Annotated in this window: 46 protein-coding genes, 1 tRNA gene and 2 pseudogenes (1 of these 49 running past the window's edge); 35 read left to right on the top strand and 14 right to left on the bottom strand. The window is 39.6% G+C overall.

Features of this window, described 5'->3' with window-relative positions:
* A protein-coding gene (pcaD, locus tag IAE20_RS15085; RefSeq protein ID WP_200461713.1) for a 3-oxoadipate enol-lactonase crosses the window boundary here: on the top strand, positions 1–286 show its final stretch. Its footprint begins 512 nt before the window's first position; the window shows 286 of its 798 coding nt (coding positions 513–798); its start codon lies off the left edge, out of view; its stop codon occupies positions 284–286.
* 165 nt (positions 287–451) lie between these two features.
* Here pcaD and IAE20_RS15080 read toward each other — a convergent pair whose 3' ends face one another.
* The 5 genes and pseudogenes from IAE20_RS15080 to IAE20_RS15060 all read right to left on the bottom strand — a co-directional run bounded on the left by IAE20_RS15080 (position 452) and on the right by IAE20_RS15060 (position 6,954).
* Positions 452–1,342, bottom strand: a complete 891-nt coding sequence (locus IAE20_RS15080) for a hydroxymethylglutaryl-CoA lyase (RefSeq protein WP_200482816.1) — start codon at positions 1,340–1,342, stop codon at positions 452–454.
* The gene (locus IAE20_RS15075) at positions 1,339–3,330 is read right to left on the bottom strand and encodes an acetyl/propionyl/methylcrotonyl-CoA carboxylase subunit alpha (RefSeq protein WP_200482817.1); all 1,992 of its coding nucleotides are present in this window, start codon (positions 3,328–3,330) and stop codon (positions 1,339–1,341) included. Before IAE20_RS15075 ends, IAE20_RS15080 begins: the two co-directional genes overlap by 4 nt.
* A pseudogene (locus IAE20_RS15070) lies at positions 3,312–4,146 on the bottom strand (enoyl-CoA hydratase/isomerase family protein). The gene IAE20_RS15075 and the pseudogene IAE20_RS15070 overlap by 19 nt, the downstream one beginning before the upstream one ends.
* A 9-nt stretch (positions 4,147–4,155) precedes the next feature.
* The gene (locus IAE20_RS15065; RefSeq protein WP_200482819.1) at positions 4,156–5,757 is read right to left on the bottom strand and encodes a carboxyl transferase domain-containing protein; all 1,602 of its coding nucleotides are present in this window, start codon (positions 5,755–5,757) and stop codon (positions 4,156–4,158) included.
* A gap of 24 nt (positions 5,758–5,781) precedes the next feature.
* A complete protein-coding gene (locus IAE20_RS15060; RefSeq protein ID WP_200482820.1) occupies positions 5,782–6,954 on the bottom strand; it encodes an isovaleryl-CoA dehydrogenase in 1,173 nt (390 codons plus the stop codon).
* A gap of 147 nt (positions 6,955–7,101) precedes the next feature.
* Here IAE20_RS15060 and IAE20_RS15055 point away from each other — a divergent pair, with 147 nt between their 5' ends.
* Together IAE20_RS15055 and IAE20_RS15050 are read left to right on the top strand one after the other, a co-directional pair.
* Entirely contained in the window at positions 7,102–7,719 is a 618-nt protein-coding gene (locus tag IAE20_RS15055) for a TetR/AcrR family transcriptional regulator (protein WP_200461719.1), read from the top strand.
* 111 nt (positions 7,720–7,830) lie between these two features.
* Complete coding sequence (locus IAE20_RS15050; RefSeq protein ID WP_200461720.1) at positions 7,831–9,525, top strand: AMP-binding protein; 1,695 nt, start codon at positions 7,831–7,833, stop codon at positions 9,523–9,525.
* 224 nt (positions 9,526–9,749) lie between these two features.
* Here IAE20_RS15050 and IAE20_RS15045 read toward each other — a convergent pair whose 3' ends face one another.
* Together IAE20_RS15045 and IAE20_RS15040 are read right to left on the bottom strand one after the other, a co-directional pair.
* Complete coding sequence (locus tag IAE20_RS15045; protein WP_200482833.1) at positions 9,750–10,646, bottom strand: DMT family transporter; 897 nt, start codon at positions 10,644–10,646, stop codon at positions 9,750–9,752.
* Between the two features lie 1,258 nt (positions 10,647–11,904).
* Entirely contained in the window at positions 11,905–12,831 is a 927-nt protein-coding gene (locus IAE20_RS15040) for a helix-turn-helix domain-containing protein (protein WP_200482821.1), read from the bottom strand.
* A gap of 383 nt (positions 12,832–13,214) precedes the next feature.
* On the opposite strand from IAE20_RS15040, the gene IAE20_RS15035 reads away from it, so the two are divergent.
* The 10 genes from IAE20_RS15035 (at position 13,215) to IAE20_RS14990 (ending at position 29,811) form a co-directional block, all read left to right on the top strand.
* Positions 13,215–14,387, top strand: a complete 1,173-nt coding sequence (locus tag IAE20_RS15035; RefSeq protein WP_200461722.1) for an isochorismate synthase MenF — start codon at positions 13,215–13,217, stop codon at positions 14,385–14,387.
* A gap of 88 nt (positions 14,388–14,475) precedes the next feature.
* Positions 14,476–15,105 carry an isochorismatase family protein gene (locus IAE20_RS15030; protein ID WP_200482822.1) on the top strand — a complete coding sequence of 210 codons (630 nt, stop codon included), beginning with the start codon at positions 14,476–14,478 and terminating at the stop codon, positions 15,103–15,105.
* Positions 15,106–15,142: 37 nt separating this feature from the next.
* Positions 15,143–15,922 (top strand): 2,3-dihydro-2,3-dihydroxybenzoate dehydrogenase, encoded by a 780-nt coding sequence (dhbA, locus tag IAE20_RS15025; RefSeq protein ID WP_200482823.1) that lies wholly within the window; start codon positions 15,143–15,145, stop codon positions 15,920–15,922.
* A 13-nt stretch (positions 15,923–15,935) separates the two neighbouring features.
* Positions 15,936–18,452: a condensation domain-containing protein gene (locus IAE20_RS15020; protein ID WP_200482824.1), complete on the top strand. Its 2,517-nt coding sequence runs from the start codon at positions 15,936–15,938 to the stop codon at positions 18,450–18,452.
* A gap of 3 nt (positions 18,453–18,455) precedes the next feature.
* Positions 18,456–21,716: a non-ribosomal peptide synthetase gene (locus tag IAE20_RS16900; RefSeq protein WP_200482825.1), complete on the top strand. Its 3,261-nt coding sequence runs from the start codon at positions 18,456–18,458 to the stop codon at positions 21,714–21,716.
* Positions 21,717–21,731: 15 nt separating this feature from the next.
* Positions 21,732–24,968, top strand: coding sequence for a condensation domain-containing protein (locus IAE20_RS15010; protein WP_200482826.1), 3,237 nt, complete (start codon positions 21,732–21,734; stop codon positions 24,966–24,968).
* Positions 24,969–24,979: 11 nt separating this feature from the next.
* On the top strand, positions 24,980–26,599 hold the full coding sequence (locus tag IAE20_RS15005) for a (2,3-dihydroxybenzoyl)adenylate synthase (protein WP_200482827.1): 1,620 nt from the start codon (positions 24,980–24,982) through the stop codon (positions 26,597–26,599).
* 13 nt (positions 26,600–26,612) lie between these two features.
* On the top strand, positions 26,613–27,953 hold the full coding sequence (locus IAE20_RS15000; RefSeq protein WP_200482828.1) for a lysine N(6)-hydroxylase/L-ornithine N(5)-oxygenase family protein: 1,341 nt from the start codon (positions 26,613–26,615) through the stop codon (positions 27,951–27,953).
* A gap of 9 nt (positions 27,954–27,962) precedes the next feature.
* On the top strand, positions 27,963–29,123 hold the full coding sequence (locus tag IAE20_RS14995; RefSeq protein WP_200461730.1) for a type III PLP-dependent enzyme: 1,161 nt from the start codon (positions 27,963–27,965) through the stop codon (positions 29,121–29,123).
* 79 nt (positions 29,124–29,202) lie between these two features.
* Positions 29,203–29,811 (top strand): GNAT family N-acetyltransferase, encoded by a 609-nt coding sequence (locus IAE20_RS14990; RefSeq protein WP_200461731.1) that lies wholly within the window; start codon positions 29,203–29,205, stop codon positions 29,809–29,811.
* 226 nt (positions 29,812–30,037) lie between these two features.
* Here IAE20_RS14990 and IAE20_RS14985 read toward each other — a convergent pair whose 3' ends face one another.
* Both IAE20_RS14985 and IAE20_RS14980 read right to left on the bottom strand, forming a co-directional pair.
* Positions 30,038–30,745 carry a 4'-phosphopantetheinyl transferase family protein gene (locus IAE20_RS14985; protein ID WP_227611149.1) on the bottom strand — a complete coding sequence of 236 codons (708 nt, stop codon included), beginning with the start codon at positions 30,743–30,745 and terminating at the stop codon, positions 30,038–30,040.
* Between the two features lie 156 nt (positions 30,746–30,901).
* Positions 30,902–31,642 carry a thioesterase II family protein gene (locus IAE20_RS14980; protein ID WP_200482830.1) on the bottom strand — a complete coding sequence of 247 codons (741 nt, stop codon included), beginning with the start codon at positions 31,640–31,642 and terminating at the stop codon, positions 30,902–30,904.
* A gap of 249 nt (positions 31,643–31,891) precedes the next feature.
* On the opposite strand from IAE20_RS14980, the gene IAE20_RS14975 reads away from it, so the two are divergent.
* The 5 genes and pseudogenes from IAE20_RS14975 to IAE20_RS14955 form a co-directional block, all read left to right on the top strand.
* A complete protein-coding gene (locus IAE20_RS14975) occupies positions 31,892–34,039 on the top strand; it encodes a TonB-dependent receptor (RefSeq protein WP_200482831.1) in 2,148 nt (715 codons plus the stop codon).
* 35 nt (positions 34,040–34,074) lie between these two features.
* Positions 34,075–35,298, top strand: coding sequence for an MFS transporter (locus tag IAE20_RS14970; protein WP_200482834.1), 1,224 nt, complete (start codon positions 34,075–34,077; stop codon positions 35,296–35,298).
* A gap of 51 nt (positions 35,299–35,349) precedes the next feature.
* Positions 35,350–36,474 (top strand): siderophore-interacting protein, encoded by a 1,125-nt coding sequence (locus IAE20_RS14965; RefSeq protein ID WP_200461735.1) that lies wholly within the window; start codon positions 35,350–35,352, stop codon positions 36,472–36,474.
* Between the two features lie 50 nt (positions 36,475–36,524).
* Positions 36,525–37,880 carry an MATE family efflux transporter gene (locus tag IAE20_RS14960; protein WP_200482832.1) on the top strand — a complete coding sequence of 452 codons (1,356 nt, stop codon included), beginning with the start codon at positions 36,525–36,527 and terminating at the stop codon, positions 37,878–37,880.
* A gap of 78 nt (positions 37,881–37,958) precedes the next feature.
* Positions 37,959–38,060: pseudogene (locus tag IAE20_RS14955) on the top strand (helix-turn-helix domain-containing protein); the annotation flags it as partial.
* A gap of 315 nt (positions 38,061–38,375) precedes the next feature.
* Here IAE20_RS14955 and IAE20_RS14950 read toward each other — a convergent pair.
* Positions 38,376–38,451, bottom strand: a tRNA-Gly gene (locus IAE20_RS14950).
* Between the two features lie 201 nt (positions 38,452–38,652).
* Here IAE20_RS14950 and IAE20_RS14945 point away from each other — a divergent pair.
* The 5 genes from IAE20_RS14945 to IAE20_RS14925 all read left to right on the top strand — a co-directional run bounded on the left by IAE20_RS14945 (position 38,653) and on the right by IAE20_RS14925 (position 41,501).
* Positions 38,653–38,961: a BolA family protein gene (locus tag IAE20_RS14945; RefSeq protein WP_200482915.1), complete on the top strand. Its 309-nt coding sequence runs from the start codon at positions 38,653–38,655 to the stop codon at positions 38,959–38,961.
* Positions 38,962–38,985: 24 nt separating this feature from the next.
* On the top strand, positions 38,986–39,378 hold the full coding sequence (locus IAE20_RS14940; RefSeq protein ID WP_200461938.1) for a SirB2 family protein: 393 nt from the start codon (positions 38,986–38,988) through the stop codon (positions 39,376–39,378).
* A gap of 81 nt (positions 39,379–39,459) precedes the next feature.
* Complete coding sequence (locus tag IAE20_RS14935) at positions 39,460–40,296, top strand: ParA family protein (protein WP_200482916.1); 837 nt, start codon at positions 39,460–39,462, stop codon at positions 40,294–40,296.
* 13 nt (positions 40,297–40,309) lie between these two features.
* A complete protein-coding gene (locus IAE20_RS14930) occupies positions 40,310–40,696 on the top strand; it encodes a hypothetical protein (RefSeq protein ID WP_200482917.1) in 387 nt (128 codons plus the stop codon).
* A gap of 214 nt (positions 40,697–40,910) precedes the next feature.
* The gene (locus IAE20_RS14925; protein ID WP_200461935.1) at positions 40,911–41,501 is read left to right on the top strand and encodes a LysE family translocator; all 591 of its coding nucleotides are present in this window, start codon (positions 40,911–40,913) and stop codon (positions 41,499–41,501) included.
* Positions 41,502–41,503: 2 nt separating this feature from the next.
* On the opposite strand, the gene IAE20_RS14920 is transcribed toward IAE20_RS14925, so the two are convergent.
* On the bottom strand, positions 41,504–42,157 hold the full coding sequence (locus IAE20_RS14920; protein ID WP_200461934.1) for a DedA family protein: 654 nt from the start codon (positions 42,155–42,157) through the stop codon (positions 41,504–41,506).
* Positions 42,158–42,361: 204 nt separating this feature from the next.
* Here IAE20_RS14920 and IAE20_RS14915 point away from each other — a divergent pair, with 204 nt between their 5' ends.
* The 9 genes from IAE20_RS14915 (at position 42,362) to IAE20_RS14875 (ending at position 49,066) form a co-directional block, all read left to right on the top strand.
* A complete protein-coding gene (locus IAE20_RS14915) occupies positions 42,362–42,784 on the top strand; it encodes a DoxX family protein (RefSeq protein WP_200482918.1) in 423 nt (140 codons plus the stop codon).
* A 115-nt stretch (positions 42,785–42,899) separates the two neighbouring features.
* On the top strand, positions 42,900–43,268 hold the full coding sequence (locus IAE20_RS14910) for a NirD/YgiW/YdeI family stress tolerance protein (protein ID WP_200482919.1): 369 nt from the start codon (positions 42,900–42,902) through the stop codon (positions 43,266–43,268).
* Positions 43,269–43,402: 134 nt separating this feature from the next.
* On the top strand, positions 43,403–44,971 hold the full coding sequence (gene guaA / locus IAE20_RS14905; protein WP_200461931.1) for a glutamine-hydrolyzing GMP synthase: 1,569 nt from the start codon (positions 43,403–43,405) through the stop codon (positions 44,969–44,971).
* A gap of 567 nt (positions 44,972–45,538) precedes the next feature.
* Entirely contained in the window at positions 45,539–46,063 is a 525-nt protein-coding gene (locus IAE20_RS14900; RefSeq protein ID WP_200482920.1) for a PadR family transcriptional regulator, read from the top strand.
* 35 nt (positions 46,064–46,098) lie between these two features.
* Entirely contained in the window at positions 46,099–46,401 is a 303-nt protein-coding gene (locus tag IAE20_RS14895; protein ID WP_200461929.1) for a DUF3861 domain-containing protein, read from the top strand.
* A gap of 35 nt (positions 46,402–46,436) precedes the next feature.
* Positions 46,437–46,721, top strand: a complete 285-nt coding sequence (locus IAE20_RS14890; protein WP_200482921.1) for a DUF2798 domain-containing protein — start codon at positions 46,437–46,439, stop codon at positions 46,719–46,721.
* A gap of 258 nt (positions 46,722–46,979) precedes the next feature.
* Complete coding sequence (locus IAE20_RS14885) at positions 46,980–47,927, top strand: pirin family protein (RefSeq protein WP_200482922.1); 948 nt, start codon at positions 46,980–46,982, stop codon at positions 47,925–47,927.
* Positions 47,924–48,322 carry an OsmC family protein gene (locus IAE20_RS14880; protein ID WP_200461926.1) on the top strand — a complete coding sequence of 133 codons (399 nt, stop codon included), beginning with the start codon at positions 47,924–47,926 and terminating at the stop codon, positions 48,320–48,322. Before IAE20_RS14885 ends, IAE20_RS14880 begins: the two co-directional genes overlap by 4 nt.
* Positions 48,323–48,424: 102 nt before the next feature.
* Positions 48,425–49,066 carry a glutathione S-transferase gene (locus tag IAE20_RS14875; RefSeq protein WP_200461925.1) on the top strand — a complete coding sequence of 214 codons (642 nt, stop codon included), beginning with the start codon at positions 48,425–48,427 and terminating at the stop codon, positions 49,064–49,066.
* 11 nt (positions 49,067–49,077) lie between these two features.
* Here the strand turns inward: IAE20_RS14875 and IAE20_RS14870 are convergent, their stop codons facing one another.
* A complete protein-coding gene (locus IAE20_RS14870) occupies positions 49,078–49,944 on the bottom strand; it encodes a helix-turn-helix domain-containing protein (protein ID WP_200482923.1) in 867 nt (288 codons plus the stop codon).
* A gap of 174 nt (positions 49,945–50,118) precedes the next feature.
* Here IAE20_RS14870 and IAE20_RS14865 point away from each other — a divergent pair, with 174 nt between their 5' ends.
* Complete coding sequence (locus IAE20_RS14865; protein WP_200482924.1) at positions 50,119–51,033, top strand: DMT family transporter; 915 nt, start codon at positions 50,119–50,121, stop codon at positions 51,031–51,033.
* Between the two features lie 81 nt (positions 51,034–51,114).
* The gene (locus IAE20_RS14860; protein ID WP_200482925.1) at positions 51,115–52,374 is read left to right on the top strand and encodes a ParB/Srx family N-terminal domain-containing protein; all 1,260 of its coding nucleotides are present in this window, start codon (positions 51,115–51,117) and stop codon (positions 52,372–52,374) included.
* 53 nt (positions 52,375–52,427) lie between these two features.
* Here IAE20_RS14860 and IAE20_RS14855 read toward each other — a convergent pair whose 3' ends face one another.
* Positions 52,428–53,045: an SPOR domain-containing protein gene (locus tag IAE20_RS14855; protein ID WP_200482926.1), complete on the bottom strand. Its 618-nt coding sequence runs from the start codon at positions 53,043–53,045 to the stop codon at positions 52,428–52,430.
* 75 nt (positions 53,046–53,120) lie between these two features.
* Entirely contained in the window at positions 53,121–54,911 is a 1,791-nt protein-coding gene (gene argS, locus IAE20_RS14850) for an arginine--tRNA ligase (protein ID WP_200482927.1), read from the bottom strand.
* Between the two features lie 817 nt (positions 54,912–55,728).
* On the opposite strand from argS, the gene IAE20_RS14845 reads away from it, so the two are divergent.
* Positions 55,729–57,429 (top strand): NAD-dependent malic enzyme, encoded by a 1,701-nt coding sequence (locus IAE20_RS14845; protein WP_200461919.1) that lies wholly within the window; start codon positions 55,729–55,731, stop codon positions 57,427–57,429.
* Positions 57,430–57,671 lie beyond the last annotated feature (242 nt).

The following is a 57,671-nucleotide window of genomic DNA, read 5'->3' as shown; positions in this document are numbered from 1 at the left end:
TGTAGAGACGCTTTCAAATGATTTGGCTGCGGGCAGCGCTGACGGTTACGCTAACTGTTGTGACGCTTTGGCATTGGCAGATTTACGTGATGAATTGGTGAAAATCAATATTCCTGTGTTAATTATTGCAGGTCAGCAGGATCCTGTTACAACTGTTGCTGATGGAAAATGGATGCAACAACACATTGCCAATGCTCAACTGGCCGAAATCAGTGCTTCGCATATTTCTAATGTCGAGCAACCTGAGCAATTCAATCAAATTTTACAGCAGTTTATTGCCGCTTAATTTAAAGCGGTGTGAGGGATCAGTCGCATTATAGTGTGCTTAAATACTGAATATGCTAGACAAGACAGCTTAAATATAAAGCTATCTTGTCTTTTTAGATTCACAGCATGTTTTTCCACGGCTAGGCTGCAAAGACCATGAGATTAGCAGCCATATTTTAGACGCTTAAGCTAAATAAGCCTGAGCATATTGGGATGATGTCCGTCGTTGTAAAGTCTGACTAATCCGCTGGCTGGCTTGCATCAGCTTTTCCAGATTGATTCCGGTTTCAAACCCCATATGTGAAAGCAAGTAAAACAGATCTTCCGTAGCAATATTGCCCGATGCACCTTTGGCGTATGGACAGCCGCCAAGTCCTGCGAGGGATGAATCAAATACCCGAATGCCTTGTTGTAAGGATTGATAAATATTTGCAATCGCCATGCCATAAGTATTATGAAAATGTCCAGCCAATACATCGCTATTGAGTTCAGCTAAACACGCTTGCCAAAGCGTTTGAACACGATTAGGCGTAGCTGTACCCATGGTTTCTCCTAAGGAGACTTCGTAACATCCCAAGTCGTAAAGCCGCTTAACGACTTTGACCACTTGTTCGGGTGCAATCGCTCCTTCATAGGGACAGTCAATGACACAGGAAACATAGCCGCGAACACGGATATTCTGGGCTTTGGCTGCGGCCATGACATCGGCAAATTTTTCAAAACTTTCATCAATTGAGCAATTAATATTTTTACGGGTAAAACTTTCAGATGCTGCAGTAAAGACCGCAACTTCTTTACAACCGACCGCCTGAGCGATTTCGAACCCTTTAAGATTCGGCGTAAGTAAACTAAATTGTACATCTGAAGGTTTTGGCAGTTGCTGGAAAAGTTCATCACTGTAAGCCATTTGAGGTACCCATTTGGCTGAGACACAGGAGCCGACTTCTATAAATTTTAAACCTGCATCTACCAGATCAGAAATAAAATTTAAACGCTGTTCTACAGTTAAAGCCTGTTTTTCATTTTGTAAGCCATCTCTGGGGCCCACTTCTACGATTTTGACAAACTCCGTCATGCAACTTCCTCCTCAGCGGGTTGAAATTCGACTAGTTCATCGCCTGCTTTGACCTGATCACCGACTTGGAAATAGGCATCGACAATGACACCGTCTTGAGGTGCACGAATGCTATATTCCATTTTCATGGCTTCCAGCGTCATTAAAATATCGTCTTTTTTAACGCTCTGGTTGGCAGTCACTAATACCTGAGTAATGACGCCCGGCATTGGAGCTTTCAGATGTCCTTGTTCGGTCTGCTGATCAGCTTGAGTATAGTCCATCCGGATATATTCAAAAGAATGGCTTTGCCCGCCATGAAATAGGGTAATACCGTGCTGGCTTTGATTAAATGCCAATATTTGCCGCTTAGCATTGATCTTTACAGTTGCTGTATGTGCATCTAGTAGTTGACCTGAAATCTGATAGCTTTGACCCTTATATTCAGCATAAAAACCCTGTTCCGCAGCGGCAATCTTGATTTCAATGTTCTGGTCTAAATAGATCATTTTCATCTTTTGCTGGAACGCAATATTTAAACGCCATAAAGGTTGTGCTTGCCATAATTGTTTTTGGTTCGAGCAGTGATTATTGAGTTTGCTTAAAAATTCAATAAAGGCGGTCGCAACGATCAGTTCTGGCTGAATACTTTCATGGCGAAATAAAAAGTCGTGCTCACGTTGAATCAAATTAGTATCAAGTTTAGCTTGCTTAAATGAATCACAGCTTACGATACGTTGTAAAAATGAGATGTTGTTGCCTAAACCATCTACATGGAATTGGCTTAACGCATGTTGCATTTGAATCAAAGCAGCTTCACGGTTCTCACCCCAAACGATCAATTTGGCAATCATTGGGTCATAGTAAGTGGTGATTTCATCGTCCTCAACAATCCCGCTATCGACGCGTACATACGGGTTCTGAGTTGGGTAATGTAAATAGTCAATTTTGCCGATGGCAGGCAAGAAGCCTTTTTCCGGTTGTTCGGCATAAATACGTGCCTCAAGTGCATGCCCATGAATCTTTAACTCATGTTGCAGTTTTGGCAAAGGCTCACCATCTGCGACACGTAGTTGCCATTCCACGAGGTCTTCACCTGTGATCATTTCAGTAACAGGGTGTTCAACTTGCAGACGCGTATTCATTTCCATGAAGTAGGCAGTCCCATCCTGTTCCACAATAAATTCAACTGTACCTGCGCCCACATAATCAACAGCACGTGCTGCATCAATCGCAGCTTGACGCATCGCGTCCAGTTTAGCTTCTGGCATTTGTGGAGCAGGGGCTTCTTCTAAGACTTTTTGATGACGGCGTTGCACGGAACAATCACGTTCAAACAAATGTACATAATTGCCATGCATATCCCCAAAGACTTGTACTTCAATATGCCGCGGTTGAATCACATAGCGTTCAATCAGCACATCATCGTTACCAAAGCTGGATTTTGCTTCACGTTTGCACGAAGCAAGAGCCTGTAAGAAATCCTCACTCCGTTCGACCAAGCTCATGCCTTTACCCCCACCACCTGCGCTGGCCTTAATTAGTACAGGATAGCCAATGGTATCGGCTTGCTGTTTTAAAAACTCAGCATCTTGGTTGGTTCCATGATAACCCGGTGTTAAAGGAACCCCTGCTTTTTCCATGAGAACTTTAGAGGTAGCTTTTAGACCCATTGCTAAAATTGCAGCGACTGGTGGGCCGATGAAACAAATACCGTGCTGTTGGCAGGCCAATGCAAACTGATCATTTTCGGAAAGGAAACCATACCCTGGATGAATCGCTTGACTGCCTGTATCAAGGGCTGCTTGAATAATACGATCAACTTGTAAATAACTTTGTGTTGCAGGAGATTGGCCAATATAAATCGCTTCATCTGCCAGTTTGACATGTTGTGCATCTGCATCTGCATCTGAATAAACCGCAACTGTTGCAATACCAAGTTTTTTTGCAGTGCGAATGACGCGACAGGCTATCTCACCACGGTTCGCAATTAAAATCTTTTCAAACATTGTGATCGTCCTGAATTGTTGTTATTGGGGAATAGAAGTCCATGCAGGTTGTTGTTTATTCAAAAAGGCATTCAGGCCTTCTTTGGCTTCGCTGCCTTGACGAACTTGAGCAATATGCTGTGCAGTCTGCTTGAGTAAATCCTCATTCATGCTTTGATGATTAATCATTTGAATGAGTTGTTTTGACGCTGTCTGAGCGTGTGGCCCACCGAGTAACAATGCATCAATGATGTCTTGAACTTTTCTGTCTAAATCTTCTGCATCTGCGACTTCATGTACTAAACCTATCTGTTTGGCTTCATGTGCAGAAATACGTTCAGCAGTTAAAAAATAACGAGAGGCTTGTCGTGCACCAATGGCACGAATCACATAAGGACTGATGGTCGATGGTGCAAGACCGAGTCGAACTTCTGATGTGGCGAATTTGACTTCACTGCTAGCAATACAAATATCACATGCCGATGCTAAACCCATGCCGCCACCAAAAGCTATGCCATGCACCCGAGCAATGCTGGGTTGTTTTAAAGTAGCGAGGGCATTTAGCATCTGTGCAAGCTTTAGCGCATCAGCTTCATTTTCTATAGTAGAAGCCTGACCTGCCTGTTTCATCCAGTTTAAATCGGCACCAGCTGAAAAACTTTTACCACGGCCAGCTAACACCACCACACGAATATCATCCCGTGTATTGAGACTGTTAAAACAGGCATGTAACTCCTCAATCACCGTGGTATTGAAAGCATTATGCAGTTCAGGGCGATTCAGCCAAACATAAGCAACTTGACCGTGTTGTTCCAGTTGTAAAAATTGATAGCTCATATACATCTCCTACATGCGGAACACGCCAAACTTGGTGGGTTGGATTGGAGCATTCATCGCCGCAGCAAGACTTAAACCGAGTACATGACGGGTGTGAGCAGGGTCAATAACACCATCATCCCAAAGGCGGGCAGAGGCATAGTACGGATGGCCTTGGCGTTCATATTGTTCACGAATCGGTTGTTTGAACTGATCTTCCTCTTGTGCTGACCATTGCGCACCTTTTTGTTCAATCTGATCACGCTTTAAGGTTGAAAGAACACTAGCAGCCTGTTCACCACCCATCACCGAAATACGAGAGTTTGGCCATGTCCATAAAAAGCGTGGTGAATAGGCACGGCCACACATTCCATAATTACCTGCACCAAAAGAACCACCAATAATCAGGGTGAGTTTGGGGACATTGGCCGTGGCAACCGCCATAACCAATTTAGCTCCGTGCTTGGCAATACCTTCATTCTCATATTGGCGCCCGACCATAAAGCCAGTAATATTTTGTATAAATAACAAAGGGATATTGCGTTGGGTGCAGAGTTCAATAAAATGTGCACCTTTTTGTGCGGACTCGGAAAATAGAATCCCGTTATTGGCAATGATCCCGACAGGCATGCCGTAAAGTGAGGCAAAACCAGTAATTAAAGTAGAGCCAAAGCGCGCTTTAAATTCATCAAAACATGAACCATCAACAATCCGTGCAATCACTTCGCGTACATCAAAAGGTTTACGCGCATCACTTGGAATTACGCCATAAAGTTCGCTTGCATCAAAGAGGGGTTCATCAAACTGCTTATTTAAGTCATTTGACTTTTTATTGAGATTGGAAACAATATTACGTGCAATAGCAAGCGCATGTTCATCATTTTCAGCCAAATGATCGGCAACTCCTGAAAGGCGAGTATGTACATCGCCCCCTCCCAAGTCTTCACTGCTAACCACTTCACCAGTCGCGGCTTTCACCAGTGGCGGGCCGCCCAAGAAAATAGTACCTTGGTTACGCACAATAATAGTTTCATCTGACATAGCGGGCACATAAGCACCACCAGCAGTACAACTACCCATGACTACAGCAATCTGTGCAATACCTAGACTAGACATACGGGCTTGATTATAAAAAATACGTCCAAAATGATCCCGATCTGGAAATACCTCATCTTGCATCGGTAAAAAAGCACCCCCCGAATCCACCAGATAAATACATGGCAAGTGATTTTGTTCAGCAATTTCTTGTGCACGTAAATGCTTTTTCACAGTAAGTGGATAATAGGTACCCCCTTTTACCGTTGCATCATTGGCGACAATCATGCAGGTTATACCGTTCACTTGCCCAATACCTGCAATCACGCCCGCAGCAGGAATATCATCTTCATAAACCTTATAAGCAGCTAACTGACCAATTTCTAGAAAAGCTGTACCGACATCAATCAGTTGATCAATACGATCACGTGGTAAAAGTTTGCCTCTGTCCAAATGCTTTTGTCGGGCATTTTCTCCCCCCCCTAAAGCTACTTTTTGAGCCACTTGTTTTAGATCGCTGACCAATGTTTGCATGGCGTATTGATTGGTTTTGAAGTCTTCACCTCGAATATTAATTTTACTGTGTAATGGGTTCATAAGCGGCATCCTGATTGATCATTATTATTTGGTTTCATTAAACAGTTCGCGTCCAATCAACATGCGGCGAATTTCTGAAGTCCCTGCACCAATTTCATAAAGTTTGGCATCGCGCCATAAGCGACCTGCCGCGAATTCATTGATATAACCATTACCACCGAGGGTTTGAATGGTTTCACCTGCCATCCAAGTGGCTTTTTCTGCTGCATATAAAATCGCACTTGCTGCATCTTTACGTAGGCTACGGTCATGATCAGCTTTGTCACAGGCTGTACCAATGGCATAGACCAAAGCCTTGCATGCCAACCAAGTAGAATACATATCTGCCAGTTTGCCTTGCATGAGTTGAAATTCACCTAAAGCCTGCCCAAACTGTTCACGTTCATGTAAGTAAGGAATGACTACATCCAAACAGGCATCCATAATGCCGAGTGGGCCAGCACTCAACACTGCACGTTCATAGTCCAGACCACTCATGAGCACTTTTGCACCGTTTCCTACACCACCGAGCACGTTTTCGGCAGGGACTTCAACATTGTCAAAAAACAACGGATAAGTATTGGAACCACGCATACCAAGTTTGTCCAAATGCTTGCCATGACTAAAGCCCGGCATATCTTTTTCAATCAGGAAGGCAGTCATGCCTTTAGCGCCTGCCTGTGGATCAGTTTTGGCATAAACCACCAGTACATCTGCATCACCGCCATTGGTGATCCACATTTTTGAGCCATTTAAAATAAAATGATTATCTTTTTGTTCTGCACGGAGTTTCATACTGATCACATCCGAACCTGCGTTTGGCTCAGACATTGCCAAAGCACCCACAAATTCACCTGAAATCAGTTTCGGTAAGTACTTTTGTTTTTGTTGCTCGCTACCGTTTCGGTTAATTTGGTTAATACATAAATTGGAATGTGCACCGTAAGAAAGGCCAATAGAGGCCGATGCACGAGAGATTTCCTGCATCACAATGATGTGCGCTAAATAGCCAAGATTAGTACCGCCATATGCTTCAGAAACAGTGAGTCCCAACAAACCCATATCGCCAAATTTTTTCCAGAGATGGGCTGGAAATTGATTATCTTGATCCACTTGTTGAGCAATCGGTGCAATTTCCTTGGCACAAAATGCTGCAACAGAGTCTTGTAGAGCAATTAACGTTTCATCCAGACCGAAATTTAAGCTGCGTAGGTTCATTCTGTTCTCATCCCTTTGGTTATAGTTGTTGTTCCATAAGCGTTGTTGTATGTGCTTATGAAGTACCTTACAATGAATTTTTAAAAAAGTGAATACTAATTCATAAATTGATTTACAATTCATTTTGTTTGGTAGAGAATAAAATTTATGAGCTATAAACGATCATCTTTAATGCAGGAGCGGATGGAACAAAATCGCAAAGCGATTTTGAGTTCAGCCAGACAATTAATTTCAGAAGGAGGGTTTAAGGACGCACAGATACAAACGATTGCTGAGCAGGCAGGTGTCTCAAGTGGTCTGGTTTATCGTTATTTTGACAATAAAAGTCAGGTACTGATTGAGGTGCTGTCAGAAGCCATCAATACCGAATTGTTGGTGATTGATGCAATCACAGAAAGTGAGCTGACGGCACAACAAAAATTGCATAAAGCAGTCGCGACCTTTGTCAAACGCGCATTAAATAGCCCTCGGTTGGCTTATTCACTGATGTTTGAGCCTGTTGATTCAATGGTGGAGCATGAGCGTTTCCGCGTAAAACAATTGATCAAACAGAGTATTAAAAAAATCCTTGCGGATGGAAATGCAAGCGGTGAATTTGTGTTGGATGATTTAAATACCACAGCATTGTGTGTTGTTGCTGCTATGACCTATGTGGTTGTTGAGCCTTTAGATCCAGCCCAAAATACTAAGTTTGATCAGCAACATAAAGACTATTTTTCTAAACACATTGCTGACTTTTGTGTGAATGCAGTACAGAAAAAGTAGGGCAGATATACCAGTTAAAATCACAAAAATAGGCAGTTTGAAAGGTAGTTGCAGTAACAACAATTAGATCGGGTAAGAACAGAATTACAAAGAATCAAGGAGAATGATTCAATGCAACATGTACGGTTAAGCTATGCCTCAGGAACAAGTTCACAGCCTCTATTAGGAGTGACGATTGGAGAAAAATTTGATCAGGCTTGTCTACAATATGCAGAGCAAGAGGCAATAATCAGCTCACATCAGGGCAGAAGATTGACTTATCAGCAGTTACAGAATGAGGTAAATGCTTTTGCCTGTAGTCTATTGAAATTGGGTTTTCAAAAAGGAGAGCGTCTAGCGATTTGGTCACCGAATTGTGTCGAATGGACGGTGGCACAATTTGCTGCTTTTAAAGCAGGCATTATTTTGGTGAACCTGAATACTGCTTATAAAAGTCATGAACTGGAGTATGTTTTAAATAAAGTGTCATGCAAAGGGCTGATTATTGCTGCACAATTTAAAACCACAGATTATCAAGAATTGCTGAATAAAATTGCACCAGAGTTGACACATAGTCACGATAAAATTCTGCATTTAGAGCGCTTACCGCATTTAAAATGTGTAATAAAAATAGATGATCAGCAACAGACAGGGATATATCGTTTTAATGATTTGCTTGAAACACCGAATCAATCGCAGCTGAATGATTTACGGCATTTAGCCCAGCAACTACAATTTGATGAACCCATTAATATTCAGTTTACTTCTGGCACTACAGGTAACCCGAAAGGAACCATGTTGACTCACCATAATATTTTAAATAATGGTTATTTTGTTGGTGAAGGTATTCGTTTAACCGCTCAGGATCGAGTGTGCATTTCCGTTCCATTATTTCATTGTTTCGGGATGGTGATGGGGAATTTGGCCTGTATTACGCATGGCTCAACCATGGTGTATCCATCTGCTGTATTTAATCCGCTAGAAACTTTAAAAACTATTCATCAGGAAAAATGTACCGCAGCATATGGTGTGCCGACCATGTTTATTGCCATTTTGGAACATGAGCAATTTAATGAGTTTGATTTATCCAGCTTACGTACAGGGATTATGGCGGGCAGTCCGTGTCCACGTGAGATTATGCAGCGTGTGATTGAACACATGCACATGTCTGATATCACTATTTGTTACGGTATGACAGAAACCTCGCCCGTGAGCGTGCAAAGTTATATCAATGATTCTATTGATAAACGAGTAAGCACAGTCGGACATGTCCATCCTCATATTGAAATTAAAATTATAAACCTTGAGGGGGAAATTACGCCAATAGGTACATTGGGAGAGTTATGTGTACGGGGCTATTCGGTCATGGCGGGCTATTGGGATGAACTTGAAAAAACCAAAGAAGTCATCGATGCAGCAGGCTGGATGCATACGGGTGATATTGCTGAAATGGATGACAAAGGTTTTGTCAAAATCAAGGGTCGAATTAAAGATGTAGTGATTCGCGGTGGTGAGAACCTTTTTCCCAAAGAAATCGAAGATTTTTTATATACACATCCAGATGTCAGTGATGTGCAAGTCATTGGTTTGCCAGATTTGCGTTATGGGGAAGAATTATGTGCCTGTATTATTTTGCATGAGCATCATCAAGCGGATGAAGACAGTATTCGTCGTTTTTGTAAGGAGCATATTTCACATAATAAAGTACCACGCTACATCAAATTTCTAACCGAGTTCCCGCTTACTGCTTCAGGCAAGGCACAAAAATTTAAGTTGCAGGAAATGATGCAAATTGAGCTTAATTTAACAGCGGCTATTTTTGAATAGAACATGGTTTCTCCTCTATGCTTAAACATAAAAGAGGAGATCATTTTGCCAAAAATTATGATCTTAAATTTTGTGATCCTTGACCATTTTGAACTATTCATTTTTAGATTTGAATTTTTTTTGTTTACTTTTTAGGGTTAGACATTCTTTTCTCGGTGACATGGTTACATATTCTGAAAAATTTGTAACCAATTAAACTATAAAGTAATTACTATATCTTATATCTAAGAGTGAGGTGGTTGCCCAAACAATTTCTTCTGGATGTAAGGATTGCACAGTAAAATAGCAAATAAAATAATCATTATCCCAATAATCGTAAAGAAATCTGGTAGCTCGTGCCAGAATATAAAGCCCCAGATTCCTGCAAATACAATCGCAATATAATTCATTGGGCCGATTTGTCCTGCGGGAGCCAGACTATATGCATAGGACATAAATAATTGACTGATATTGGCAAGAAGGCCCGCTGCAATCAACAGGCTGAGTTCATGCCAGTTAAAAATGCGCCAGTGCCAAAACATGGGAATAGAAGAAATCAAAGTCCCAAAAATACAAAAATAAAATACGATCCGTTCAGGAGGTTCGGTATTAGTTAACGCCCGTACTGTTACAAATGCCATTGCTGAAAGAAAACAAGCTCCGAGTCCAATAAAAGACAATGTATTTAATAAACCTTGATCTGGTTTGGCAACGAATAAAACCCCGATTAAACCTAGTACCGCAGCCAAAATCATCGATGCTGTGATCTTCTCTTTGAGAAACAACCAAGCAATGAGGGGAATAAAAATAGGTGAGGAATAACTAAACACCATAGCATTTGATAGTTTTAAATTGGCAATAGCATAAAAAAAGCCATACATGGCTGCCAAACCCACTACACTGCGCCACGTATGCATCCACAGCTTATTTGTTTTAATAAATCCCATGCCTTGCTTAAATAGCATAGGAATAAATATGAAGAGCCCAACAGCATTGCGGAAAAAAACAATGGTGGGGTTATCAACTGTATGTGAGGCAAAACGAATACAAACTCCCATAATTGAAAACAGTAAAGCGGATGTCATTAAACATAACAATGCTTTACCAACTTGGGAGGGCGGGGCTGAGTAAACATTTTGCATAAAAGTAAAATAGGCAGAAGATGTGTGTGGATAGTTTAACAATATCTACCCACTCAGGTAACATGAGTAAGATTAAAGACCGTCAGAGAATTGCGAATACATTCAGGATCTGACTTAATGATTGTTTACTGTGGATAATACAATCTGCTATAAACTTTATAGTGAAGAATTGGCTGATATTTATGCGAAAATATTGATCAAATTTTTTGCGTGTTTAGGCATTTAGGGGATGTTTATTACTTATTAAAAATAATAAATATCAATGATTTATTTTATGTTTTTGTCATGGTAATTCTTTGAAATAGACTTCTGAGTAATTGCAACCTGCGTATTTCTAAATCTGATGAGAAAAAACCATATAAATCAAAAAGAAAAAGCCCCAATCTTTCGATTGAGGCTTTTCAAAATCTGGAGCGGGAAACGAGACTCAAACTCGCGACCCCAACCTTGGCAAGAGTCACCGACATAAAGTACATTAAATTATATCATTACGTTTTATAATAATTTTATTAAATACATGTACTTATATTATTTTTCATTAATTATATAAATTTATGACTATTTAGATCACTTTTATACGCATAAATTTTTATTATAAAAACTCAACAAAAGTCGCCGACATTTTTTAAAATTAATAATAGTTTGAAAATTTATTTTTTATCAATTGGTAAATAATTAAAAACATTTTAGACTATGAAGAGTTTTATTACACAAACCTATCTCACAGGGCTTATTCAGCAATATAATTTCTAGAGGAATAAGCCTGCTCCTAAAATCTATCGTACAAACAATTTGTCTTCTTACAACCAAGCTTTGATCATTTGTGGAAATACCCTCATTTGGTTTGATTCCAATACCCTCTGGTATGTGTACTTGCCAGGTAAACAAGGACGAAATCAAACCTGCTCTTTACTGAACGAGCTTCTTGCTCTACGCCCTCTGGGTTCTATCCAGCTATTATATAGAGCAACAAGATTTTATACCGCCTGAACCCATGCCATTTGGATAGCAATACGCCAAAGAGCGAAATGAGCAAGTCTTACGTTTAGATCATAAGATGTATGAAACAGACAAATCAGAAAATTATGATCTACATGTACTTAAAAATCTTATGGACGATAAAATCAAGCATGGTATTTTCAAGTAAAAATTAAATGAAAAACATTTAAAGAATATCTAATGTGTGTTTAATCAGGTAAAAACCTAAGCGCTATAAGGTGTATATATAAAAGTACTGGGCTAAATATTAGAAACGAAATTAACAATTATAACCAAAATGTCGTTCAAAAATTTGCTTAAAGTATTGTGCGCTGCTGTAACCAATCTGATTGGCTACATTTTCTATTGGAACACCATCTTTCAATAATATTTGAGCATGTTTCATGCGAATTTCTAATAAATAATGACCAATTGTCTTTCCTGTATATTCTTTAAATAGGCGCTTTAAATCACATTCGTTTATACCAACACGCTTAGCCAAAGTTCGAATCGTGATTTTTTGTTCAAATTCTGACTCTAAAATTGCAATACTTTTATGAATAGGGGCAGGAATTTGATTTGACTTACTATGTTGATCCAATAATAGACTCATCAGCTCTAAAGCTGCACCTTCTAAATGCAATAAATCAATAGATGACTGTGCAGGAGGGAGATTTAATAAATAATGTGCCTGATGAAGTATATTTTTATTCGGAATATTGATGGTTTTAAGTGCAGGATTAGAATCCGCTAAGAAAAATTTTGCCAAATCATGATGCTGAAAATTGGCTTGCATAATTTCTAGAAAAGTTTCATTAAAATCTAATGTAATTAAAGCCATTTTTTTGTGTTCTTGAAGATAAATGGTCTGTAAACCTAGGTTTCCTTTTCTCAAAATAATCATGGGTGAACGAATTTGATATTCATGATTACTATAATGATTTTTAATGTGATGTGTACCTGAAAGAAGAATCGTGATTCCGAAAGTATTGGTGGTCGTTTCGGCACTCATTTTTAATGGGTGATCGATCCAATATTTGCCTTTACCTACGCAGAGTTTCCCAAAATCATAAATTTCACTGTAACCATCACCATCTGAAGGATTAAATTGATTCAGATGGTGATTGGGAAGAGGTGAATACATATCTAGAAATATATCACCGACTTGTTTTAGTACTGCTTTGTGCGAATCAATATAAATAGACATTGTGAAAGTCCATGCTAAATATAAGCGAGAATCATTTTCATTTTAAACCATCAGACAAGTCAATAGCATTTTGTTGTTATAAATGCTCAGTTTTTGTCAATGAGTGAATCGTTAAGCTATTCATATATAAAGAAAACAATAAATGGCCTCTTTCATCACTTGACTGAAATCCGATACTCTAAAATCAAGTTTGAATGCTATTCCTAAACCTAAGATAATTTTTTTTTAAATCATAAGGTTTCCCATAACTATAAAAAATACATCCGATTCTTTGTATTAAATAATAATGATTCTTAATATCATTTATTTCAAGCCGATTCGTGTAGAAAATTTTAATGATAGATCAACTAAAACTACACACGTGTTATAGCAAAGGAGGCTTTATGAATGATATGAGTTTATCAATTGATTATGCATTTGAACCTATACAAAACTGCAAGTCATCTTGTTTTTTAACAAAAGACTATCAACTTTATACCTCTGAACTTATCGAAACAGTTCGATTGGCTGCAGAAAATCAGGAAAAACTCTTAACGACCATCCAAAATATATTTAGTCGCTTATCTCAGGATAAAGCGACAAATCCAGTCTTAGTGGGTGCGATTCCATTTGATACAGCACAGCCGTCTACACTCAATATTTATCGTCAGCATCAAAAACAATATGCTGAATCTGTTAATGATCTTGCAAAACATCAAAAGGACCATTCATTGACTTTGAATGGCCAGCAACGACTCGTTGCAAGGGAACATTTTGCAAAGAAGATAGACGAAGCTTTACAACAGTTTGAGAAAAATAATCTAGAAAAAATTGTGTTGTCACAGGCAGTTGATTTTGAGCTTAAACATCCACAAAACCCCTATACCTTGGTTCAAACCTTGGCCCAAAAAAATGCGCATGCCTTTAGTTTTGCAATTCCAGTCGAAGGCAATGCACATCTTTTAGGGGCAAGTCCTGAACTGCTGATTTTCAAACAGGATCAGGTGGTAAGAAGCAATCCCTTAGCGGGTTCACGTCCTTTGAGTGATCATGAACATATCAATCAAACACGAATTCATGATCTTTATGCATCAGTAAAAGATCTTTATGAACATCAAATTGTTGTCGATAGCGTGTTCAAACACTTAAAACCATTTTGCCAGGATTTAAGCCTTTCAGAAAAACCTGAGATTTTAAAAACCACCACCATGATGCATCTGTCCACGGTGTTTGAAGGTCAATTGAAATCAAAGCAGACCAATGCTCTAGAACTGGCTTTGTCACTTCATCCCACCCCTGCAATTTGCGGTGCTCCAACCCAGTTAGCCAAAGATTTTATTTTAAAACATGAAGGTTATGACCGTCATTATTTTGCAGGGCTGGTTGGCTGGATGGATGCGGAAGGCAACGGTGAATGGGTTGTGACGATTCGCTGCGGGCTGCTGACAGAAAACAATCTTCGATTATACGCAGGTGCAGGCATCGTTAAAGGGTCAGAAGCCGAACTGGAGTGGAATGAAACAGAAGCAAAAATGCAAACCTTACTGAAAACCTTGAATGCGACTTGTGAAACTTGATTAAGCCCAATACAGGTTCATAGCATATACCGCCAGATTACTCCTCAAAGACATACTTTATAACTGATACACGATAATAGGCATCATCATGGTAATTCCAAAAATCCAAAGCTATCCGCTTCCGTTTAAAAAAGATTATCCCGCTGCCAAAGTGAGATGGAAAATTGATAAAAAACGTGCAGCCCTACTGATTCACGATATGCAGGATTATTTCATTAATTTTTATGGTGAAGATTCTCCACTGATTCAGGATGTGATCAATAATATCGCCCAACTGAAAACATGGTGTATGGAAAATCATATTCCTGTGTTTTATACCGCACAGCCTGCAGAACAAAAGGATGAAGATCGTGCCTTGCTGAATGACATGTGGGGACCTGGCTTAACGGCTTATCCTGAACAAGCTGAAATTGTCGAAAAATTATCACCAACGCAACAAGATCATGTGCTGACCAAATGGCGTTATAGTGCATTTTACAATTCAGATCTGCAAAAGATTTTAAAAGAAACAGAAAAAGATCAGCTGATTATTTGTGGTGTATATGCCCATATTGGTGTCCTTCAAACCGCTGCGGAAGCCTTTATGAATGGTATACAGCCTTTTGTAGTGGGAGATTCAGTTGCTGACTTTAGTCTGACAGAACATTTATTTGCTTTGCAATATGTACACCGTAATTTGGGTGTCGTTGAAGATGCTCAAAGCGTGATTGCTTCATAAATTTCAAGATGAATCATCATTTGAATAAGGAGTTATCATGACACAAGTACAAACACAAGCATCGATCCAAGCCAATACTCAGAAAATTGCATGGGTGACTGGAGTCAATCAGGGCATGGGTGCAGAAATCATGCAACAATTGATTGCTCAAAATATTTATGTGGTGGGTTTTGACATGTCCACCAATAACATTATCGAGAATGACCGTTACGAAGTACACCAATGTGATGTTCGTGATTCATCGCAAATTTCAAATTTGTGTCAAAAACTACTCAACACTTTAGCGCCAGATTATTTCATCAATGCGGCAGGAGTGTTGCATTTGGATAGTCACGACACCTTGCCGATTGAAGCTTGGCAACAAACTTTTGAAGTGAATACCTTTGCGCCATTTTATTTCTTAAAACATTTAAGTCCACATTTTCGTGCCAAACGTGCAGGCAGCATTGTGATGGTGTCGTCCAATTCAGTACATGCGCCACGCATCAATATGGCGGCTTACGGTGCATCAAAAGCCGCATTGAGCAGTTTTAGTAAAACGGTCGGTTTGGAACTGGCTGAATATGGCGTGCGCGTCAATATCGTCTCACCAGGTTCAACTGCAACGCCCATGCTCCGTCAACTCTGGAAAGATGATTCAGGTGAACAGCAAACCATTCATGGCAATTTAGCGCAGTACAAAGTAGGTATTCCCTTACAAAAAATTGCGCTGACCGAAGACATAGCCAATGCCGTGATGTTCCTGATTAGCGATCAAGCTTCACAGATCACCATGCATGATCTGGTGATTGATGGCGGCGCAACTTTAGGTCAGTAAAGGAACGATGACAATGCAATTACGGCAAGAAATTACCGCACAGATTCACCAAGTCCTTCAAGTAGATGGCATTCAGATTCAGCCCGAAGACAATCTGATTGAACACGGTTTGCATTCATTGGCGATTATGCAGTTGGTCGATCATTTTGAGAAGAAATATAATACCTCATTGTCCTATGCCGATTTTGCCATGTCACCAACGGTACAGGACTGGCATCAACTGATTCAGGATATAACGCTGAATAAAGCAGATTCAGATTTGAATGAAGCTACGAAAAAGACCTCGACATTATCAAATTGGCTGCAACACTTACCAACAAATGCAGTGCCATTATCAGACATGCAATATGCCTATTGGGCAGGGCGAGAAACCGAAGGTGTATCGGCACATCTGTATATGGAATTTGAGGGAAAAGATTTAGATATTCCTCAATTACAATGTGCCTTTGAACAGTTAATTCAGCGTCATCCCATGCTGAGTGCATCCATTCGTGAGGGTCAGCAAAGTATTAAGTCGATTGAGCATCAGCAGATTCAGATTGAAGATCTGACTCAGTTGAATTCAGCAGACATTGAGGCACATTTAAAAGCAAAACGTGAGTGTTTAAGCCATCAACAATTAAACATTGCACATGGGTATGTGTTGGATGTGAAGTTAAGTCTTTTACCAGAACAACGTCATATTTTACATCTTGATTCGGATATGTCTGCAATTGATCCACAAAGCTTTTTGATTGTTGTGGAAGACTTAAGTGCCTTATATCGCGGTGAAAAACTTACAGATTTAAACTTGGATGGCGTTGACTATTTTAACTATTTAAACCAGCGTCGTGATCACGTGGATTTGCAAGCCCAAATTCAGCAAGATCAACAATGGTGGCAGTCACAGCTAGATACCATTTCACCTCCACCGCAGTTACCTGTGGTCGCTGAGGGCTTAAGAGCAGATCAACATCATTTTGAACGTCTTATTCATATTTTTAATGCAGATGAGCGTGCCCGTTTGCAAAGTTTGGCACAGATGCAGGGTGTATCTGTACGCAGTGTATGTTTAAGCCTATTTGCGCAAAGTATTGCAAATTGGTCATCTACACCTGAGTTTCGTCTGAATTTACCAGCCTTTATCCGTGAGTCTGATTCGCAAAATATTAATCATGTGGTGGGTGATTTCACTCAGATCAGTCTGCTGAGTTTAAAGCTCAATGGTCATGAAAGTTTACTGGATACTGTTAAACGGATTGAACGCGATGTCGATCAAATTTATGAGTACTACCGCTATGGGGGGATTCATGTACTGCGTGATTTATCAAAACATCGCCAACAGCTGGAAGTTTCTCCCATTGTGTTTACATCGGCATTGGATGAAGGTGAGATATTCTCGGAGCAATTGCAAAGTACATTAGGGCAACCTGTATGGTGTATTTCCCAAGGTCCAAAAGTCGATTTGGATGTACAGATTGCCTATTTCAATCAGGGCTTAGCCATCAACTGGGATATTCGTACACATGCTTTTAAATCGAATGTCATTCAAGGCATGTTCGATCATTATATTCAGTTAATACAGCATGTATTGACAGTGGGTAGTCCTGCATTTGCGCAAACTTTAAATGCACTGTCTCAATACACATCACAGCTAATTCAGTCGCAAAATCAGCAACAAAATCAAGTCAAAGCGCCTTTAACTGAACAGATCTTGGCAAAATTCCCGAAAGCGCATGCTAATACGCCTTATCGTATTCTAAATGGTCTGGAGGTGGATTGCCCAGCTTGGGTCTTAGGTCGATTGGTCTTGAATCTTGATGATGCGAATTCCAATGCAAGGTATCCATCAGATCAATCTGAATGGATCGATATAGGTGTTCAAGCCTATATCGATGATCAAGGGCAGTTACACCTGTTTGAGCATTCACATCAGCTTATTTTAAAAAATGGTCAATGCATTGAAGTGCAAAGCATTGAAGCACAAATTACAAAAATTGCATGTGTACAACAAGTCAAAGTCTATGCGGTTGAAAAGCAAGGTAAATCCGCAATCGTGGCTGTGTTAACGTGTCATCAACAGCTGTCCTCCTCAGATTTACACGCAGCTTATACGAATGTTTTACCGCAGTATTTAATACCTGAGCAGAGCTATGTGGTTAGTGATCTTCAGCCCTTTACTGCACATCTATCAACTGAAAATCTCCATCACTTTATGGCAACGCATGTATCAATAGAATACGCACAACCGCGACCAGTACAAAGCGCAGCTCTTGAGAATGTGGTGACTTTTATCATGACGAAGATTATTGGTTTGCCACAGCAACAAGCCAACAGCGATTTGGATTTCTTTGATGAAGGGGGTGACTCTTTGTTAGCGACGCATTTGGTCGCAGCTTTAAATCAATATTTCAAGGATGCCGAAATAAGTGTGGTGGACATTTTCACACAGCGTAATGCAACAAATATCGCCAGACTGATTGAACAAAAACTGCCTGATACTGCACAGCGCATTGCTGACGTGTTTATGCAAGTCATCGAGGGGAAATAAAAAATGAATCCAACACCATTAACCCCAATGCAAAAAGCCTATTTATTGGGTAAAAGTAAAATGTTCCCGCTGAGTCAGTCTTCAATGCATGACTTTCGGGAGTTTCAAGGACAGATGGATGCTGAAATTTTGGCACAGCGTTTAGCTCAACTCATCGAGTTATATCCTGCATTACATACCGTTATTGATGAAACACAGCTGGTTCAGCGGGTTGAGTGCAATATTGATGTGATCCAGCATCTGAAAATTTATGATTTATCTCATTTCAATTTGACAGAAGCGACCATTCAACTGGAAATATTACGAAATGAATATCGCCATTTTTCTCATGATCTGAGTACACCACCTTGGCAGATTGCATTGATTCAATTGCCAGAATCAGCTGAAGTGTCCTCAGTGGTGTTGACCAGTTTTGATGGTTTGATCATTGATGGTTATTCGATTTCAGTCATTTTAGATCAACTCTTTGATCTCAAGAAAGGCTTAAGTCTTTTGTCAAACATTGCAGACCTAAATTTCAATCAGATGGATCGCAGTTTTTTTGAAGTTTTAGAAAAAGATCGTCAATTCTGGCAGCAAAAATTGGCACAAGTCGAAGAAGTAACTCAATTACCTTGGGCAAATGCTTTAGACAGTATTCTTGAGCCGACTTATTCACGTAGAACAGTTGTCATTGAAAAAGCCCAGTTTGACGCGCTCTCCAAACTGGCTGCGCAATATAAAGTCTTTCCAAATGCATTACTGACCACACTTATTTTAGAGGTGATTTCACGGTGGACTGAAGAGCAGAAACTGCTGATTTCAATGCCAGTCTCCAATTCAGCTTTACATAAAAAGGTGGGAAATAGCTCTTCCTTTATTGTGCTGGATTATCAATACCATCCAGACATCAGCCTTGTCGAACAGATTAAGACGACACAAAAGCAAATTCTGGAATCCATGACCCACACTTCGTATTCGGGTATTGAGCTTTCCAAATACCTGATTAAAAACTTGCAAGAATCCATTGTACTGCCTGTGGCTTTGACCAATGGCTTGTCTTGGGTAAAACCTTCTGAATCTTCACTACTGCGTTATGTCGGAGGGCAAACCCAAACCCCACAATTGGCTTTAGATATTCGTCTTTCATTTTCGGCAAGTTCAGATTTGGTGATTGATGTTGATTTTATTGAACAGGCATTAAGTCCAGCCATGATTCAGGATATGGTGGATGCTTTATCAAAACGACTCAATGATTCAAACCAGCTCGAAACTGAATTAGAACAACCGAAACGTTTCTCTCATGTTGCAACATTAGACGATGATACAGAGAGTTCAGATGATTATCAGCATGTCGAGGTGGTGGATTATCTAGCCAATATTCAGCGTCATTTGTTTGAACAGATTCCTAATAAAATAGCACTCATTTATGAAGGGCAATCTATCTCTTATGCTGAACTGGGTGCTAATGTCGCGAAAGTCCGTCGTGCTTTAGATTTGGCACAAATTGGTCCGAATCAAGTTGTTGCGATCTGTTTACGCAAAAGTCCAGAACATATCTATGCCATTTTGGCTTGCGCCTTGTCGGGTATTATCTGGTTGCCTGTCGATATGGATTCGCCACAACTCAGACAGCAATACATCTTATCCAATAGTCGTGCAGACTTGGCGATTTCGACTACTCCAGTTGAAGGCTTACTAACCCTAAATATCGATGAAACACTAAAAGGTTCGACGCACGGGCAATTACATTCAGGCAGTGCAGAATCGGCATTTGAATCTGAAATCATCTGGCAACATCATCATGATGCATCGCCCGCGTATTATCTATATACCTCAGGCAGTACAGGCACACCGAAATGTGTGGTACTGAATAACCGTGCCACAGCACATGTGCTGCAAGAAACTATCGAGTTTTGGTGCATCAATCAGAATGACATTCATTTGGCAGCAACACCATTCCACCATGACATGTCGATTTTTGATCTAATGGCACCACTTTCTGTCGGCGGTACATTGGTCGTCCCAACTTGGGAAGAAGCTAAAAGTGCAGTGGTTTGGGCGCAGTTGATTGAACGTTATCAGGTGTCGATCTGGTGTACCGTACCTGCAATGGCGGACATGTTATTGACCTCTGCGGATCCAAAACAATTACAAAGCATTCGTCTGATTAACCAAGGCGGTGATTATGTCAAACCGTCCGTTGTGCAAAAGTTACGTGAAATATTACCGAATACCCGTCTGATTTCGATTGGTGGCCCAACAGAGACTACCATTTGGAGTATTTGGCATGAAATTACTCCTGAAGATATCGATGTGATTCCTTATGGTAAGGAAATAGAGCATAACCGCTATTACATTTTGAATCCGTGGGGTGAATTCTGTCCGCCAGGCGTGGTAGGACAGCTCTATATGTCTGGCATTAACCTTGCCAATGGTTATCTGCTCGATGGCAAGATCACTCAAAAGGATTTTGTACTTCTAACTCTGCCCAATGGTGAAGTGCATCGTGTCTTCCGTATGAGTGATAAAGGTTATTTACGTGAAGATGGTAATATTATTTTTGCCGGTCGTGATGAAGGTTACTTAAAGGTGCGTGGGGTGCGTATTGCTGCATCCGAAGTGGAAACTGCCTTACAGAAACATCCAAGGATCACCGATTGTGTGGTCACAACCTGTACCAATCCTGTCTATGAAGGCAATGAATTGGTAGCGATTTATACGATTCAAAATATCCATCACCAAGATACCGATTTAAATGTGATGCGCCCATCTGAACTGCGTCAGTTCCTACAAGATTATGTGCCGAATTCACATATTCCATCTCGTTGGGTACCCTTAGCGCAATTCCCAATTACACGTAATGGCAAAATTGACCGCAAAACCTTAAAGCAAACCGCGCAAGATTTTCTTTACCAAACCTATGCACAAGCTTCATCGAATCAAGCTATCAAGCCATCAGATTCGCAGTTAGACCTGCAACACGTGGATGCACAAAATCGCAGTCGCCATGCTCAACAAGCAAACTCGGCTCAGGCTCATCCTTCAATTGCCCAAGACGTCATTGAACATTTGCAAAGTTCATTAAACACATCAAATGATTTATCTGATGTATTGCTAGACACTGAAATTTTGGCACTCGGTCTGACTTCAGGGCATTTAAGTCGTTTAGCCAAACATTTTTCCCAACAACTCAATACCTCGATTCAATTTTCTGATTTAGCCAAGTGCAAAACCATTGGTGAGATCGTGCATAACATCGAATCGCAGCTACATCAGAAATAAAAGGGGAACTAGAACATGAGTCATCAGCACAGCATTATGAGCGATGAGTTGTTTAACTTATTTGCAAGTAAATTGCAGGATATTGGACTTTCAGATCAGTCTGAGGCATCTATAATATCTGCATCCAACCCTAGCACTACAGTTGAACAAATATCTTTAGAAACTCAAGCACAGCAGCAGATTTCCTTCGCAGAAGAACGTGCATGGATGATGCATCAGCAAGACCCGTTGGCATCTTCAGGTCCATTTATTTTAGCGCTTCGTCTTACAGGTAAAATTGATATTGCGCGTTTAGCTCGGGCAATTGAAAAGCTTTATGTTGGACAATCGAATTTAAATTTGCGTTATGACCTGAATGAAGAAGGAGTCTTAAGCAAATATCATGCTGAACAGGCATCTGTGGATGTAAAAATTCATGTCGTTCAGTCTGAAATAGAGGCAATTCAGTATCTGTTGTCATGGTTAAAACAACCCATTGATTTGGCAAAAGCACCTGCAATTCAGTTTAGCATTTTGCCACAAAGTTATGATGCGGTGATTTTAGGCATTTTAGGTCATCACATCTTATTGGATGACGCCGCTTGGCAACCGATTTTTAGCCAACTTAACCACTATTATGAACATGCTGATCAAGTTGATGCTGGCTCGTATGTTTTTAAGAGCAATCCACAGCGTCAAGTGAAAGACAGCACTACGGCATTACAATACTGGAAAAATGCTTTTCCTACAGGCTTGACGCCAGTGCGTTGGCCAAAATTCTGCTTAGCCACTCAAATTCAAAGTTCAATTGTTGAATATGGCAAAAACAGCACCTTTAACGATGTGCAAAAAGCGATACGTTGTTATAGCTATGTGAATGTTGGGAAAATTCAACAGCTCAGCCAACAAGCACAAGCATCGATTTTCCACACAGTTGTGGCAATATTTGGCAGTTATTTAAATCGCTTATTGGGTCAAAACTCGGTGGATCTTTTTATTCCGATTGTGGAGCAATACGATGCAAGTAGCTTAAGTCAAATTCAATCGAGTTCGAATATTTTACCTATTCGTATCGCGCGTGAAGATCAATCAAAACAATCCCAAACACCGAAGGGTGAAATCAACAACATCATCGAAAATGTACGTAATCAAATTCTGCAAGGGATGTCGAATAATGTCCCGATTGAGCGGATTTTGTCGGCAACCAAAACCAAGCGCAATGCGATTCCGAATGTGCTCATTACTCAGTTTGTTGAATCTAGTCAATATCTCAAATTAGAGGGTGTGAAGGCTGAAACAATTGCCATTCCACCGATTCATTCCGACTATGATCTGACTTTGGCATTTCAAGTGAAAGATGAAGACATTCACTTTGAACTAACCATAGGGGACAAATTATCGAAAAATATAGGCCCCTTACTATTGGAACAATGGCTTGATTTTATAGATGCAGATATTGGGGCATGGGCAGATGGCAATGCTATTTTTGCATCAGCGACGCAGCAAAATCTCAATCCATCGAGCCAACAAGATCTTGATCCAACAGTTAAGTCTGAAGTACAGATCACATCTGACACCATCGACGAGATTGAATCTGGTCAGAATATTTATTCATCAGTCATACAATTGATTTTAAAAGAATTTAAAAGTGTGTTGATGAATCCGAATTTGCAAGCAGATGACAATTTCTTTGATTTTGGCGGGCATTCTATTCTAGCTACTCGCGTGATTGGTAAATTGCAAAGCCAGCATGCTGTGCTGATTAAAATTGCCGATTTCTTTAATGCGCCGACTGCACGTGAATTGGCACAACATGCCGAGCTATTGAATAAACATGTTGAAGAACAGCAATCCATTGATGAAAACCGTGAAATTGTTGCACCTCTGACTTTATTGCAAAAAGCCTTTATGGGCTTTTCGGATCAGGGACGTGATGCCATGTATAACATTCCATTTGCATTCCGTTTTTGTGAAGCAGTGGATGAACAGGCTTTTCATGCGGCGTTTCTGGATATTCTAAAACGTCACCATACCTTGCGCAGTATTTTTGTACAGGCGGATCGGGGGGATATTTTCCAAACTGTTATTCCCATGCAGCGGTTGCATCAGCATCCTTGGTTTTGGGGTTCTGAATATCAGGCTGAACACAGTGCACAGCAAATTTTACGTGCTGAAGCCAATCATTCCTTCGATTTGATGCAAGAGTTTCCAATTCGTGTTCGTTTTATGAAAGATGAACAGGGGCAGCATATTTTATCGATGTTGTTGTATCACATTGCTATGGATGAATGGTCGTCGGGCATCTTAATGCATGAATTGATTCAGGCCTATCGCAGTCGTGTAGCAGGTCAGGCTCCTATTTGGGAAAAGGCACCCCGTCAGTTCCATGAATATGCGATGGCGCAAGATGATTCTACCTTGCAAGCGCATATTCAGTATTGGGTCGATACGATTGGAAAAATCAAGAAACAACCGCCTTTATTGCCTGCTTATGCCACAGATGCAGAGCAACACAATCACCTTGATACAGCAGATGTGGCCGGTGCAGCGATTGAGTTTGGATTTACGGCTCTACAAGTTGAGCAATTGTACGCATTGGCGCGTGAGTATCGATCTTCTCTCTTCTATGTAGTCTATGCCGCAGTGGTGCTGGCAAGCCATTATTTAGGTGCTGGCAAAAAGATTTTAACTGGGACTTCCGTAGCTTGTCGTCAAGATCCGCTGTATCAGGACACCATGGGCTATTTCACCAATGTGGTGATGCATTACACCCTGTTGAATGAAACTTTGACCATTAAAGACCTGGTACAACAGGTTCAGAACAACATCTTCAAAGCACAAGAATATGCCGATATTCCATTTGCCATTGTCGAAGACAATATTCGCGCTGAAGGTGAGGAATGGACTGAAAGTCCATATGAAGTGTATGTGCAACTACATGCCCAAAATGCCTTAACAGGCGCATTTCAGCTCGATTCTGGGCATGAAATTGGTTTTAAACTGATTGAGCCTGAACGTAATACCGCCAAGTTTGGTTTGCATTTTGAAGTCTATGAAGAACCAAGCTCTGAACAAGAGCGCTTACGTGTCGTCATTAACTACCGCGTCAATCGCTACAACGACACACAAATTCAGCTGATTCGACAGATTGCTGAGCAGGTCTTAACCTGTTTCATCGACATTATTACCCAGCCAGGTGAATCGATGCATGTTGATGTCAGAGACATCCGCCGTCAATTGAGCAGCATTCAACTTCCAGAAATGGCGATATAAAGGATTTAGTCATGTTTATAGAACAAGATATTCAACAGGGATATGTGCCATTTCCAGAATCGAGAGCCAAACAATATCGAGATGAAGGATGCTGGAAATCACAGACGCATTTTCAATTGCTGGCAAGTTTAAAAGACGGTTTTGCACAGCGTGTAGCAGCGATTCAGGATCATAAACAACTGACCTATCAGCAGTTGTATGATTATGCCATTCATTATGGAAGTTACTTAAAACAGCAGGGTATTCGGGAAACAGATTTTGTCTTGTTGCAATCGCCCAATATGATTGAAGTTTTTATAGTGATTTTTGGCTTGTATGCAATAGGTGCTAGACCGGTATTTTGCCTGCATGGTCATGGCTCATATGAAATTGAAAATATTGCAAGGCAAAGTCGTGCAACAGGTTTTATCAAACTCTGTGCATCTGGCAGTGAAGTTACAGCAACAGAGGTCTGCGAAGAATTTTCTACACCCAATTTTAAATTGTGGTTTCGAGAAAATATTGTTAGTCAATCGAGCATTGAAGTGTCATTGCCACAGTTAAACGGTATTCAACCTGACTTCAATCTACAAGCGCTGAGTGAATCTGAAGATATTGCATTTTTACAACTTTCAGGCGGAACCACAGGTTTACCGAAACTGATTCCACGCACTCATGCCGACTATATTTACTCAATTGAAAAGAGTGTAGAGGTTGCAGGGCTGACTCAGGATACCAAACAACTCGTGGTGCTACCTGTGATGCACAATTTCTGTATGAGTTCACCTGGATTTCTTGGTGTGTTTTATGCGGGTGGAACGGTGGTATTGAGTCAAATGACGCAGCCACGTGTCTGTTTTGAGCTGATTCAAAAATACCAGATTCAGCAAGTCTCTTTAGTACCTGCCATTGCAACACTTTGGCTGAATGCTGAAAGTCTCAAAGATTACGATTTATCCAGCTTACAAGTGGTACAAGTCGGTGGAGCGAAACTGTTGCCATCACTTGCCGAGCAGATTATTGACACACTGCAAGTCAAATTACAGCAAGTCTATGGCATGGCTGAAGGTTTGGTGAATTTCACGCATTTGGATGATTCAGACCAAATCACCATTCAAACCCAAGGTAAAAAGCTGTCACATCTGGATGAAATCCGCATCGCTGATCAGGATGGTAACGAATTGCCGATCAATACGATAGGGCATATTCAAACTCGTGGTCCCTATACCATTAATGGTTATTACAACTTGCCTGAAATCAACCGCCGTGCCTTTACGGAAGGTGGTTTCTATAAAACTGGTGATATTGGCTATTTAGATGAAAATCTGAATATTGTGGTCACGGGGCGTGAAAAAGAACAGATCAACCGTTCTGGTGAAAAAATTACGCCGAGTGAAATTGAAGACTTTATTTTGCAGTATCCATCGGTGAAAGATGTCTGTGTGATTGGCGTCAGTGACGATTATTTAGGTGAGCGGATCAAAGCCATCATTATTCCGAAACTTGAAGACAGTGAAATCAACTTAAAAAAAATCCGTAAATTTTTGATTAGTAAAAATATTGCCCACTTCAAAATTCCAGACGAAATTGAAGTGGTGGCAGATTTCAAATATACCCACGTGGGTAAAGTAAACAGACAGAAACTGGGATAAGAAGGAGTATAAGATGAATAAACAACACATTTACGACATCGTGGGCATTGGGGTAGGACCATTTAATTTGGGTTTGGCTTGTCTGACCCAACCGCTGAATGAACTCAGCACGATTTTCTTTGATGATAAGGATGAGTTTGACTGGCATTCAGGCATTATGCCTGAAGGCTCTACCCTGCAAATCCCATTTATTGCCGATTTGGTCAGTTTTGCAGATCCGAAAAGTCCCTATTCATTTTTAAATTATTTAAAGCTTCACAATAAGCTGTATCAGTTCTTTATTCGTGAAAGCTTCTTTATTTTGCGTGCCGAATATAACTTGTATTGCAAATGGGTGGCTGAGCAACTGGACAATGTGCATTTTAAAAGTTTTGTTGATCAAGTTGATTATGATGAGACATGTAATCTCTACACATTGTGTATAAAACAGTCCCAAGGTGATATCACGGTCGTGACTAAAAACTTGGTGCTTGGTACAGGCACGACGCCAATTATACCAAAATTCTGTCAGGGATACCCGGAACAGGTTCATTCCAGTGCGGACTATTTAAGCCATAAAAAAGACTATTTGAATAAAAAATCCATCACTATTGTCGGTGGCGGACAAAGTGGTGCGGAAATTTATTATGACTTGCTGTCTGAAATTGATCAGCATGAATATCAACTCAACTGGTTGACTAAAGCATCACATTTCTTTTCCATGGATTTAGGCAAATTAACGTTGGAATTCACTTCGCCAGATTACACCACGCATTTTTATTCACTGGATGAAGATAAACGAGATCAGGTCATTGCTTCACAAAGTGCCTTGTATAAAGGTATTGAACTGAGTTTTGTTAATCGTATTTACGATCTGCTCTATCAAAAATCATTATATCGTCCGTTGCCAACTCGCATGATGCCAAATTGTGCTTTAGACGCTGTTGAACAACAGGGCAATCATTTAAATCTGACTTTTAAAAATTCAGACATTAACACGCGTTTCAAATTGGAAAGTGAAGTGCTGATTCTGGCACTTGGTTACGACTACAAGATTCCTGAGTGCTTGGCGCCAATTCGTTCTCACATTAATTGGGATAGCAAAGGGCGTATTGAGCTGAACTGGAACTATAGCATCAACAATCAGAACACGATTTTTGCACAAAACATTGGCATTTATTCACATGGTTTTACCGTTCCAGACTTAGGCATGGGCTGTTATCGCAATGCCATCATCATCAATACCATTTTAGGCCGTGAAGTTTATTCTGTAGAAAAGCGCATTGCTTATCAAGAATTTGCACCTTTAGCTGAAGAAATAGTGACTCCTGTAAAAACAATGTTTAAGTCACACAGTACCGAGCTATCTTTTTAGGATTTTAAAATGAATTTCCCGCACTATTTTAAAAGTAATATTCAAGAGCATTTAGATGATCTGGTGAAAACCAAAGCCACGCCATTTTTGGTTTTAGATCTGAGCGTGATTGAAAAGCACTATCTGGAACTCAAACACGGCTTTCCCAATGCAGATATTTATTATGCCTTAAAGGCCAATCCAGCCAATGAAGTGATTGAACGTTTAAGTCAGTTAGGTTCAAGTTTTGATCTGGCCTCAGTCAATGAACTGAAAAAAGTACAGGCCTTTGGTATGGATGCATCACGCTTGGCTTTTGGGAATACTATTAAAAAACGGGCTGATATTCAGTATTTCTATGAACAGGGTGTACGGCTTTATGTCACAGATTCAGATGCAGATTTAAATAATATTGCGCAATATGCACAGGGTTCCAAAGTGTTTTTTAGACTGTCGATTGATGGTTCGGAAACAGCTGATTGGCCGCTTTCAGGCAAGTTTGGCTGCAATGCAGAATGTGTGATTCGACTGGCAGTCAAAGCCAAAGCATTGGGCTTAATTCCCTATGGTATTTCCTTCCATGTTGGTTCACAGCAACGCAAAATCGATTTGTGGGAAAGTGCCTTAGACGAGACTAAAGCCATTTTTGATGTATTGGCCAATGAGCATCAGATTCACTTAAAAATGCTGAATTTGGGTGGTGGTTTGCCTGCGCAATATGTACAGGAAACCGAAGCTTTTGCCAGTTATTCCAAGCAAATTAACGCTGCGCTTGAGATATTTAAATCTTATCAGCTTGAACAGGTTATTTTAGAACCTGGGCGGTCTTTGGTCGGAAATGCAGGCATTTTAGTCTCTGAAATCGTATTGATTTCACAACGCCCACAGTCTGGAACTAAACGTTGGGTTTATACGGATGTCGGCGTATTTAACGGTCTGATTGAAACATTGGGTGAAGCCATTCAATACCCGATCATGTGTAAAAAGACAGGACATAGTGACGACATTATTTTGGCAGGTCCAACTTGTGACAGTATGGATATTATGTACCAGAACAAGAAATACGCGTTGCCACTGTCTTTGGAAATAGGCGATCACCTGTACTGGCTGTCGACAGGGGCATATACCACCAGTTACAGCTCAATCGAGTTTAATGGCTTTCCACCCCTGCAATATTACACCTTGAATTAATCTTTTTTCGGATGCTTTTCAACTAAAGCGTCCACTTTAATTTTAAATTTTGCTGTCGTTTTTTTAGAGGATGTTCGTCATGAAGACAATATCAAAATCATTACCCCGTTTTTTTGAATATGCCGAGCATCAGATATCTTATGCATTACGTGATGTGGTATTACCACAGGATTTGCCCTTAATGGTCAAATGGATGCATCAGCCACATATTATTCCGCAGTGGCAACTGGATAAACCTGAACTTGAACTGGCGGTTTATTTTGAACGAATGCTCTGCGATGACCATCAGCATTTATATATCATCCAAATTGATGGTAAAGATGCTGGTTATTTGGAAATCTATGAAGCAAAACGAGATCGTTTGGCATTGTATTATGACGCCAAAGACGATGACTTGGGTTGGCATGTATTACTCAGTGAAGATGCGGTGGGTAAAGGACATTTTCGTGCAGTGATGCGTATGCTGAGCTTTTTGATTTTTGAACATTCCAATGCAGAAAAAGTCGTGGGTGAACCTGACCAAACCATGTCTGTGTATGAAAAGGTAAGACAAGACATTGCCTTGGAACCTCAAGGAATGATTCAGCTTCAGGAAAAAACAGCAGTACTTTATCATTGTTTTAGAGAAAAGTTTTATCAACAATGTGGTCATTATTACGAAACGTTTAAGCACAAAAAAGCAGGCTAAGGATTTCATTTACTTTGCCTAATTTAAAGCAAGATGAATGGTTCGAGTACTGTATATTAAACTTAATTCTCAGTTTAACCTTCTTCTTTAAATAGGAGAGGGAACTGTCATGATTAATTACACGCCATAAATAAAAATGGATGACATGATAAAAGCCACCACAGCTGAAATAGTGAGCATAATCAGTATATCGAGAAAAGAATTTTTAAACATGATGAATCATCTCTCAAAGTTTATTTGTACTTGCTTCTAGACTGCAAAAGGTCATAATTTCATCTTCTAATTCTAGATATTTCACCTGAATTGTTCTATTCATAGCCATCTTGGGTGAGGTTTGAGGCAGATAAAAACTTAGGGTGCATGTTTCAGTGTTGAAGCCAATACAATGCATGGCATTAAAAGGTATGAGCTGTTGATATTTGTTATAGAGCGCCTTGATGAGACTTTCTTTGGCAGAAAATAAAATTAAATATAGTGTTGGAACTTGATCTAGAAATGGACTTAAAAGTTTGGCTTCTTGAGGGCTCATCAAGCTGTTCAACATGCTTGGATATTCTTTAAATATGTCAGCATTTTGTTTGATCTCGACGTCAATGCCTAAAATATTTTTATAATTTTGATTGTCGTGATTAATGCCATCATCATGGTTGAAATTGGGAGTATTTATTGCAGCTGTCGCAATTGCTATGCCATGGGTACAATCCAGCATACTGTGGCTAATGCTTCCAGTGATGTGTTTTGGCCATAAGGGCTCACCATACTGACCTTTTTTGATAATAAAGAGCGCATAATTCCCCAATGATGCCAAGGCAAATTTGGCAGCTAAGCGACCGATAAAAAACTCACACTTACGTTTTAAACTTGCCCTTGCAATGTGAAAGGGTATGAAAATATTAAATTTAAAATAGTAGTGGTCGAGAGTATGTTCATTCATGTTAAGCAGTCGAACTTGATGAATTGATTGACCATGGATATGTAATAAAGAGCATTGCAAATGTTCATCGCGAAAAAGCAACCGAGCATGCTGTTGTAATGATATCGATGATTTCAAGGGGGACAATATTAAGGGTTGGCTCGGTTGAATCATGGTTTAAACCGACATTCTTTTGATGACCTGATGAATGTTGTCCTGAATAATATTGACCGTATCTTGTAAAATTTCAGTGTCTAAAAAATAGAAATGATCTCCGCGAACTTGGTAAGCACCTAACCATTGTTCACTAAAGTTTTGCCAACTTTGCATAATTTCATGATCTTGAATATAGGGGTCATCCTTACCATAAATACTTATCAATGGTACTAAAGATTTTTGAATCGGCTTTTTCAGCATGTTGTCGCTTAGGATGAAGTCATTTTTGATAATGCGCAAAAAGAATTCTGAAGCACTTGGATTATTTAAAATTTCATCTGGGAAGTTATTGTAAAGTTTCAGTTCTTGAACGATCTGTCTATCTGTCATATCACTATAATGATGAATCAAACTTTGAAAGTGTGGTGAAGGTCGTGCACTGACAATTTTTAGAATCAGGTTATGATCAGCATCCACAAGTTTGAGTTTTTCTTCAATTTTCCATATTAATGACCCACCCACACTATGCCCGAAAAGTACACATGGGACATCACCATACGTCAGAATTTCTTGTGCAAATTGTTCTGCTAAACCATCAGGATCATTGCTGAGTTGTTGCTGAATTTTTCGACCGTGTCCTGGGTACTCAAGTGCGATGACTTTAATATTTCCAGCAATTGCTTTATTCCAAGCGTTGTAAATGGAAGCACTGCTTCCTGCAGAAGGGACACAAAATAAATTAATTTTTGAATTGTTGATCATAATAGTGACTGATAATTTTAAGCCTAAAATATACAGTTATAAATGCAAATGAGAATTACTTTAAGATACTATTTATCTGTTGGATGTCAAACCTAATCTAACTTATGAAATTTTAAATACATAAAATATTTAATTAATACAGTTGCTTTCCTTATTTTATTGAATTATTTCTAATCGTGTTTTTTGTTGAGAATGATTCTTGATATTATGTGTAACATAATTTAAACACGACTATTTCTAGGATAAGAAATGAATATCAATATCCATTTCAAAAAAGCAATTTTATCGATTAGCATCGCATTACTGTTAAGTCACAATGTAATTGCAGGGGAAAATACACAGTCGGCTCAACAGCTTCCTACGATCATCGTTAAAGCAGAGGCTACTGATAATACGACTTTGTCGAATGGTCAAGTGAGTAAAAAAAGTCAACTCGGTATATTAGGTAATAAAGATGCACTTGATACACCATTTAGTATTACGAGTTACACCGCTAAGTATATTGAAGATCAACAAGCAACCTCAATCGCAAAAACATTGAAAAATGAGCCTTCTGTACGTAGTGTATTTTCGGGAAATGGGCTTGGTGAATATTTTAATATCCGTGGTTTCTACACCCAAAGTCACGAAATGGCTTGGAATGGACTATTCGGTTTAGTGCCGCATAACCGTATACCAACAGAGTTCTTAGAACGTGTTGAAGTATTTCGTGGAACGAGCGCATTGCTTAATGGTATGTCCTTAGGTGGTGCAGTTGGCGGTGTCATTAATGTTGTACCAAAACGTGCTGGTCAACAAGATATTACAAGAGTAACGACAACTTATACTTCCGATAGTAATTTGGGTTTACATCTTGATGTAGGCCGTCGTTTTGGTGATGAAAAACAATTTGGTGTGCGCGTCAATGCTCTAAAGTCTGGTGGTGATACTGCTTTAGATGGTCAAGAAGAAGACCGGACTTTAGGCTCTATTGCTTTAGACTATAAGGGAGATAAACTTCGCGCCAGCCTCGATCTATACGATATTAATGAAAAAGTTGATGGAGGCATGCCATTAATGGTGAGTTTTGCCTCCGCAGATATTCCAAAAGCGCCAGATTCAAAAATTAACACCCAACCTGGTAGTTATGCTCATACCAAAGCAACTGGGGTGATTGCCAATGTACAGTATGATTTTCTAGATGATTGGACAGCATATACTACAGTGGGGACCAAAGACCAGAAAAGTCATGGGGTAATTGCCAACAATGCTTTAGGCATGGCTGCAAAACCTAATGGAGATTATACCGCTATTTCTCGTATGAATGCTAATGATACCGATGTTAATGCAGCAGAGGCAGGTGTTCGTGGAAAATTTACAACTGGACAAATCAAGCATGAATTGGTTCTAAGCGGTAACAGGATTGATCAAAATACCTATATGGGATTAAGTGTTGGCACACCTTGGCAATCCAATATTTATAATCCTAAGTCCGGTACAAATGCAGCAAGACCAGCTAATGTACCTAAAATTTCTGAAACAAAACTATCGAGTGTTGCATTTGCAGATACTTTGTCTGTTTTACAAGATAAATATCAGCTTATTTTAGGTCTACGTGAGCAACGTGTAGAATCACAAAGTTTTAGTATTAATCCTGCAACGAATGCCTTAAATCCTGCGTATAAAGAAAGTGCCTTGACACCAGCGATTGGGATTGTATTAAAACCTTGGGGGAATCATTTATCGCTTTATGCAAATTATATGGAAGGCTTATCACAAGGTGATACTGTTTCGGATACCACAGCAGCTAATGTGGGGACAGTATTTAAACCGTATAAATCAAAGCAATTTGAAATTGGTACAAAATGGGATTTGGGTAATTTTAGAAATACCTTGAGTTTCTACCAAATTACCAAGCCAAGCTTGATTAAAAATACGACAACGAATATCTATAGCGATGATGGTGAGCAACGCAATCGTGGTGTGGAGTGGACTACAGCTGGGGAGTTGGTTGATCATCTCCGTTTACTGGGTGGAATTTCTTATCTTGATGCAAAATATACAAAAACGGCAGGTGGGGTATACCAAAATAATGATGTGATGGGAATTCCACACTGGCAATCCAATCTTGGTGTGGAATGGGATGTGCCTCTGCAACCAAATTTAACATTGTCTGCAAATAGCGTATATACAGGCAGCATGTATGCAGATAATGCTAATACACAAAAATTGCCAGATTGGGTTGTTTTTGATTTAGGTGCACGTTATGCCACTGTTATTGCACGACGTAATGTTGTGTTCAGAGGAGGCATTGATAATATCTTTGATAAAAAACATTGGGCAGGTGTATGGAATGGCTATGTTGGGGTAGGCGGAGATCCTCGTGCATATAAGTTATCAATGCAGATAGATTTTTAATTCTATTTAAATATTAATGTATTGGAAGATCTATGATGTCCCATCATTCTAAACCTTGGCTGTTGCTGATCAGTACCTATACAACACAATATATCGGTATTGCCTTTATGATGTCTGCCACCTTTGCCATATTACGGCAAAGTGGTATTGCACTGGATAAATTAGCATTATTGAATCTGATTGCGCTTCCAATGCTGGGTAAAGTCTTATATGCGCCATTTGTTGACAGCTTTAGATTATTAACTCAAGGGCAGTATCGAAGTTGGCTTCTTTTTGCACAGTTGTGTATGACGGGGCTACTGCTGGCGTGTGGCTATTTAGATGTACATAAGCAATTTCCAGTCATGCTGGTACTCTTTATTGTTTATAGCTTGTTTATGAGTATTCAAGATGTTGCTATTGATGGTTTAGCGACGAAGATTTTTCAAGCCTCTGAACGACAATTTGCTAATAGTATTCAATATGCTAGTAATTTGTTGGGTAATATTATTGGTGGTGGTTTACTACTTATTTTATATCCATGGTTACAATGGAAAGGCGCATTTATTATATTGGCACTTTTAACTGCTGTAACTTGGATTCAGCTATTATTTTATCGAGAACCTGAAGATAAGTTTTTCAATCCGCATCATAACGTTTCTTCTCAGTTCAAAAGTTTAGCTCAGCAACTCAAATTATTTATAACAAAACACAAGTCTTGGTTTGTGTTGTTATTTATTTATCCAATTGGTTTCACTGCTGTATTTGGAATCCTAAATCCATTATTAGTCGATGCAAAGTGGTCATTGGTTGATATTGGTTTTGCCACCAAAGTTTTTGGTTCCATTATTGGTATCTTATCGGCATTCCTTGCCACGATTTTGATCAATCAATTACAACGTAAAAAAGCACTGATTACGCTGACGGTCATGCAAGGTTTGACCTTGCTGCTATTTGTTCCTTTGACCTTGGGATACACCTCAAAACTCATGGTGTACTTGGCAATATTTGGCTATTTCATTGCCAATCCAGGACTAATTGCGACGATTTCTACACTCATCATGGATCGTGCTGCCAATATGCCAGCAAAAGCAACGTTCTTTAGTTTGCAACTTAGCCTTGTGGTTTTTATGGGGTTTGTATATTCAGCACTGGGTTTAACGCTGGCCCAACATATTGGGTATACCGCGGTCGTGCTACTGACCTTTTTCTGTGCTTTAGCTGTTGCAGCATTGGTATGGAAAATATTGCCATCTGATGCTGAACATCCAGCACATTAATCCTCAAGATTTATCCCATTTTATATTTTTATTTAGGAATTAGACGGCATCATGACACATTTGACCACGATTAATGATCAAGACCGTAAGCTTGATATTATGGATCATGTGAATCAGGACCATCGTAAGGAGCTTCTGATCATTGCTCAAAACTATGGTAAAAACAATGATATTCATGATGCTGTGATTGCAGACATTTACGAAGAAGGTATTTTGTTACACACTCAAGTTCCATCTTCATCCATCAAACAAGATTTGTTTATTCATTTTGAATTAAAAGGTGATTTAGAAGAGCAGATTTTATATTTGGCTTATAACTCATTTGCCAAACAAAAAATTGAGTTCAGCAATAATGCCAAACAGTTTTTTGAAGTGGTGGCCAAGTCACAAGTCAGTCCAAATATCACACGTCTTACCATTAAAAGCCAAACACCATTGCCAAATTATTATGCAGGTTATGCTTACGGTTTTATTTTAAAAATATTAGAAAAAGCACCTGTGGTTCAATCAAAGACCTCAAACCAAAGCGGCACATTAAAAAATTTATTTGATCGGGGTTTTTTATGGTTGATGAAGCATTTATCGACACAAAAACGTCAAAAACTCATAGAAAGTATGAATAAAGATGTTCGTCTTTATACTTTAAGAAAAGCCTTTTCTTATGGTTCAAATCATGAGGATTTACATTTTGGCTATGTCGACATCTTTACACATGGTGCCAGTCCAGGAAGCCAATGGATACAACAACTGAATACGGGTGCTTTAATTTCCAGTCGTACCGAAACCGACGATAAGCACGAGCATTTACATGAAGGGCAAGCTGTTCTGATTGCGGATGAAACTGCATTTCCAGCGCTTGCAGGGATTTTAGATTTTTGGAAAAACCCGATTCCACCGATTGTAATTTTACTCAGTGCTGATGCTGCGGATTTTACTTATTTTGATGATTTTTGCTTTCCCGAAAATAGCAATCTTCAAAAAATTACTGGATCAGTGAATGAGCAGGGTAGTCAAACCATGGAGCTTTTAAAAAAATTTACCAAGTTAGATCAGGTATGGGGGGCTTTAGAAAATAACGCAGCAAAACAGATTCGACATTATTTCCGTAATGAACGCAAACTTGCAGGAAGAAATAACCACATTAAAGGGTATTGGCGTTTAGATCAGAAACATTAAACGCGCATGAAGTACCAACGGATTTTCTAAAATTTTAAGATTTGAATGCTATGAATATTTTAAAAGACATCTTCCTGCCTGTATTAAAACTGGCTTTGCCCTTAATTTTAATCCAGATTTGTCAGGCTTCTTTGGGCGTGATCAATACCATGGTGGCAGGTCGTTATCATTATATTGATCTGGCTGGAATTGGTTTGGGCAGTAATATGTGGACGCCTGTATTTATATTATTTACAGGGATTTTATATGTGCTTGTTCCCAAAATTTCTGCCATGCAACAAGGGGCTAAACACGAGATTGCTGCACTGATACAACAAGGTAAAAAAGTGGCATTTTTATTGTCAATTTTTGGCTTTATGTTGATTCAGGTGTTGGCGCTTTTATGTCCTTGGTTAATTGAAAACCCACAAGTGGCGAGCATTGCCAAACAGTATTTGCATTTTGTGGCTTTTGGTGTGCCTGGACTGGTATATATGACCTTATTCAGATTTATCAGCGAAGGTCATAGCTTACTTAAACCAATTATGCTGACTTATCTCATTCTATTGATCTGTGATGCTTCACTTTGTGTTGCATTGGTCAATGGCATTGATTTTATTCCTGAAATGGGTGGAGCAGGGACAGGACTCGCCACTGCCATCAGTGCTTATATTGCCTGTTTTTGTATGTATCAATTGGTGGCGAAAGCTGTTCCAGAACTGAAAACAACACAAGTGAAGGTCACTATTCAACAAAGTTTAGGATTGTTCAAGCAAGGTTTACCCATTGGTATCACCTTGGTACTACAAATTCTAGCTTTAGCAACACTGGCTTTTTTTGCGTCACAGCTTGGGGCAAAGGCGATTGCAGCACATCAGATAGTGATTAATATTGCTATGTTGATTATCATGATTCCAATTGCTATTAGTAGCGCAACTACCATTCGGGTGGCGTATTTTTCTGCAACCCATGATTATCAGTCCAAGATTGCCACCAGTGGCGCTGTAGTTGTCATTACCCTGATTTATGGCGTACTCATTGCGGGACTTTTAATTGCTTTTGCAACATCACTGACAGGTTTATTTAGTAAAGATGCTGAAGTATTAAACATTGCCACTGGCTTAATGTCTTTTGTGGCAGTTTTCCTGATTTTTGATGCGCTCCAAACAGTGGCATCTGGTGTGCTTCGTGGTTTGCAGCAGTTTATGCAACCACTTTTTGTGATTCTGTTTTGTTATTGGTTGGTGATTATTCCACTGAGTTATTCGATGGGGGTTCGTGGATGGCTTTATGAACGTGCTAATGTAGATGTAATCTGGCTGGTGCTGACCTGTGGAATCAGTTTGGCAGCAATATTATTGGTGATTCAAAGTTATCGCTATTTAAAGAAGGGTGAATTACCAGTTGATGATACCATTTCAACCTGATTCAGTTTTAAAACAAAAAATATTGATCGTTAGCGCTATAGCGGATGTGAAAGCATCTGCTTTTTTTAATCTGTTTGAATAGATTTTGAAACCATTGATAAGATTTGTATTGCCCTTAATGTAGGGGTAGGCGATTTATTGGTTTTTAAAAATATTAATGAAAATCATATTGTTGAATAGTGTTTTAGTCACAAAAAAATGCCTTAGTCACAAATTACGATTGAGAAAGAAAAATAGTGGATCATTGTCATCTAAAGAGAGAAAAATTGACCTTAAATACTTAATTTTTTAGAGTGTTTTTTGTACATAATTTCAAATCATTTAAGGTCAATTGAGCTCATTTTTCTATCGTGGGCACAATTTGGTCACAAAAGTTTTTTAATATGACTCTGTGATATTGATAATACAAATACAATCACGGCTTTATTAAGAAGAAAAAACCATATAAATCAAAAAGAAAAAGCCCCAATCTTTCGACTGAGGCTTTTCAAAATCTGGAGCGGGAAACGAGACTCGAACTCGCGACCCCAACCTTGGCAAGGTTGTGCTCTACCAACTGAGCTATTCCCGCGTGCCGCTTATAATACATTAAGCAAATCAAGGGTCAACCACTTTATGCAAATAATGCTATTGATTGCATAAAATAAAATCATATTTTTTCCGTTAGGGCTTGAGTTACTCAGTTTACGTGTCTTTATTATGAGTTTTTCAGCGTTTTAGCCATAGGCAGGTTATACTTCTATTCATCTTTCTATGCCAATAGGTGGCTATGATGGCTTTAGAACAACAACTGATTGAACGTTTAAATACATTGCAACCCACGCATCTTGAAGTGATCAATGAGTCTTCAGGTCACGGTGGCTACTTCCCAGGTAAAGAGAGCCATTTTAAAGTGGCGGTGGTAAGTCCAGTTTTTCAGGGATTGCGATTAGTGCAGCGCCACCAAAAGGTATATGCAGTAGCAACTGATCTGATGAGTCCAGGTAAAATTCATGCTTTGGCGATTCATGCCTATACACCTGATGAATGGCAAGGCCAAGTCCCAGATAGTCCTGAATGTGCACATGCACCCAAAAATTAATCGACCCGATAGATTTAGATAAAAATGGATACACATTTATTCGTTGTGATTATTCACATTGTTGGTTTAGTGTTGGTGGGTCTGGCAGTATTGTTTCGTTCTATGCCGATATGGATGAATGCACGAGATCAATCTGAATTTTCCGCGCCAAAAAAAATCTGGATTGCTCTACAACATCTGGGTTTTACTGTACTCGTTGTGTCAGGAATTGTTTTGTTGTATCTAAACAATTTTCAAATACAAACGTGGTTTTATGCCAAGATCATTTTATTTTTAGTGATGCTTTCTGCATTAAATAAAGCATTTAAAAAGGATCAATCTATTTTACTGGTACAACGTCGTGCAGGTTTAGTCATTGGTTGCGTGGCTTTTGTTGCCGTATTAGGATTGGTGATAATAAAACCAGTTTTTAGTTAATTGTTTGACATTCTTTACATTTATATTTGTGTGCTAGGTTAAACTGTAAACAAGTTTGAAAAAATAGTGATGAGGGATAGCATGTTTACACGGGTGGTATTTAACCAAAAAGGTGGTGTGGGTAAATCGAGTATCACCGTAAATCTGGCAGCAATTAGCGCTCAGCAAAATTTAAAGACACTGGTCATTGATTTGGATCCTCAGGCGAATTCAAGCCAATACCTTTTAGGTGAACAGGCAACCTATTCCGCAGATAAAAATGCTTTAGAACCGAATATTGAAAACTTTTTTGACGATGTATTGGGTAATAACCAGCAAAAAGGTCTGATTGGTAATGCCATAGGTTCAATCTTAAAATCACGATCAAAAGGTCTGGATAGCTATGTGCATCGTACTGCCTTTCCAAAGCTAGATGTAATTCCAGCCAGCCCAACGCTCGGTACATTAGAACATGCACTTGAAACCAAGCATAAAATCTATAAATTACGTGATTCTTTACAACAATTGAGTAATCAATATGATCGGATTTATATTGATACACCGCCAGCTTTTAATTTCTTTACCCTGTCGGCATTGATAGCCGCAGATCGTGTGCTGATTCCATTCGACTGTGATGTTTTTTCCAAACGTGCGTTACAAACTTTGATTGAAAATGTGATCGAAACCCAAGATGATCATAATAATAGTCTGGAAATTGAGGGTATTGTAGTCAATCAATTTCAGGCACAGGCAAAATTGCCAAGAGAAGTGGTCCAACAGTTAAAAGATGAAGGTTTGCCCGTATTAAATAGCATGTTGCCGCCTTCGATTTTAATGAAAGAATCACATCAGAAAAACTTACCATTGGTTCATTTGTCACCAGAACATAAACTGACACAAGCGTATCAGACCCTGTTCTCAGAAATTGAACCTAAATAATTTGAGAAAAGCGATGAAAGGCTTATATTTAGTTACTCTGGTAGCATTGACGGTATTGCTGGGTGCCTGTGCTACAACGGTTAAACCAACGTATGTATCTCCTGCCCAGTACCAGTCACTCAACTGTCAACAATTGCAAAGTGAATATAATCGTATTCAGCTCTATATCGAAAATGGCGTACAAACACCAAAACGTACAGGTGTTGGTTTAGGCGTTGGACTTGGTGGAGGTTGGGGACGAGGCGGTTGGGGCTTTGGTCCAACTGTTTCCGTAAATATGGGACAATCTTCTGATACGAAAAATACCGAACTTTCACGGGTTTTAGGCCAGCAGGAAGCGATTGTGCAAGCTGCACAATTTAAAAACTGTCCCATTATTGTGAAGAAAAATGCCAGCTAGAACATAGAAAAAGAGTCCTGTTTTGTGGTTTTGATGCAACGGGACTCAATAATTTTTTGTCAAAATGTTTCATAAAATATCTTTTTTAATCAATTGTATAGTTTCTTTTTATGGTTTTTTCTAGATCAATTCATGGGTTCAACAGCCAATAAAACTTGTCAGTTAAATTCAATTTCATATAAGGTGTGCCCACCTTCTTTACGATGGATACTCTATGATTGAAAGCTGGTTTTTTGTATTGGCGATGCTTGCAGTGCTTCTTATTCCTGGACCAACCAATGCGTTGTTTGCCAGTGCTGCTCATCATCAAGGAATTACAAAAACTGCTTCTTTTATTCCTGCGGAATGGTTAGGTTATTTGTATGGCATTGCGATTTGGGCATTATTAATTCATTTAGGACAGCCGATCTGGCCAGCACTTACTCCAATTCTGCATCTTGTTAGTGCTTTGTATGTGATTTGGCTGGCTTTTAATTTATGGAAAAGCTCACATTTACAGAAACATAGTCAAAGTCATAAAGCAATTCGACCTAAACAGGTGTTTTTTTCGACATTAAAAAATCCTAAGGCTCTTTTGTTTGCAGCGGGCATTTTTCCACCTGAAACGTGGGATTCACTGCAAAGTGCAATTTTAGTTTTAGCTGTATTTAGTTTAATTCTATTTCCTAGTGCATGGTTCTGGATGGTATTTGGTCGTGCCTTACTCGCAGGAAATATTAAGGGTTTAAAAGCCGATCGTTTATATAAAGGATCGGCAATGTTGTTGTTGTTATGTATGTTACCCGTCATTTTTCGGTTCTTTTGATGTTACTTTTTAGAGTTCAGAACTTGACGTTTATGACTAAATTTCTGGCGAATAAACGCAATAATTCCAGGCAATACGCTCAAAATAATAATCCCAAAAATGAGGTGAGTGAAATTATCCTTAACCATTGGCATATTTCCAAATAAATATCCCAGTGTAATAAATGAAGCCACCCAACATAAAGCACCAATTACATTATAAGTGAAGAAAAACTTATAATTCATACTGCCTGCGCCAGCCACAAATGGAGCAAAGGTCCGTGCAAAAGGAATAAATCGGGCAAAAATAATAGTTTTACCGCCGTGACGTTCAAAAAACTCATGAGTTTTGGTCAGATGTGCTTTGTTAATAAAACGTGAGTTAATTTCAAATACACGCGGTCCTATAAAACGACCAATATGATAATTCAGCGTGTCGCCCAATACCGCTGCAATAAACAGTAATATCCCTAAAACCCACGGATCCATTGCGCCTGTAGATGCCGCTAATGCACCTGCAGCAAATAGCAAGCTATCACCTGGTAAAAAGGGCATGACCACTAACCCTGTTTCCACAAAAATAATCAGAAACAAAATTGCATATATCCATACGCCATAATTGCGAATAAACTCGAGCAGATGATCATCAACGTGCAAAATAAAATCAATAAGTTCCATGACAGGCTACAGCGCAAAATTGTGATCAAATCCTAGCAGTGCCGTGTCTGAAAGTCAGTATCAATAGGTAAAAAGTTACATCTTTTATTGTCTTTTATTTGGAACGATACGTCTAGAAAATGAATATTTATTGCAAAAACAAACCAGCTTAAGATGGCCTCATCAAAACAACATAATTTGAAATCAATCTAAAGGGCAAATGTTATGTTTAATCCAAATATCGTTGTAAGAAACATGGTTAATCAATCTGGCGCAGATTCTGTTATCTCACTGATCGCACGAATTCTGATGGCTTATATTTTTCTAGTTGCAGGCTGGGGGAAAATCACGGCTTATTCAGCAACAGTAGGCTATATGGAGGCAATGGGTGTACCAGGTGGCTTACTACCTTTAACCATTTTAGTTGAATTTGGCGGTGGTTTAGCCTTGTTATTTGGTTTTCAGGCACGTTTTGCAGCCTTAGGATTGGGCATTTTTAGTATTATCACCGCATTTATTTTTCATACAGGTGATGATCAGGCACAAGCCATTAACTTTATGAAAAACTTTGCCATGTCTGGTGGCTTATTTTTCTTGATGTTGCATGGCGCAGGCAAGTTTAGTCTAGATGCCGCAATTGAAAAATAAAATGTGGAAAAGTACAAGGTAAACTTTATTTTACCTTGTATTACAAAACTCTAGCCGACATCGTTTTAACTTTCTGTTTAGATAACTCTGAAAATATTTAAACCTAGAGAGAATAATGAAAAAATTAATACTTAGTGCCTCAGTCTTGGCTACCGTGGTTTTATCTTCCCATACATTTGCAGGTAAAGATGATCATGTAATTATTCAGGAAGCTGCAAAGAATATTGCAACGGTGCAGCAAGTCGCCAAAATGAAAGATGAAACTGGCGTGACGCTGACAGGTCAAATTACCAAACATATTAAAAGCGACCATTATGAGTTTAAAGATCGTTCTGGCACGATTAGTCTAGAAATTGATGATGACATTTGGCGTGCAGCAGGTTTAAAAGTGGGCGATCATGTTCGTGTCGTGGGCGAGGTGGATACACATCGCTATAAACCAACAGATATCGAAGTGGTAAAAATCGAAAAAATTCAGCATTAAAGAGAAGGCACTGATTCAGTGCCTTTTTTATACTGTTTTTATTCAAGTTTTTGGCAATGGAAAGAACGTGCGTGGCATCGTGAAAAATGCTAGAATATTGCGCTTCTCTCGTTGCCTTGCATAGTTGCGTAATCATGACAACCAATACCCACATTACTGATGATCGTATCTTGATTCTGGATTTCGGATCTCAATACAGCCAGCTGATTGCACGTCGTGTACGTGAAGCAGGTGTATATTCTGAAATGTATGCTTTTGATATGTCTGAAGAAGACATCCGTGCTTTTAATCCAAATGGCGTGATTTTGTCAGGTGGGCCTGAAAGTGTGCATGAGGAAGGTAGTCCGCGTGCGCCTCAAGTTGTATTTGAACTTGGTGTACCTGTATTGGGAATTTGTTATGGTTTTCAAACCATGTCTGAACAGTTGGGCGGTAAAGTTGAACCGGGGACTGTGCATGAGTTTGGCTATGCAGAAGTTGATATTCAACAACGTGACCAACTGATTGGTAATTTGCAGGATCGTGAAGATCAACTGCATGTCTGGATGAGTCATGGTGACAAAGTAGGGCGTTTACCAGAAGGTTTCCATACAACAGCGAGTACACCAAGCTGTCCATATGCGGCAGCATCTGATGAAACCCGACGTTTCTATGGTGTTCAGTTCCATCCTGAAGTGACACATACTGCCAAAGGTGCAGAGTTGCTGTCTAATTTTGTCCATAAAATTTGTGGATGTGGTGGCTTATGGACACCAGAACACATTATTGATTTACGTGTAGAGCAACTTCGTCAGCAAATTGGTGATGAAAAAGTTTTACTCGGTTTATCGGGTGGTGTCGATTCATCGGTCGTTGCTGCATTGTTGCATAAAGCGATTGGTGACCAGTTAACATGTGTATTTGTAGACAATGGTTTACTTCGTCTAAACGAAGGTGATCAAGTGATGCAAATGTTCGCAGATAACATGGGAATCCGCGTCATTCGTGCCGATGCAGAAGAGCGTTTCCTCACTGCGCTAGCGGGTGAAGTGGATCCAGAGAAAAAGCGTAAAATCATTGGTCGTGAGTTTATCGAAGTATTTGCTGAAGAAGCGCGTAAACTAGATGGCGTAAAATTCCTTGCGCAAGGAACGATTTATCCTGATGTGATTGAATCTGCTGCCAGCAAACAAGGTAAAGCGCATGTGATTAAATCCCACCATAATGTCGGTGGTTTGCCAGAAGATTTAGCTTTTGACTTGGTTGAGCCGTTACGTGACTTGTTTAAAGATGAAGTTCGTAAGCTGGGCACAACACTGGGTCTTCCACACAGCATGATTTATCGTCATCCGTTCCCTGGACCAGGTCTGGGGGTACGTATTTTGGGTGAAGTGAAGAAAGAATATGCAGATATTCTTCGTCTGGCTGATGACATCTTTATGCAAGAGCTTCGTGCCAGCGGTTGGTATGATAAAACTGCACAGGCCTTTGCGGTATTCCAACCTGTAAAATCTGTAGGTGTGGTGGGTGATGGCCGTCGTTATGCATGGGTGATTGCACTTCGTGCTGTGGAAACGGTTGACTTTATGACTGCACGTTTTGCTCATCTCCCTTATGATTTGGTTGATAAAATTTCAACGCGTATCATGAACGAAATCAAAGATGTTTCCCGTGTCGTTTATGACGTGTCATCTAAGCCACCTGCTACGATTGAATGGGAGTAATTCAGGGCTTTCAAAAAGCTAAGCTTTTTGCCTGAATTACGCCAAGAGCTGTGCTCGCGGCAGAGGGCCTTCAAAAGGCAACGCATTTTGCCGATTTTACACCAAGCGCTCTGCGTGTGGCAGAGGGCTTTCAAAAAGCTTGAAGTGTTTGAAAGACTATTCACATCATTCAAAAAAGGCCGACTTTTCCAAGTCGGCTTTTTACTGTTTTATGATGAATTTTAATTTTAAAAATTGATTTATATTGAATAATTTTAATCAATGAATCTGTTAATCACGATTAGCTGAAATGAATTTAAAAATCTTATTCACTTGTAACGGCCTGCTAAAAATAAAAGACTAAATTTATAAGGGCTTGGTTACTTTGTGAGTAAGTTAGGTACTTATTGTCAATAAAAGAGCATTCCAAACATTTTTTTATATCTTAATATCTTAAAGCAAGATTGGGTAAATTAATAATTTCATTATTTAACAATGCATTAATATATGTTTAAAAGTTTTAACTTGATAAAAGATATTTTAAGATATATCTTAATATGTATAAATTAATCAGTCTGGGAAAATAAGATGAAACATGCATCTGATCATCATTGTGAACCCTCTTCCTCTCATGATGTCCCGCAACGTCCAGGCCGTCGTGGACGTTTATTTGAATCCGGTCGCATGAAACTTCTGGTTTTGCATCTGATTCAACAAAGCCCCAAACATGGTTATGAAATCATTAAAGAAATTAGTGACTTAGTCGGTGGTGATTATAGTCCTAGTGCCGGCACGATTTATCCGACATTGACCAATCTGGAAGAAATGAAGCTGATTTCATTGCTAGATACGGAGCGTAAGCAGTATCAGGTGACTGAAGAGGGCACGGTGTATTTAAACCAACAGCAGGACATGCTGACTGCGTTATTGGAAAAACTACGTTTGAGACGTGAAATTCATGGCAATGATCAACTCATTGATATTCATCGTGCGATGGAAAACCTCAAAACAGCGCTGCGTCTTAAACTGAATGTTGCAGATTTAAAAGCAGAACACATTCATCAAATTGCAGAAAAGATTGATCAGGCGGCAGTTGAAATTGGCCGTTTGTAAAATTGAAATGACATTGGAATAGATCGAGAGCAAATATGAAACAACATCAATATCATGTAACCGTACAACACCTTGCCGATGCAAAAGGTCATGCATCAACTTATGATGAAAATATCGAATTTGATGTTGGGAATCATGATGATATTTTCAAAATTGTGGAACGCTTAAAAGCTGCAGAGTTTTTTGATGAAGACACAACAAAAGCGTTTGCCGTAGGTCTAAAACTATTTTTAGAAGTGATCATGACACATCGAGATCATATTCTGTTTAAAGAGTTTGAGCCTGCGGTTAAACAATTTATGAAAAATTTAAAACAGAACGTCAAGAAAGATACCTAATCGTAATGAGCAAACGAACATCGTGAGTAATCAGCATGCAAAATGAACCTATCATGATCATTGGCAAACTTCCTAAGCTTCCTGCAAAATTTGCCGTTTTGCTGATGCCGTTATTTCTCTCAGGACTGATGAGCGGTACGATTTCCATGATTAATTTATGGAAAAATATTGGCTGGTTTGAGGGGTTTTTCACAAAGTGGGTGGATATCTGGCTATTTTCCTGGATGATTGCATTCCCTACCGTACTTGTTTTTCTCCCATTGGTGCGCCGTTTGACTGGTTTATTGGTAGATTTAAATCCACCTTATCCTCCTAAATAATATTTTAAGCTTTGAAACGAGTCATGGGTCCTGATAGGGGCTTATGAACGTTTATTGATATTTTTTACATGACTTCAATCATGATCTGTCTACTTTTATTCGCACATTGACAACAAAAACAAAACTATTATTGTCCTATATAGAGTATTCAGCGTATTAAGATAAGCATAGGTTTAAGCGAATTGGCTGGCTAAAATCAAAACAATGAAATGATGTTGAAAAGACATCCTGAACTGATCATAACTTTAGGATAACAAAATGACCAATACGAATTATACGGAAATCTCCGACTCGCAGGATTGTGAAACTTATATTAATCAATTTATTCAGGATTTTCAGATTCGCAGTGCTGAAATTGGCAAAGGTACAATCATCAAGCGTGCATTGCCAAGTCGGCAAAAACGTATGATTGGTGCGTGGTGTTTTCTGGATCATGCAGGCCCTGTGACTTTTCCTCAAGGCGATGGTCTGGACGTAGGGCCGCACCCGCATACGGGCTTGCAAACATTTACTTGGATGATCGAAGGCACCATGATGCATACCGATAGTCTAGGAAGTAAACAACTTATACGTCCGTATCAGGTCAATTTGATGACCGCAGGACATGGTATTTCACATACTGAAGTTGCTCCTAAAACTGAAACCAAAATGCATGCAGCACAGTTGTGGATCGCGTTACCCGATGAAAAACTAAATATGCCGCCACAGTTTGATCATTATCCAGAACTACCTAGAACTGAACAGGATCAGATTGAGTTTACGATACTGGTTGGTGAATTTATGGGGGAAACTTCGCCTGTTGCTGTACATACACCGTTACTCGGTGTCGATATGACTGCACAAACAGATAGTCACACTCGCATTCCACTCAATCCAAAATTTGAATATGGCTTTTTGGCATTGGATGGTCATGCACAGGTCAATGGCCATGAACTGACGCAAGATAACATGCTGGTATTAGAGCCTGGGCTAGAGCATATTGAGATTGAAATTCCAAAAGGTCATCGGGTATTGCTTATTGGTGGTGAACCTTTTGAAACTCCGATTCTGCTGTGGTGGAATCTGGTGGGACGTACCACTGAAGGTTTACGTGAAGCGCGTGAACAATGGATCAATCATGACCCTCGCTTTGGTGAAATTCCTGATTATGACGGCGCACGGCTCGAAGCCCCAACATTCCCTGATCAAATGAGAGCATCCAAATGAGTGTGATTGCACGTAGTATTGTTAAAACGGATCCTGCACCGTGGAAGGGTGAAATTACCAGCGGTAAACACCATTTTATTACCGATAAACCTGAAGCTTTTGGTGGGCATGATACTGGGCCTGCACCTTATGATTTTCTTACGGCAAGTCTGGCTTCTTGTACCATGATTACCTTGCGTATGTACGCGCAACATAAAGAAATCGACTTGGGCGAATTTAGTGTGGAAGTGGATTTTTTTATGAATAAAGAACAACAGGAATGGATAGAGCGCCGTGTAACCTTTAAGAATCCATTGTCTGCTGAATTGCAGGAAAAAGTGCTGAACGTTTGTAGCAAAACTCCAGTAACTAAGACTTTATTGCGCAGTCTGGAAATAAAAACAACATTAGGTTAGTTACGTTGTAATTAAATGACTGTATCGTTTAAGCCCATGCCATTGTCATGGGCTTAATGCTATAACGATACTTGAAAATAATGGCGAGAAATAGAGCAGAATATGTTGACTTTACATCATTTGGAACAATCACGTTCCTTTCGGATTTTATGGGCTCTGGAAGAGTTAGAACAAGACTATCAAGTTAAATATTATAAACGCTTACCGACATTTGCAGCGCCACCTGAACTTAAACAGATTCATCCTTTGGGTAAAGCACCAATCTTACAGGACAATGAACGCGCGATTGCCGAGTCAGCGGTGATTTTGGAGTATCTACAAAGTCGATATGACCATCAGCATCAATTTAAGCCTCAAAATACTGAAGATGCTTTTCAATATCTGTATTGGATGCACTATGCCGAAGGTTCATTAATGCCACTTCTAGTGTTTCAATTGGTGATGAATAATGTGGGTAAAAATGTACCTTTTATCATTCGTCCTATTGCCAATAAAATTACCGATGGCATTAAAGCAGGCTTTATCCGTCCGCGATTAAAAGACCACATTGCATTTTTGGAGGACTATTTATCCTCACACGATTATTTTGCAGGAAATTTTAGTTTCGCGGATATTCAGATGAGTTTTCCACTAGGCGCTATATTGACTCGTACCACAGGCCAATATCCCAATATTCAGGCTTTCTTAAAACGTATTCAGGCACGGGCTGCTTATCAGCGCGCTAAACAAAAAGGTATTGAATAATAACGTTAAAGTCAGGCACGCCCTTGCCGAAGTTGTGAAGGGCGGTAGCCGTAATATTGTTTAAATCGGGTACTAAAATGGCTGGCTGAGCTAAAACCGCATTGCAACGCGATGTCTGTTAAATCATTTTTGCTGGATAAAATCAGAGAATGTGCCTTGTGTAAACGTTGCTGTAATACATATTGATGGGGTGAAATGGCCGTTGATTGTTTAAACATATGGGCAAAATGATATTCACTTAATTGGGATTGTTCTGCCAGATCCGCAAGGGTAATGGTTTGGTCGAGATGTTGTTCAATCCATTGTTTAATATGTTTTAGCAGATATGGAGCAAGCCCCCCTTTTATACGTGGAAGTTGCCACTGTACATTGCTGTAGTGTTGTAACAGATGATTAAGTAATAAATTGGCAGTGCTACTGAGTTGTAAATGGTTGCTAGGTTCCTGCCAATCGCAACCTAATAAAAAATGTCGATACAAGCTACTCACTTTAGTATCTGCGACAAAGCTTTGTTCCTGAAGTTGAATCTGTGCAGGTTCTCTGTCCCAGATTTTGGTTGCGAGGCTGCGCAAATGCTGATCGGTATAGTACAAATGTACAAAACTGAGGTCACCTCTGATATCCCAAGTGGACTCTTGTCCTTGGGGCATTAGACAAAAGCGATCGGGTGCGCCCCCATTACGCCAACCATGGGGTGTTTTGCGATAACTTTCATAACCGCCTTTTACATAGAGGCTCAAAGTATGATGATTACTGCATACACTGACCAGATCATGTTGATTTTTCCACGCTGCAATTTGCATTCCCGAGCCGAGTCGAACTGTTTCAAGCAGTTGGGTTTTATGCTGTTGAAGTTGCTCAAGAGTCTGGTATTTCATTGTAAGATATTGATTATTTCAGCATTCAGAACACAGGATTAGTTTACCTAGTTTTGCTCTCATCACGCACCTAAGCTCATCAAAAAACCGCAAGATTATGTAAGTCAAACAAAGTCCTGAAAGCAGATAAAGCGCATTTATTCCACACTCTTTCTAAACAAGAGGGGTGTGGTAATGAATGCGCTGTTATACATGCTAGTGGTCTTCATTTTTGGAACAACATGGATTGCGATTAGTGCACAACATGGCCATATTACACCTGTTGTTGCAGTATTCTGGCGTTTTTTTATTGCGGCTCTAATCCTATTTACTGGGTTATGCGTATATAAACGTTTAAAAAAATTGACATTTATGGATCATCTATTTTGTTTATTGCAAGGCTTGTGTATTTTTGGGCTTAATTTTATTTGTTTTTATAACGCAGTAGCTTATGTCAATAGTGGACTTGAAGCGGTGATTTTTTCAATGGCAGTGATTTTTAATGCCTTGAATAGTTATTTATTTTTTAAGCAACGTATTTCAGTTTATTTTATCCCCGCAATAGTGTGTGGACTGCTCGGAATGTTAGCCTTATTTTGGCATAACTTAACGGCAACCGAGATCCACGGGCACACGATTTTTGCTATTTTACTATGTGTATTGGGGACTTATGGTTTTTCTTTGGGCAATATGATCAGTCTTCGTCATCAACGACATGGACGAGATGTGTTGAGTACCAATGCCTATGGCATGCTGTATGGAGCGACTCTTATGGCAATCGCTGCGGTACTGCGTGGGGAGGACTTTTTTCCTACATCATCAGGGATTGCCATCAGTGCTTTATTATATCTGGCAGTTGTGGGATCAGTGATTGGGTTTAGCGCTTATTTTCTGTTGGTTGGGCGCATAGGGGCGGGACAAGCGGCATATACAACGTTATTATTTCCCTTGGTGGCTTTGACACTGTCCACTTTTTGGGAAGGATATCAATGGACATGGAGTGCAGGATTAGGCGTTATTTTAATTCTGTTAGGAAATTTCATTTTATTTTACCGACCGCAATGGATTTTAAAATTGCCATATCGGCTTAAAAGCTTAAAACATCAATGAGAAATAGCATTTGTCATTTATTTTGAATAATTTCTCGTCAATATGCATCTTTTCGAGCAAGCTTTAGATAATTGATATTTTATGAAATTAATGACTAGAAATATGACTTTTTTGTCTTTGGGTGTCTGTGCTGTTTTAGCTTTAACGGCTTGTAATGATTCAAATGATGATCAAAGCCAGAATACACCGCCGACTCAAACCGATCAGCGTGATCAACGGTTTTTAAATGCGAAAGCAGGTGACATTCTTCAGGTACAAATTGCCGATCTAATCCCTACACAAGGTGCTGTTGGCTATGACCAGATTTATTATAAATTGGGGCGCTGGCAAGGGGACTGGAATCGTCAGACTTGGCAAGCGGATGCAAGTAACCAACTCACCTATTTAAATAAAACGATCGGTAAAAAATTTAGTGATTATTGTGAGGCGATTGGGGCGAAAAGTCGTGATGACTTTAATAGTATCGATCAACTTAAATCGGCAAATTTAAAGCAGCTGGATAGTTTTGGCTGTGCTGAAAAGCCAGGTACAGAAACCGCTGATTTGAAGACGGTGGTGATTGGCTATGATGGTCGTTTATATTTGACAGATGGTCATCATACCATGACTCAATTACGTGAATTGCCAGATGGCGGAGAATCTCTAGCGGTTTGGGTGCGTGTTGTGGACAATTACAGCGATATCAAAACGGCAGATGAGTTCTGGGCGAAAATGGTGAGTAATGGCCGTGCATGGTTGCGTAATGGGCAAAACCAAAATATTACCTATCAGCAGTTACCCAAAAATCTCGGACTTCAATCCGTTACCAATCCGACAGGAATGGAAGAAAATCAGTATCGTTCACTGATGTATTTTGTCCGAGATATTGGGTATAGCAAACCTGACAATGCAACTGACTTTCTGGAATTTTTATGGCAAGACTGGTTAGAAGCTCAGGTCAAAACAGGCATTGTGCAGCCTTTAAGCTTTTATCATCTTGATCCGAAAACTTATGGTGGGGCAGATGTACTGGCAAGTACCACCATCAAAAAGGATTTAACATTGTCAGGTAGTGCCACTGGTTATACTGCTGCCGTTGCCAATTATGCTTTATTAATCGGGACCGCGGCACCAGAGACGGTGATTTATCAGGATCAGACTGCAAAGAGCTTGGGCAGCTTAAACTTACAGAAAAATGCTGATAAAGGTTCAGTATCAGCCGATGCGATTAGCACTTTTGATGAGCTGAATCGTGATGAAGTGAAAAAAGATGGCACACCTCGATCTGGAGGCAGCGTCTGGTATGCTATTCATTATCGTGAATGTGGTCAACCTACTACGGGGACGTGTTGGGGTTGGTAATCATTTAAATAAAAAAGAACGCGAACTGCGTTCTTTTTTATGATATGGATCTTTTATCGTTTTACGAGAATAGAGTCAATACCACTATGTTGCAACGTTTGCTGTGCTGCAACCGCTGCTTCTTGAGAATCATAAGGTCCAGAAACAACGCGATACCATGTTTTTCCATTTTCTACACTTTTCACTACATCGGCAGATAAACCATTGAGAATGATTTCTGCACGTCGAGCATCGGCACTGTCTGGATCAGGATAGCTACGGACTTGCAAGATATAGCTTGCTTGGTGAGGTTGTTGTACGCTTTCTTCGGCTGCAACGGCAGCAGTAGGATCGTTACTCACAGGTGCGCTGGTTTCACGTGGAGCCTCTACAATCACCACAGGTTGTTGTGGCTTAGTTTCTGGCACGGCTTGTTCTGGAATCGGAGTGACTTGTTGCTGTGGTAGTAAATCGTAGAAACGGTAGTCATGATTGGTTTCTTCTTCCTGATAATGTGGAGAAGTCACTTCATTTTTGGTTGAAACAGGTTTCCACGGTTTCCATAGCATCAGCACTACGGCAATGCACATCAGAACCAAAATAGCCACTAATGTTCCTAACCACTTTGGAATCAGTGGTTTTTTCGGTTTATTTGGTCGCTCAGATACACCGCGCTGCGTTTTTCCAAACACGTGAAATCCTCTTCAAATTAGGTCATCAGACCAAAACAGGTAGTGGTCTGAGGTGCAAGTCAAACGATAGATGATTTACATTGATGCAGGCGCAGATACGCCAAGCAATTCTAAGCCATTGCGCAACACTTGTTGTACATTCACTGACAACAAAAGACGAGCTTGTGTTAATTCTGCATCATCATTCAAGACTTTATGTTCATTGTACCAGCCATGAAATAATGCTGCTAACTCTTTCAAATAGTTGCCAATTTGATGGGGTTCGTAAGCATTTGCTGCACGTACAATAATATCTGGATAGGCTGCCAATTTCGATAGAATTTCTGTTTCTGCATCTAGTTCCAGACGTGAAGCATGTTGACGTGCTTGAACTGCATCAAAGTTAACATTGCTCGTAGCTGCTTTTTCCAACATACGACAGATACGTGCATGTGCATATTGAATATAATACACCGCATTGTCCTTGCTTTGTGATACAGCCAGATCTAAATCAAAGTCAATATGTTGTTCAGATTTGCGCATTACGTAGTAAAAACGTGCTGCATCATTACCCACTTCTTCACGTAGTTCACGTAAAGTCACAAATTGTCCAGAACGTGATGACATTTGTACCATTTCACCACTACGCCATAGGCTTACAAACTGAACCAGAAGTACAGTGAGTTTGGCAGAATCATAACCCATCGCATCAATCGCAGCTTTTACACGTGCGATATAACCGTGGTGATCTGACCCCCAGATATCCACGATATGCGTATAACCGCGTTGTAATTTATCTAAATGATAAGCGATGTCAGAAGCAAAATAAGTGGTTTGACCGTTACGACGTTTTACTACACGATCTTTTTCATCAGCAAATTCAGTTGATTTAAACCAGATGTTACCGTCTTTTTCATATAGAAAACCACGTTGATCCAGTGTTTGCAAAGCTTCTTCGATTTTATCGGCGAGAGATGCTTCACTAAACCAACGATCAAAAGTTACGCCAAAATCAGCAAGGTCATCTTTAATATCATCCAAAATAGCTTTAAGCGCTGCCTGATGAAATACACGATAACCTTCACCCAGTAATTGTTGTGAGTTGGTGATCAGGCCATCAATATGTTTTTCTTTATCACCCGAAAGGACAACTTTATTGCCATCTGTATCCAGTTCAGCTGCATATTGCACATCTTCTGGTACATCATTATAAACATCGGCTACCGCACGAACGTAGGTTTCTGCATCCTGATCGATAATACTTTGTGCAATTTCCTTAACATAATCGCCCTGATAAGCATTTTTAGGAAAAACCAGATTCTGTCCAAGTAATTCCAAATAACGTAAATAAGTCGAAGTTGCCAAAATATCCATTTGACGACCTGCATCATTGACATAATATTCACGATCGACTTTGGCACCCGTTGCTTCTAGTAAATTCGCCACGGTCATGCCATATGCAGCACCGCGACCATGTCCGACGTGAAGGCTCGAGGTTGGATTGGCCGAGACAAACTCAACCTGAATTTTTTGTGCGCCATTTGCCTGACTGCGGCCAAATTGCTCCTTTTGGGCCTGAATTTGGTCTAGCACGGCATAGCGCTGATCCGCATTTAAGAAAAAGTTGATAAAACCTGGCCCTGCAATTTCAGCCTTAGTAATATCTGCCACTGCTGGTAAGTGAGCCAAAACCTTTTCAGCCAAATCACGTGGCTTCATACCCGCAGCTTTTGCTCCAACCATAGCTATGTTAGAAGCAAAGTCACCATGACTTCGGTCTTTGGTTCGGGTTAACACACTGTTGTTAGTCCAATCCGAAGGAAGAATCTCAGCTTGCTGAAGAGATTGCACGGCATGATCAAGAGCTGCTTGTATGGCGGTATTCATATCTATCTAAAACGAATGTTCGCGGAAAAACGCTAAATATAGCAAATTTTGTCTACTTTAGGTGAGGCTGTTTTCTCTCCAAACCGATTTAATTTAAGGAGAGGGATTAATGGGGAGGATTGAATGTTTTATTTTAGGCCATTTTTGATGTGAAACTGGTTTATAGAGTTATTCAGTATATTGATTTTAAAGGGATATAAATATTTGCATGATATATTTTGACGGTCTTCAAGTTTGCAATATCTTTTTAAAAGTCTTAAGTTTTTGAGGTGCAAAGAGCTTAAATAGATTGAAATCGGTTTTAGTGTTCAGCAGAAATTGAGTTTGTCTCATTTTGTCCTCCTCATTTAGATAGGAGATCGGTTTTATTTTTTATAAATCCCACTCTTTTTTTGCTTATTTTTATTTATATCTACAGTGCCTATGTCATCGATTTCGGGATTAAACGCTTTTTCACGAAATCATGAACCCCCTTTATGAGCTGTTGTAAAAGGGTGTGATAGCCTGTTACTAACAATACTACGCTAACACCATAGATTTTAAAAACAGATGTATTAAGCAAAGGCATAATTATTATCAATAGAATAAAATAGTTAGAGTTGCAAAGTACATCCGAGCGCCTTTTTTGTGTCTTCCTCAGAATATAAAAACGAAGCATGAAATGAATAAAAAATGATCTTATTTGAACATAAAATGTTGTCTACAGCACTATCAATTTTAGAAATACCTATTTTGCTAAAAAAGGGCGTAAGCTATAGCGAACCGATGATTTAAATGAATAACCGTTCAGCACTTGAGCTGAACAATGAGATAGGCAATGACCGCTGAAAATACGACCCAAAAACATCCACTTTATATTCCTTATGCTGGCTATACCCTTCTAGAACTCCCACTACTCAATAAAGGTTCGGCTTTTTCTCAAGAAGAACGAGGCCATTTTAATTTACATGGTTTATTGCCACATGTGATTGAAACGATCGAAGAACAGAGTCAACGATCTTATCAACAGTTCACAGCGTTTAATGACGCGATCAATAAGCACATTTATCTACGAAATATTCAGGACACGAATGAAACTCTGTTTTACCGTTTAATTGAAGATCATTTAGAAGAAATGATGCCTATTATTTATACCCCGACAGTTGGAGAGGCATGTCAGCGTTTTTCTGATATTTATCGCCGTCACCGTGGGGTATTTGTGTCTTATCCAGACCGTGAACATATTGATGATATTTTGCAAAATATTAATCGACGTAATGTTAAGGTTATTGTGATTACGGACGGTGAGCGTATTTTAGGATTGGGTGATCAGGGCATCGGGGGAATGGGGATTCCGATTGGTAAGCTCTCACTTTATACCGCGTGTGGTGGTATCAGCCCTGCTTATACTTTGCCAATTACCATTGATGTTGGAACCAATAATCAACAATTACTCAATGATCCATTGTATATGGGTTGGCGTGAACCGCGAATTAGTGGTGATGAATACTATGATTTTATTGATCAGGTCTTAACTGGAATTCGTCGTCGCTGGCCACATGCACTGATTCAGTTTGAAGATTTTGCACAAAAAAATGCCATGCCGTTATTAACGAAATATCGCGATAAATTCTGCTGTTTTAACGATGATATTCAAGGTACTGCTGCAGTATCGGTGGGAAGTTTAATTGCAGCAAGTCGTGCTGCGGGTAAACAACTCAAAGATCAAATTGTAACTTTTCTTGGTGCCGGTTCCGCGGGATGCGGGATTGCAGAACAGATTGTTGCTCAAATGATTGCTGAGGGTTTAAGTGATAGTGAAGCCCGAGCTCGTGTATTTATGGTGGATCGTTTTGGTTTGATTACAGAGAATCAGCCAAATTTATTGGATTTCCAGCGAAAACTTGCACAAAAAGCCGAAGTGATTTCAGACTGGGGCAATGTAGAAGAGGTTATTTCTTTACTGGATGTGGTGAAGCATGCTCAACCGACAGTATTGATTGGTGTCTCAGGTCAGCCGGGTCTATTTACGCAAGAAGTGATAGAGGCACTGAGTGCAAATTGCGAACGTCCAATTGTTATGCCTTTATCCAACCCAACTTCACGGGTGGAGGCGGTTCCTGCTGATATTATTCAATGGACCAATGGTCGTGCATTGATTGCCACTGGCAGCCCTTTTACTCCAGTCAATTATCAGGGGCGATTGTATAATATTGCACAATGCAATAACTCTTATATTTTTCCAGGGATTGGTTTGGGCGTGATCGCGTCTGGCGCGAAACGTGTGACTGAAAATATGTTGATGGCATCCAGTAACGCATTGGCCGATTGTTCACCATTGCTACAGAATTCTGAAGCTGATTTACTTCCACCACTTTCTGACATACAGAAAGTCTCCAGAGTAATTGCATTAAAAGTTGCACAAGCTGCGATCGCAGACGGTGTCGCTGTTCCTCTGAGTGATGAACAAATTCAGATCAATATGGAAAAAGAATTCTGGCAACCTGAATATCGAACATATAAGCGTGTACCATTTTAATTTGAATTTATTTCCAAACTAGATTGATACCTGATTAAGAAAAGAGCTTCGGCTCTTTTTTTGTTTATTCTGCTAAAAAAAATATAAAAATCCGACAAGACTATTTTTTATTCATTTTTTAAACTCAGGACTGATTTATATCAATAAAATTATAAATGAAGAAAATATGATGTTAAATAATCTTCCTACTTTATTAGAACACTTAGGTTTAGGAACCCTACACCGCACTCTTCATGTCCAAT

Origin of the sequence: Acinetobacter sp. S54 (assembly GCF_016624945.1) — a bacterium.
Lineage (GTDB): Bacteria > Pseudomonadota > Gammaproteobacteria > Pseudomonadales > Moraxellaceae > Acinetobacter.
The sequence above is the reverse complement of the archived record's forward strand: the minus strand, read 5'-3'. Positions and strand labels throughout refer to the sequence as shown.

What these genes read in the sequence shown, in the direction of transcription:
- IAE20_RS14875 (WP_200461925.1), top strand. Translation starts at nt 48,425, where the DNA reads ATGTTGACTTTACATCATTTGGAACAATCACGTTCCTTTCGGATTTTA.
- IAE20_RS14995 (WP_200461730.1), top strand. Translation starts at nt 27,963, where the DNA reads ATGAATTTCCCGCACTATTTTAAAAGTAATATTCAAGAGCATTTAGAT.
- IAE20_RS14865 (WP_200482924.1), top strand. Translation starts at nt 50,119, where the DNA reads ATGAATGCGCTGTTATACATGCTAGTGGTCTTCATTTTTGGAACAACA.
- IAE20_RS14965 (WP_200461735.1), top strand. Translation starts at nt 35,350, where the DNA reads ATGACACATTTGACCACGATTAATGATCAAGACCGTAAGCTTGATATT.
- IAE20_RS14935 (WP_200482916.1), top strand. Translation starts at nt 39,460, where the DNA reads ATGTTTACACGGGTGGTATTTAACCAAAAAGGTGGTGTGGGTAAATCG.
- IAE20_RS15060 (WP_200482820.1), bottom strand. Translation starts at nt 6,954, where the DNA reads ATGAACCTACGCAGCTTAAATTTCGGTCTGGATGAAACGTTAATTGCT.
- IAE20_RS14975 (WP_200482831.1), top strand. Translation starts at nt 31,892, where the DNA reads ATGAATATCAATATCCATTTCAAAAAAGCAATTTTATCGATTAGCATC.
- IAE20_RS15080 (WP_200482816.1), bottom strand. Translation starts at nt 1,342, where the DNA reads ATGACGGAGTTTGTCAAAATCGTAGAAGTGGGCCCCAGAGATGGCTTA.
- IAE20_RS15075 (WP_200482817.1), bottom strand. Translation starts at nt 3,330, where the DNA reads ATGTTTGAAAAGATTTTAATTGCGAACCGTGGTGAGATAGCCTGTCGC.
- IAE20_RS15035 (WP_200461722.1), top strand. Translation starts at nt 13,215, where the DNA reads ATGAATGATATGAGTTTATCAATTGATTATGCATTTGAACCTATACAA.
- IAE20_RS14890 (WP_200482921.1), top strand. Translation starts at nt 46,437, where the DNA reads ATGCAAAATGAACCTATCATGATCATTGGCAAACTTCCTAAGCTTCCT.
- argS (WP_200482927.1), bottom strand. Translation starts at nt 54,911, where the DNA reads ATGAATACCGCCATACAAGCAGCTCTTGATCATGCCGTGCAATCTCTT.
- IAE20_RS15010 (WP_200482826.1), top strand. Translation starts at nt 21,732, where the DNA reads ATGAGTCATCAGCACAGCATTATGAGCGATGAGTTGTTTAACTTATTT.
- IAE20_RS14945 (WP_200482915.1), top strand. Translation starts at nt 38,653, where the DNA reads ATGGCTTTAGAACAACAACTGATTGAACGTTTAAATACATTGCAACCC.
- IAE20_RS14990 (WP_200461731.1), top strand. Translation starts at nt 29,203, where the DNA reads ATGAAGACAATATCAAAATCATTACCCCGTTTTTTTGAATATGCCGAG.
- IAE20_RS14845 (WP_200461919.1), top strand. Translation starts at nt 55,729, where the DNA reads ATGACCGCTGAAAATACGACCCAAAAACATCCACTTTATATTCCTTAT.
- IAE20_RS15065 (WP_200482819.1), bottom strand. Translation starts at nt 5,757, where the DNA reads ATGAACCCATTACACAGTAAAATTAATATTCGAGGTGAAGACTTCAAA.
- IAE20_RS16900 (WP_200482825.1), top strand. Translation starts at nt 18,456, where the DNA reads ATGAATCCAACACCATTAACCCCAATGCAAAAAGCCTATTTATTGGGT.
- IAE20_RS15005 (WP_200482827.1), top strand. Translation starts at nt 24,980, where the DNA reads ATGTTTATAGAACAAGATATTCAACAGGGATATGTGCCATTTCCAGAA.
- IAE20_RS14900 (WP_200482920.1), top strand. Translation starts at nt 45,539, where the DNA reads ATGAAACATGCATCTGATCATCATTGTGAACCCTCTTCCTCTCATGAT.
- IAE20_RS14860 (WP_200482925.1), top strand. Translation starts at nt 51,115, where the DNA reads ATGAAATTAATGACTAGAAATATGACTTTTTTGTCTTTGGGTGTCTGT.
- IAE20_RS15040 (WP_200482821.1), bottom strand. Translation starts at nt 12,831, where the DNA reads ATGTCTATTTATATTGATTCGCACAAAGCAGTACTAAAACAAGTCGGT.
- IAE20_RS14870 (WP_200482923.1), bottom strand. Translation starts at nt 49,944, where the DNA reads ATGAAATACCAGACTCTTGAGCAACTTCAACAGCATAAAACCCAACTG.
- IAE20_RS15030 (WP_200482822.1), top strand. Translation starts at nt 14,476, where the DNA reads ATGGTAATTCCAAAAATCCAAAGCTATCCGCTTCCGTTTAAAAAAGAT.
- IAE20_RS14910 (WP_200482919.1), top strand. Translation starts at nt 42,900, where the DNA reads ATGAAAAAATTAATACTTAGTGCCTCAGTCTTGGCTACCGTGGTTTTA.
- dhbA (WP_200482823.1), top strand. Translation starts at nt 15,143, where the DNA reads ATGACACAAGTACAAACACAAGCATCGATCCAAGCCAATACTCAGAAA.
- IAE20_RS14925 (WP_200461935.1), top strand. Translation starts at nt 40,911, where the DNA reads ATGATTGAAAGCTGGTTTTTTGTATTGGCGATGCTTGCAGTGCTTCTT.
- IAE20_RS15045 (WP_200482833.1), bottom strand. Translation starts at nt 10,646, where the DNA reads ATGCAAAATGTTTACTCAGCCCCGCCCTCCCAAGTTGGTAAAGCATTG.
- IAE20_RS14970 (WP_200482834.1), top strand. Translation starts at nt 34,075, where the DNA reads ATGTCCCATCATTCTAAACCTTGGCTGTTGCTGATCAGTACCTATACA.
- IAE20_RS14960 (WP_200482832.1), top strand. Translation starts at nt 36,525, where the DNA reads ATGAATATTTTAAAAGACATCTTCCTGCCTGTATTAAAACTGGCTTTG.
- guaA (WP_200461931.1), top strand. Translation starts at nt 43,403, where the DNA reads ATGACAACCAATACCCACATTACTGATGATCGTATCTTGATTCTGGAT.
- IAE20_RS15000 (WP_200482828.1), top strand. Translation starts at nt 26,613, where the DNA reads ATGAATAAACAACACATTTACGACATCGTGGGCATTGGGGTAGGACCA.
- IAE20_RS14915 (WP_200482918.1), top strand. Translation starts at nt 42,362, where the DNA reads ATGTTTAATCCAAATATCGTTGTAAGAAACATGGTTAATCAATCTGGC.
- IAE20_RS15020 (WP_200482824.1), top strand. Translation starts at nt 15,936, where the DNA reads ATGCAATTACGGCAAGAAATTACCGCACAGATTCACCAAGTCCTTCAA.
- IAE20_RS14885 (WP_200482922.1), top strand. Translation starts at nt 46,980, where the DNA reads ATGACCAATACGAATTATACGGAAATCTCCGACTCGCAGGATTGTGAA.
- IAE20_RS15050 (WP_200461720.1), top strand. Translation starts at nt 7,831, where the DNA reads ATGCAACATGTACGGTTAAGCTATGCCTCAGGAACAAGTTCACAGCCT.
- IAE20_RS14940 (WP_200461938.1), top strand. Translation starts at nt 38,986, where the DNA reads ATGGATACACATTTATTCGTTGTGATTATTCACATTGTTGGTTTAGTG.
- IAE20_RS14930 (WP_200482917.1), top strand. Translation starts at nt 40,310, where the DNA reads ATGAAAGGCTTATATTTAGTTACTCTGGTAGCATTGACGGTATTGCTG.
- IAE20_RS14920 (WP_200461934.1), bottom strand. Translation starts at nt 42,157, where the DNA reads ATGGAACTTATTGATTTTATTTTGCACGTTGATGATCATCTGCTCGAG.
- IAE20_RS14880 (WP_200461926.1), top strand. Translation starts at nt 47,924, where the DNA reads ATGAGTGTGATTGCACGTAGTATTGTTAAAACGGATCCTGCACCGTGG.
- IAE20_RS15055 (WP_200461719.1), top strand. Translation starts at nt 7,102, where the DNA reads ATGAGCTATAAACGATCATCTTTAATGCAGGAGCGGATGGAACAAAAT.
- IAE20_RS14980 (WP_200482830.1), bottom strand. Translation starts at nt 31,642, where the DNA reads ATGATCAACAATTCAAAAATTAATTTATTTTGTGTCCCTTCTGCAGGA.
- IAE20_RS14895 (WP_200461929.1), top strand. Translation starts at nt 46,099, where the DNA reads ATGAAACAACATCAATATCATGTAACCGTACAACACCTTGCCGATGCA.
- IAE20_RS14985 (WP_227611149.1), bottom strand. Translation starts at nt 30,745, where the DNA reads ATGAATGAACATACTCTCGACCACTACTATTTTAAATTTAATATTTTC.